The following is a 55018-nucleotide window of genomic DNA, read 5'->3' as shown; positions in this document are numbered from 1 at the left end:
GCCGTCATTCCCGCGGTGCTATCCGTGGTGGCAGTGCTGTTTATAAAAGACACCGAGCCACGCACCCGACTACGCGCCAAACCGAGCTTGGGAGTTGCCGCCGAAGACAACCCGGAGATCTCTCAGAAGCTTGATTCTCGGGTTTCCAGGGTTGTCACTTTGCTGTCGTTGTTTGCTTTGGTGAATTTTCCTGATGCGCTTCTGATTCTGCACGTGAGCCAGGTGGGGTTCGACGTGATGCAGGTTGTTGCAATCTACCTCTTGTTCAACATTTGCTATGCCGCCCTCAGCTTTCCGATGGGAATGCTGGCCGACCGCGTCAAACCCCAGTATGTGTATGCCATTGGTTTGGTTTGCTTCGCTGTGGCCTATGCCGGCCTGGGTCTAACCAGCGACCCCGCGATCACAATTCTTTTGATTGCAATCTATGGTGGCTTCGCCGCAGCCAACGACGTGGTCGGCAAGTCTTGGGTGTCTAAGTTGGCACCCGATCACCAACAGATGACCGTGCAGGCAAGACTTCAGGGCCTCAGTGGTTTCGGCATTTTGATTGCCGGAATCTGGGCAGGACTGACTTGGAATCTTGGTGGCGGCTTCGGAACCGTGCCTCTGGTGATTTCTGGAGTGCTTGGTTTAGGCGCAGCTATTTTGATAAGTTCGCTTCGATTAACGAAATAATTTCTGCATCGTCAGGCACGGTAGTTGGTCTAAATCGGTGAATCTCACCGTTTGGCAAAATCAGAAACTTCTCGAAGTTCCAAAGCACCGGGCCAGCTAATCCGGCGCGATCTTTAGTTTTGACTAGTTCTTTATAGAGCTCATGGCGACCCTTGCCATTGACTGCAGCCTTTTCAGTCATCGGAAAAGTTACACCCCAGGTAGTGCTGCAGTACTCAGCGATGTCATCACTTGTTTTCAGTTCTTGTAGAAACTGATTCGATGGCACACCTAGAACGGTGAAACCTTTGTCACCATAGGTTTTTTGTAGTTTCTCCAGGGCTTCATACTGCGGGCTGAGGCCACAACGCGAAGCGACATTTACGACCAACACCATTTGGCCCGCGAATTCAGAGAAGTTTCGAGTGGTGCCATCCAGCATGATTAGTTCTACGTTTTCAAGGCTCATGCCTACCTCAACGCCGGCGGGGCTTGGTTCATTCCCAGCTAGGCAAAGCGATAAAACGCCAGCGTGATTGCAAGTGTGAACATCACGGCAGCAATAAAAATGTCGAGCACGCGCCAAAAGATTGGTCGCGACATAAACCTTGACGCAGCTTTGGCGCCAAAGCCTAAAACAAAGAACCACACCACACTGGCTGTCATTGCACCAAAGGCAAAGAACCAGCGATTGTCACCAAAGGTTGTTGACAGGCTGCCCAAAAACAGAAGTGTGTCTAGGTAAACGTGCGGGTTCAAAAAAGTTAGCGCAAAGAGAGTTGCTAGAACTTTGCCGCGCGATTGCTGAGTTGCTTCGGCAGGCGTCAAGTAATCGTTCTTGGTTGCAGCGATCAAACTCGTGATTCCAAACCAAGTTATAAATGCAACACCGAACCAGCGGATGATCTCGAGCAACCAAGGCAAGCTAGCAACCAACGCACCCAAACCAGCAACACCAACAGAAATCAACAGCGCATCCGCAGCCGCGCAGAACAACACAATCATCAATGTGTATTGACGAGTTAATCCCTGGCGAATTATGTAGGCATTCTGTGCGCCAATTGCCGCAATAAGTGAAAGGCCAGAGAAGAAACCTGGCAGGAATGCAATTAGGCCGTGCGTGTTATTCAAGATTTGCCTCGGCCCAAATATTGATTGCTGTTTGAATGAATTTTGCGAGCCCTGGTTCGAATGCTTCGTAGGTTGCTTTGAACGCCGGATCCATTACATAGGTTAGCGCCAGAGCCTTATAAGCAATTTTGGTTGGAGTCCAAAACTGACAAACAAACTCGTAGTGCTTGCCAATCCAATGTTGCACATCGATGTCATCGATGGTTTTGCCAGCGCGCATTAGGTCGGCAAGATTTTTTGCGATGTGTTCGTGACCACGACGATATTCATCATGCTTCTCACTATTCACATGTTGTGAAGCGTGATTGGCAGTTGAGTCTTGAAACCAACTCATTCTTAGATTTTGGTTAGCAACAAAAGTTCGACGGGAGCATTTAATTTGCCCTCAACAAACTGAGTAATCTTTGCGACCGACGGCGCATCGTTGTGCTTCAGCCAGTCTTCTCGAGACGCCCACTGCTCAATAAAAACAAGCTTGCCGGTGGCTTCGTCATACAGGTCATAGAAATTACAGCCTGGTTCGTTGCGAACTTCTTCACTGATTGAAAGAAGGTAGGCGCGAATCTCATCTAGGTACTCCGGCATTGGAGTGAAGATTGCTGAAAGATCGAAATTTGTCATTGCTCTAGCCTAAATGCCCACTTAAACAAGAAAATCGCCTCCCTGTTTAGGAAGGCGATTTTGTTTCGTGGAGACTAGGGGGGTCGAACCCCTGACCCCCTGCTTGCAAAGCAGGTGCTCTACCAACTGAGCTAAGTCCCCGGATCTGATACCGGTTTGGTGCTGTTTCTACGTTTGGAATCCAAATCTCAGTTGAGAAAGGCTTCCTGGTGGGCCTAGGAGGACTTGAACCTCCGACCTCTTCATTATCAGTGAAGCGCTCTAACCACCTGAGCTATAGGCCCGTAGAACCTTTACGACATTACACGAAAAACGGCTTGGCTACAAACCGAACTTAGTTATTGGTGAATCCAACGCTGATGCCACCGGTTAGGCGACCAATCACGTTGAAGATCAATGCTGAGATTCCGGTAAGCAGGGTGCCCAAAATTACGTTGAAGAACGCGATGGTGGTTGCGAATGACAACACTCGAGGCAAACTCAACACAGCAGCAACGTCTGCGCCGCCGTTGGTTGATGCACCGCCAACCACGCTGTTTAGCAAGTTGTTTAGGCTGCCAAACAAGCCGGTCTGGCTAACCAGCAACCAGATCAAAAAGAAGCCCACGATGGTGGCGATGCCGCCAGCAAGAGTCACCAAAAAACCAACCTTGGTTGCAGACCAGAAATCGATCTGAACCAGCTTGAGTTTTACCTGCTTCACCGGTGGAATGTTTTTGCGGGTTACACGCGAGATGAGGTTGCTCATGCAGGTTCTCCTTCGGTAATTACTTCGGATGAGTCTAGATTGCGTTCCGTGTTCTTGGCTAGTCCAAGAATGCTGTCGTCTTCTTCGAAGCGAGCGAAGACAACACCCATTGTGTCGCGACCCTTAGCTGGAACTTCACTAACTGCAGAGCGAACCACCTTGCCCGAGGCTAGAACTACAAGAGTTTCATCTTCTTCGCTCACGATGATTGCGCCAACTAGGTCGCCGCGCTTTTCTTCGAGCTTGGCCACCTTGATTCCAAGACCACCACGGTTTTGTGCACGATATTGTGAAACCTCGGTGCGCTTTGCATAACCGCCTTCGGTAACAACAAACACAAACGAGTCATCAACATCGTTGATTACCGATGCACTCAATAGGTAGTCATCCTTGCGGAAACTCATACCGATGTTTCCGCTGGTGTCACGACCCATAGGGCGAAGTGATTCATCACTGTTTGAGAATCGAATCGACATGCCCTTGTGTGAAACAAGCAACAGGTCATCTGCCTCGGATGCCAACATCGCAGAAACTAGTTCGTCACCCTCGCGCAATTTAATCGCGATGATTCCGCCGGTGCGTGCGGTGTCATAAGCATCAAGTGATGTCTTCTTAACCAAACCGGTGCGAGTTGCAAGAACTAGATATGGTGCAGCCTTGTAATCGCTAATGTCTAGAACTGCAGCAACACTTTCGTCTGGCTGCATGGCTAGCAAGTTTGCAACGTGCTGACCCTTTGCATCGCGCCCAGCTTCTTGAACTTCATAAGCCTTGCTGCGATAAACGCGACCCTTATTGGTGAAGAACAACAACCAGTGGTGAGTTGTAGTCACAAAGAAGTGTTCAACAACATCGTCGGCACGCAGGTTAGCTCCCTTGACTCCCTTGCCACCGCGGTGTTGTGAGCGGTAGTTGTCACTCTTGGTGCGCTTGATGTAGCCACCGCGAGTAAGCGAGATAACCATCTCTTCTTCAGGAATCAGATCTTCAGTCTGAACATCGCCGTCACCACCAGCAACAATTTGTGAACGACGGTCATCGCCGTGCTTGGTCACAACTTCAGCAAGTTCTTCGCTGATGATTGTGCGCTGACGAACTGGGTCGGCAATGATTGCCTTGTAATCAATGATTAGCGCTTCAAGTTCAGCCGCTTCGTCAATAATCTTCTGACGCTCGAGTGCTGCAAGCTGACGCAACTGCATGTTCAAAATTGCACGAGCTTGCAGTTCATCAATTGAAAGCAATGTCATCAAACCGTCGCGAGCCTCATCCACAGTTGGGCTCTTGCGAATCAGTGCAATCACTGCGTCGAGTGCATCAAGTGCCTTTAGGTAACCGCGCAAAATGTGAGCGCGCTCTTCGGCCTTGCGCAAACGGAACTGAGTGCGACGAACAATAACTTCCACCTGGTGTTCAACCCAGTACTTAATGAATCCGTTGAGTGCAAGTGTGCGTGGCACGCCATCAACCAATGCCAACATGTTGGCACTGAAGTTTTCTTGCAGCGGGGTCAACTTATAAAGGTTGTTTAGAACAACGCGGGCAACCGCATCTTTCTTAAGCACAACAATCAATCGCTGACCGGTGCGACCAGATGTTTCGTCGCGAATGTCAGCAATGCCCTGCAGACGACCTTCTTTAACTAGGCCCGCAATCTTCTCGGCCAAGTTGTCAGGGTTCACCTGGTATGGCAGTTCGGTAACTACCAAGCAAGTGCGGCCGTTGATTTCTTCCACGTTGACGATGGCACGCATGGTGATTGAACCACGGCCAGTGCGATAAGCCTCTTCAATTCCCTTGCGGCCAAGGATGTGTGCGCCGGTTGGAAAGTCTGGACCCTTGATGCGCTCGATTAGCGCTTCAAGCAGTTCTTCATCCGAAGCTTCTGGGTTCTTTAAGTACCACTCGGCACCGGCAGCAACTTCACGCAGGTTGTGCGGCGGAATGTTGGTTGCCATACCAACGGCGATACCGATCGAACCGTTGATCAGAAGGTTTGGAATTCGTGAAGGCAACACGGTTGGCTCTTGGGTGCGGCCATCGTAGTTGTCTTGAAAGTCGACGGTCTCTTCGTCGATGTCACGAACCATCTCCATGGCCAACGGCGCCATGCGGCACTCGGTATAACGCGGAGCCGCAGCTGGGTCGTTTCCTGGCGAACCAAAGTTTCCCTGACCAGAGATCAGTGGGTAGCGAAGGTTCCAATCCTGGGTGAGGCGAACCATGGTGTCGTAGATGGCGCTGTCACCGTGCGGGTGAAACTGGCCCATAACGTCGCCAACAACACGCGAACACTTTGAGAACTGCTTGTCTGGGCGGTAGCCGCCATCAAACATCGCATAGATAACGCGGCGGTGAACTGGCTTTAGGCCATCGCGAACGTCTGGCAAGGCGCGGCCCACGATAACGCTCATCGCATAGTCAAGGTAGCTGCGCTGCATTTCGACCTGAAGGTCGACCTGCTCAATCTTGTCGATCAAGCCTGATGAGTTTGTAGTTTCTTCTGACATCTTTTATCCCTCGCTCGTTCCTAGATATCTAGGAAGCGAACATCCTTCGCGTTCTTTTGGATAAATGAACGACGTGCTTCAACGTCTTCACCCATCAGAGTTGAGAAAACTTCGTCTGCAAGTGCAGCGTCTTCAAGAGTCACCTGCAAAAGGGTGCGAGTGTTTGGATCCATGGTGGTTTCCCAAAGCTCGTCGTAGTCCATTTCACCAAGACCCTTGTAGCGCTGAATCGAGTTTTCTTTTGGAATCTTTTTGCCAGCTGCGGCGCCATCGGCCAAAGCCTTGTCGCGCTCTTCGTCGCTGTAAACATATTGGTGCGCGGTGTTAGACCACTTGATTTTGAAAAGTGGTGGCTGTGCAAGATAAACGTAACCGTGCTCAATTAGAGGTCGCATGTAGCGGAACAAGAATGTGAGCAACAGTGTGCGAATGTGCAAACCGTCAACGTCGGCATCGGCCATCAAAACGCACTTGTGATAGCGCGCCTTGCTCGCATCAAAATCTTCACCGATGCCGGTTCCGAATGCGGTGATCATGGCTTGAATTTCTGCGTTGCCAAGTGCGCGATCTAGTCGAGCCTTTTCAACGTTCAAAACTTTTCCACGCAGTGGCAAGATCGCTTGAGTTTCTGGATTGCGACCACGAACAGCAGAACCACCCGCAGAGTCACCCTCAACCAAGAAGATTTCAGAAAGCTCAGGGCTGCGTGATGAACAGTCGCGCAACTTGCCTGGCATGCCGCCCGATTCCAGCAATCCCTTGCGGCGTGTGGCCTCGCGGGCCTTGCGCGCAGCCTGACGTGCGCTCGCTGCCTGAATAGCTTTGCGAATAATGTCTTTCGCGATGTTTGGGTTGCGACCCAACCAATCTGCAAATTCTTCATTCACAACTTTTTGCACGAATGCTTTTGCTTCGGTGTTACCAAGTTTGGTTTTGGTCTGGCCTTCAAACTGTGGCTCAGAAAGTTTCACCGAGATAACCGCAGTCAAACCTTCGCGGCAGTCATCACCGGTTAGGTTTTCGTCTTTTTCTTTTAGCAAACTCTTTTCGCGAGCGTATTTATTTAGCAGCGATGTCAACGCGGTGCGGAAACCTTCTTCGTGGGTTCCACCTTCGTGTGTGTTGATGGTGTTTGCATAAGTGTGAACGCTCTCGTTGTAAGCGTTGGTCCACTGCATTGCAATTTCAACCGACATGTTCTTCTCTTTTGTTTCAGATTCAAACGAGATGATTTCTTCGTTAACAATTTCGCTCTTCTTAGAAGCGTTTAGATATGCAACGTAATCGCGCAAACCGTTTTCGTAGCAGTAGCTGTCGTCACGACCGTTGCGCTCGTCGTGCAGGGTGATGGTTAGACCCTTGTTCAAGAAACACATCTGCTGAAAACGCTGACGCAATGTTTCGTAGTCGTACTCAACGGTTTCAAAAATATCTGGGCTCGCCAAGAACTCGGTCATGGTTCCGGTTAGGTCAGTTTCTTTACCCTTTGCCAATGGCGCGTCTGGCACACCGATTGTGTACGACTGAGTCCAGTAGTGACCCTCGCGAGCAACTGCCACTCGCAACTTGCTTGAAAGAGCATTAACTACGGATGCGCCCACACCGTGCAAACCACCGGATACTGCGTAGCCGCCGCCACCGAACTTTCCACCGGCGTGAAGGATGGTCAAAACCACTTCAACAGTAGAGATGCCTTCGGTTGGGTGAACCGACACCGGAATGCCTCGGCCGTTATCTTGCACGCGAATCCAGCCATCCTTGGTGATGGTCACATTGATGGTGTCGCAGTAGCCGGCCAGGGCCTCGTCTACAGAGTTATCTACGATTTCGTAGACCAGGTGGTGAAGACCGCGGGGGCCGGTTGAGCCAATGTACATTCCCGGTCGTTTGCGAACTGCCTCTAGGCCTTCTAGAACCTGAATATTGCCGGCGTCGTAGTTGTTTTCGGGTGTAGACATATTTAGTTAAAACTCCTTGTAATTGGCTCGTTAGGTCCGTTGAAATGCGCCTCAATAGGCGACTGATTTTCGGGGTGTCTAACTTGGTAAATTCTACCCTTAAAGCCAGTCATTTACTGGGAACTCGGCCAGTCCGAGTGAGTTGTCAACTTATCCGCGCAAGGATGAAATATCGTGTCTCAGCACAGCTTCGTCCACGCTCGATTTCATCCATACGTGTCGCGAGGGCCTCGGCCAGGGGCTGTTCTAGGGCCCTTTTTCCAACTTGGAGCCTCTGGGCCCAGCAGTTTTAGGGCCTTAATTTCGACCTGTGGAAAGGCCTCGTGCAGCTTGGCCAAAATGGTGGTTTGCATCAGGCGCAGCTGGGTGGCCCAGGCAGTCGATTTGCACCGCACGGTGAGGGTGCCGTTGATCAGGGCCTCTGGCTGGCTGGCCGCCGCATTGGTGTCGCCAACCACCTCTGACCAGCGGTTGAAAAGGTCAGCTTCGGCCAATTGGGCTTCCCAGCGAAAGTCCTTAAGCAGGCCATCCACGGTGTCGCCAGCCTTCACAAAATCACGCCCTGAGCCAAACGGAATCGACTCCGCGTTCTTGGCGGCTTCGGCAATGCGCTTGGCGTCACGTGAAACGCGGCCGGTCACCGCATCGCGCATCTTCCAGTAGAACTCTTGAGCAAAGTCATTCACGTTCTTGTTATTAGGCATTGTTTTCACCATCCGAAATTTCTCCGGCACGAACTTCAAAAATCACCGCGGATAATTCCTGTGGAACATCTTCGCCAACAGCTGCAGTAATCAGTACCTGTTCGTTGTTTGCGATTAATTCGGCAAGTCGTGATCTACGCCCTGCATCAAGTTCGGCAAACACGTCATCCAAGATCAAAATTGGGTCACCCGAACGAGTTTCGGCTTTTAGCAATTCAATCGAGGCTAAGCGCAAGGCAAGTGCATACGACCAGGATTCCCCGTGGCTGGCATAACCCTTTGCCGGTAATTCACCGAGCATCAAAACCAAGTCGTCTCTATGTGGTCCAACTAATGAGATTCCTCGTTCTAGTTCTTTTGATCGAACGAATTCGAGTTTTAGTTTGAACAACTCGGCAATTTGTAGTTTGTCTTTAGTTTCAATTGCATCGAGTGGTGCGCCATCTTCGTCATCACTAACAATCGCAGCACCAAGCAACGAAGACTTGACGATAATTTTTGGTTCGTTGTTTGCAATTGCAATTTTTTGATAAGCGGCAAAAAGATGTGGTCGCAATCTTTCAATCACATCAACACGGGCCGCAACAATTTCAGCACCAAAATTTATTAGCGATTCATCCCAAGCATCAAGAGTGCTGAGCGCAGAACCTTTCGCTCCAGTTTGTCTTGCCGTTTTCAAAAGTGTGTTGCGTTGTTTTAAAACTCGCTCGTAATCGCTGTAAACACCTGCAAAGCGGGGCCACACCTGAACTACCAACTCATCAATAAACGCGCGGCGATTAGACGGGTCGCGCTTAATGATGTCGAGATCTTCTGGCGCGAAAGTTACTGAATTTATGTAACCCAAAATGTCTCGCACTTTTTGTGAAGGTGATTTATTTACGCGTGCTTTATTTTGTGATTCGCGATTTAGTTCAAGTTCAATCAACATTTCACGATCATCAAAACTTGCTAATGCACGAATCAGAGCGCTGTCTTCGTTTTGTTTAATCAGTGGTTGATAACCAGCTACTCGATGTGATGAAAGTGTCGATAAAAATCGAACTGCTTCAACCAAATTTGTTTTGCCTTGACCATTGGGGCCAACCAATAAATTCACGCCAGGTTGAAACGCAACTTCGGCCGTTTTGTAATTACGAAAATTGGCCAGCGAGAGATGCTTGATTAACATCTCTAACCGGCCTCTTTTCTAAAAACTAAATTCGCTTAGCGAACAAGAAGGTTTGGCTGAAGCAAGTAGCGGTAGCTGTCTGTTTCGGTTTTCTCTTTTGAGCCGTGAGATGAAATCAAAACTGGGCCAGGCTTGTTCGGGTTGTCGTTGTTGGTGAATGCAATCTTCACGAACTCGGCGTGCACGCCACTCAAACCGTCAATCAAGAACTGCGGCTTTAGCGAAACAACAATTTCTTTGCCAGCAAGTTCCGCGCTGATGCTCTCTGATGCCTGTGCAGTTTCATTGCCGGTTGCCTCAAGTGAAACTTTGCCTTCTTCGAAGCTGTAGCGAAGTGGGCTTTCTCGTTCAAGCACCAAAGACACTCGGCGAGTTGAGTCGATTAGATCTTGGGTGGTGATCACTGCATAGTTATCGATGTCTGCAGGGAAGAGGCTCTTCACCGGTGGAAAGTTGCCCTTCAAAAGCAATGAGGTTACCGAGCGGTTGTTTGCCTTGAAGGCAATCATTTCGCGGTCATCTGATTTGGCGATGGCGATCTGAATTTCACCCTGGTTGCCGAAGGTCTTTGCCACTTCTTGAAGGGTGCGAGCTGGCACCAAAGCAATCTGGCCAGCTGATCCTGAATTAGCGTTCCACGCTGCTTCGCGAAGAGCCACACGGTAACGGTCAGTGGCTACGAATGAGAGTGACTTTTCGCCTGCTTCGATCTGAACACCGGTAAGCACTGGCGTGACGTCATCCTTAGAAGCGGCAGTGGCAACCTGCTGAACTGCACTGGCAAATGCCTCACCGGTGATGGTTCCTGAGATGGCTGGAATTTCAGGAAGGGTTGGGTATTCCTCAACCGGCATGGTCAAAAGTGAGAATTTGGTTGAACCACAAGAAACGGTGACTTTAGATCCATCGGTAGCAAATTCGACTGGGGCGTTCGGCAGCTTGCTGGCGATCTCTGAAAGAAGACGGCCTGAAACCAAAACTCGACCTGAGGTCTCAACCTTGGCCACGATTTCTGCCTGAGCTGAAACTTCGTAGTCAAAAACTGAAAGGCGCAATGCGTTTGCATCGGCTTCGATCAAGATTCCACCAAGAATTGGCAAAGTGGTTCGCTGTGGCAAAAGTCGAACTGCAAAAGAAACTGCTTCACTGAGCACGTCTTTATTTACTTGAAACTTCAAAACTTTTCCCCAAATCTGCCGGCCTAGCCTGGCACTGGTTTCTAGGGGTTAATCTTGGCACAGTTTGGCTTAGGTAAAGCCCATTTGAGGTTTTCTTTGCCTTTGATTACTTGGCCTAAGGAGTTATTAGTTCTCTAAATATTTAAATATTTAAAACAACATTAATAACCCTTGTGGAAAATGTGGATAACTGCCAACTTGCCAGTATTCATAACCGAACTACAACGGTGAAAGATGTATACACAGTTGTGTAAAAAACTGTGGATAACTTCGAGGGTTGTGAGTAGTGGTTTATTTGGTCACAGGCAATTTACCTGTATTTCACTGATATCTAGGGGTTATCCACACTTATCCACAGATATGTGCATATGTTAAATTCACCAAGAAAAGGCGATTAGTTGCGGCCAGTTGCCTTAATTCGACCGATGATCTCTGAGACTTGGTTATAAACGTAGCGACGCTCGTTCATATATTCAGTGATTTTCTTCTGGGCATACATCACAGTGGTGTGATCACGGCCGCCAAACAGCTGACCGATTTTAGGCAATGAAAGGTTAGTTTGCTCACGGCAGATGTACATAGCAATCTGACGGGCAAGCGCGATTGCTGCAATGCGGCTTTGGCCGTACAGGTCATCCGGGGTGATTTTGTAATAGGTGGCAACTGCATTGATGATCTCGATTGGGGCAATTACTAGGTCTTCGCCAAGTGGCACGACATCTTTGAGCACAGTTTGAACAAGTTGCATGTTCATTGCCTGGCGGTTCAAGTTGGCAAAGGCTGTGACACGAAGCAAGGTGCCTTCAAGCTCACGAATGTTTGAGCTAACGCGGGCAGCCATGTATTCAAGCACCTCGTCGGGCACTCGAAGTTTCTCGTTGTCGGCCTTCTTGCGCAGAATAGCGATGCGGGTTTCAAGTTCTGGAGCCTGAATGTCGGTGAGAAGACCCCATTCGAAGCGCGAAAGCATGCGGTCTTCAAAGCCGGTTAGCTGCTTTGGAGGTAGGTCGCTGGTGATAACCACTTGCTTGTTGTGGTCGTGCAGGGTGTTGAAAGTGTGAAAGAAAGCCTCTTGGGTCTGGTCTTTACCCTGCAAGAACTGAATATCGTCAATTAGCAAAACGTCAATGTCGCGGTAGGTCGCTTGAAACTCAGCGGTTCGGTTGCTACCGATGGCATTGATGAAGTCGTTCGTGAACTCTTCGCTTGAAACGTAGCGCACCTTGATTCGTGGATAGAGGTTGAGTGCGTAGTGGCCGATGGCGTGCAAAAGGTGAGTCTTGCCCAGGCCCGAGTTGCCATAGATAAATAGCGGGTTATAGGCCTTGGCTGGTGCTTCGGCCACGGCGAAGGCCGCCGCGTGGGCAAATCGGTTTGAACCACCGCTAACAAAGTTTTCGAAGGTGTACTTCGGGTTTAGTCGAGTGTCGAAGGTTGAGCTTGTAGCCGGGCCGCTTGAGCTTGGGTTGGCAAAACTTAGTGGAGCACCAATTGGCGTGATGGGTGCAATGTCTTCGACCACCGGGGCAGCAGGGGTAAAGGCTGCTTCAATGTCTGGGTTAACCACAACGGCATAGTTGGTTGGGCCGCCAAATTCGGCGTTGGTTTGCATGGCATCAAGAATGTAGGGGCGCATGCGCTGCTGGATCATGTCTCGGGTTAGTTCGTTTGGAACCTCGAGATAAAGAGTTTCGCCAAGAACACCCTTTGGTTCAACCAAAGAAATGAAGCCCAAAAGCTGTGGAGTAAGACGGTCATCACCGTTAAGTTTGGCGAGCAGGGTTTGCCACAAACCTGTGACTAATTCTGTGTCTGCCATCGAAACGCCTATGTCTTCCCCTGGGCGGTTGCCCTTTGTTTTATTACCCTAGTGCAGTTCTCCACATGGTTATCCACCATGTGGAGAACTTGTGGATAACACTATCCCCAAACGCCACTTCGCCTGTAAGCGATTGGCATCCTCTGATTCAACACAACTAGCGGGTCAATATGCAAATTAATGCAGCGTGTCTTCGAGGCGTCGCTAAATATCCGAGGTTATTATTTAGGGTTTTTAACTTGACCGATTGGCCAGTGTTGCCGTAGGTTTAACAGGTTGTCCTGCACTTGTTGACGCAGGCCCAAAATTTTCTACGGAGATAATCATGTCGAAGCGTACTTTCCAACCTAACGTCCGTCGTCGTGCGAAGACTCACGGCTTCCGTGCACGCATGGCAACCCGCGCCGGCCGCGCCATCCTTGGTGCTCGTCGTCGCAAGGGTCGCGCAGAGCTTTCTGCTTAATTCGAGCCCTGAACTCGGCCGTCAACTATGTTGGCCCGCGAAAACCGTCTGACTAAAGCAGACGACTTTCGTTCGACCATGAAGTTGGGCCGCAAGATCAGCTCAGAACACCTAGTCATCTACCTAAAGCGGGATGAGGCCCAGCCTCAGGCCCGCTTTGGTTTTGTGGTGGCAAAGACGGTGGGCGGTGCAGTCAGACGAAACCTTGTAAAGCGTCGATTGCGCGAAGCAGCCAGAACCCTGTTAACCGAGTTAACAGGTGAGGTGTCAGTTGTAGTCAGGGCTCTACCCGGGGCCGCTGAATCAGACTGGATTACACTTCGAGAAGAACTTAGAACAGCGGTGCGAGCCGCGGTTCAAAAGGGAGTCAAGGCATGAACCTTTTGGTTTGGCTTTGGCTGGCACCAAGAAACTTAGTTGTTGGGTTTCTCTTGTTATATCGCAAATTGATTTCACCTCTATACGGTGATGTCTGTCGGTACTATCCGAGTTGTTCTGCGTATGGCTTGGGTCAATTTCAACAGCACGGTGTAGTTGCTGGGGCGGTCATGACTGTCTTTCGCATTCTGCGTTGTAACCCGTGGTCGCAAGGTGGCGTCGACGAGGTAAAACCAGGTTCGGGTTATTTTCGGGTGACCGAGAGTGGCTTTGTAGTTCCAAACCTTAAGAAGGGTTAGTAAATGCCAGATCTGTTATGGCCTATCAAGTGGGTCATTGAGTTTATTTTGGTGGCTTTCCACCAGCTATTCACGATTCTTGGGATGGACCCATCCGCAGGCATCACCTGGGTGCTTGCCATCATCGGCTTGACCATTGTGGTTCGTGCAGCTCTGATTCCGATTTTCGTGAAGCAGATCAAGTCTCAGCGCAACATGCTCACTGCCCAGCCAGAGCTAAAGAAGTTGCAGGCTAAATACAAGGGCAAGACCGACCGCGATTCTCGCGAGAAGTTTGCCAAAGAGCAGATGGAGCTATACAAGCGCACCGGGTCAAACCCTTTGAGCTCATGCTTGCCACTGCTTATCCAGATGCCGATTTTCTCTGGTTTGTTCTTTGTTTTGAACGATGCCCAGCACTCAATCACCACTGGCAAGGGCGGCGTGGGCCTAATGAACCTGCAGCTTGCTCAGCAGTTCGCTAGCTCAGACCTGTTTGGGGCTCCCCTAAAGGCAACCTTCTTGAGCAGCGATTTGCTCGAAGTGAAGATTTTGGCCGCGGTAATGATCATCGCAATGACCGTTTCTCAGTTCATTACCCAGCGTCAGATCATTGCTAAGAACCAGAACCCTGATGTGGCTACCTCGCAATACATGCAGACCCAAAAGATCATGCTTTACGTATTTCCTTTGATCTTCGCGGTTTCAGGTATTTCATTCCCTCTTGGCGTTATGTTCTACTGGCTAGCCTCGAACTTCTGGACCATGGGTCAGCAGTTCTTGGTTATTCGCAACATGCCAACCCCCGGATCAGAGGCACACAAAGCCCGCGAGGCCCGTTTGGCAAAGCGAGGCAAATTGCCGGTTGCAGCTGAGCCAACCCCCGAAGAAATTGAAGAGGCCAAGCCTCGCCAACGCACCCAGCCGGTAGGCAAAGCTCGCGCAAAGGCGCCAACTACCGCCAAAAAGCCAACCCCACGCAAGAAGTAGGACCAAATGACTGAAGCAGAAGTAAAGCCAACCGAGGCCGAATCAGTGAAGGCTCTCGAAGAAGAAGGCGACATCGCCGCTGACTACCTAGAAGAACTGCTAGACATCTTTGACCTTGATGGCGACATCGAGATTGACGTTCGTCAGGGCCGCGCTTACCTAGAAATCACTGCCAATGGCGAGAGCAACCTTCGCGTGATCTCTGACCCAGAGACCGTTGAGGCCTTGCAGGAACTGACCCGTTTGGCTGTTCAGGTGAAAACCACCAGCTTTAGCCGCTTGATCTTGGATGTTGGTGGCTCACGCCAAGCGCGTGTTGACGAGCTTACCCGCATCGTAAACAAGCTAATTGCCAAGGTAAAAGACACCGGCGAGCAGATTCCTATGAAGCCAATGTCTTCATACGAGCGCAAGATCGTGCACGACATCATCTCTGAGGCTGGCCTAGTGTCTGAGTCTGAGGGTGAAGGTCGCGACCGTCACATCGTTATCAAGCCTGCCTAGTAGCTCAAATTGAACGAGCAACTTGAGAATGTTCCACGTGAAACATTTTCAGTAGAAGCCGAGCCTGCCGTTGCCGCAGCTATTTTTGGCGCCGGCATCGACCAGGCCAGGGGATACGCCGCGGCCTTGGTTCGCGACGGCGATGAGCTGGGCCTGCTTGGCCCTCGCGAAATGCCAAAACTCTGGACCCGCCACATTCTCAACTCGGCCGTAGTTGCTGAACTGGTTGCCGACGGCAAAGAAGTTGCTGATGTTGGTTCGGGTGCCGGATTACCTGGAATTCCAATGGCCATTGCCCAGCCAAACGCCCATTTCACCCTGATTGAACCGATGGAACGCCGTTCCAACTGGCTGATTGAACAGGTTGAGGCACTTGGCTTGAAGAATGTTCGCGTATTGCGTGCACGTGCCGAAGAAGTTGGCGATGCCTTTGACATCGTGACAGCCCGAGCCGTTTCGGCCTTGCCTAATCTTTTGAAAATGACTGTGCCGTTGACTCGCCACAGTGGTGAAATCATCGCCCTCAAGGGCTCGAAGGCAGCAGAAGAAATCGAAGACTCAAAGAGGCTTCAGAAGAAGCTCGACATCCAAAGTTTTGAGATTGTGTTCACCGGGGCAGAGTTCTTAGAGGAGCCAACTCGCGTTGTGCGAACTAGGCTAGTCTGAGCATTCAAAGTTCTATTGGAGTAGTCGTTGACCGAGCAAAATAGCACCACATCTGAGGCTGAAAAGTCTTCGGTCACCGCACCTACCGTGGTTTCAGGCCTGGGTTACCCCAACGATCGCCTAGAAACCAGCCCAGAGCCAACCGGCTGGCAAGGCGTAGTTTCACGTGAAACATCTGGAGCCGGCGAATGAACTTTGAATCAAGCCCAATTCACCGCGAACTAGCCGATAGCACTCGTCGCCTAGCCGCCATTCGCGAGCAAACCCCGCCAAAGCCAGGTCGCACTCGCATCATCTCGGTTTCTAACCAAAAGGGAGGAGTGGGTAAGACCACTTCAACCGTGAACCTTGCCGCGGCACTAGCCGTAAAGGGCATGAAGGTTTTGGTTATCGACCTTGACCCACAGGGTAACGCTTCAACTGCGCTGGGCGTAGCCCACCACGAAGGCATCCCGGGTATTTATGAGGTTCTAACCGAGGGCAAGCCAATGGCCGAGGTGGTTCAAAAGAGCACCGAGGATGACAAAATCACCGTCGTGCCGGCAACCATTGACCTTGCCGGTGCCGAAATCGAGATCGTAACCTCGATAGAACAGCTGCAGTGGCACGCACTTTTGAAGAACGCCCTGCACACCTACCTTGCTTCAATTCAAGGCAACGTCGATTATGTGCTGATTGACTGCCCACCTAGCCTTGGACTTTTGACCGTAAATGCGTTTGTTGCGGCCACCGAAGTGCTTTTGCCGATTCAATGTGAGTACTACGCACTTGAGGGACTTTCTCAACTTCTGCGTAACATTGAGCGCATTCAGGCCTCTTTGAACCCCGAATTGGTGCTTTCAACCATTCTTTTGACCATGTATGACTCACGCACCAAGTTGGCTAGCCAAGTTGTCGCAGATGTGCGAGAGCATTTTCCTGCCCAAACTTTGGATGCGATTATCCCAAGAAATGTTCGCGTTTCTGAGGCACCGAGCTTTGGTCGCACCGTAATCACGCACGAACCGTCTTCGCCAGGCTCAATTGCCTATCTTGAAGCGGCAATTGAAATTGCAAATAAGGGAGCACAGCATGGCAGATAAAAAGAAAGTTGGTCTCGGTCGAGGTATCGGCGCGCTAATTCCAACCTCTTCGGTGCCCAGCGAACGCCCAATTGACGTATTTTTTAACGCTCCTGGCCAACCAGATGCCGAATCGGCACCTGCTGAATCTGGCCTAGTTGACATCCCAGGCACTCGTTTTGGTCACCTAGACGTTGATTCAATCGTTCCAAACCCTCAGCAGCCTCGCTCAGTCTTTGAGCCAGAGGCATTCGCCGAGTTAGTGCACTCAGTTACCGAATTCGGCGTGCTACAGCCGATCGTAGTTCGTTCACTTGGTGAACAAAAATACGAACTGATCATGGGTGAGCGCCGTTTGCGCGCTTCAAAGGCCGCTGGACTAAAGAAGATTCCTGCGGTTATTCGTGAAACTGCCGATGACAACATGCTTCGCGATGCCTTGCTCGAAAACATTCACCGCGCAAACCTAAACCCGCTTGAAGAAGCCAGCGCCTACCAACAAATGTTGAGCGACTTTGGCATCACCCAAGACCAGTTGGCCACCAAGATTGGTCGCTCACGCCCACAGATCACCAACACCATTCGTTTGTTGAAGTTGCCAATTGCTGTGCAAAAGAAAGTTGCAGCTGGTGTGCTGAGTGCTGGTCACGCACGTGCGTTGTTGAGCATCGAAGCACCAGAGCGCATGGAAGCGTTGGCCAACAAAGTTATCAACGAAGGACTTTCGGTTCGTTCGCTTGAAGAGCTAGTTGCTCTTGACCGCCCAGAAAACAAAAAACCTGGCAAAGCAACAGTCACCGCCGGTGGTCGCCAAGACGCACTAAAAGAATTCGCAGAACAACTGAGTGACCGACTAAACACCAAGGTCAACATTGTGCTTGGCAAAAAGAAGGGGCAGATTCAAATTGACTTTGCCACCGTTGGTGACCTTCACCGCATTCTTGCGGAACTGAATAACAAAAACTAAAAGTTTTTAACCGCGACCGCGAAGCGCAGCTTCTGCGATTGAGTAATAAACCTCACCAAGCGAATTGCCGTTTGCAGTTACCGACTGCGGTAACAATGAAGTTTCGGTTAGACCAGGCATTACATTCGCCTCAAGGAACCACGCGGTTCCCTTATTGTCGACAATCAAATCGATGCGGCTTAGGTGACGCAAGCCAAGAGCTTCGTGCACCAAGATTGCAGTTTTTGCAGAGCGATCAAGTTGTGCTTTTGGCAAACGCGCAGGAACATAGAAATTTGTTTCTCCTGCGGTGTAGCGCTCGTCGTATCCGTAGTTGCCAGCAACCGGTTCAATCTCAATTGCAGGCAATGCAATTGGGCCAGCACCCAAGTCGATGATGCTGATTGCAAGTTCGCAACCTTCAACAAATTTTTCGATGATGGCAACATCGCAATAAACATAGGCGTCGATCATTGCGCGATTAAGTTCGCCAAGCGTTTTAACAATTGTTACACCCTGCGCAGAACCACTACGTGCAGGTTTTACAACAACAGGAAAAGTCATTGCAGCACTTACAGTTTTCAAAACTGTTTCTGCATCAAGCTCGCGGAAAGTTTCTTTTGGCAAAGTGATTGATGCCGGTGTTTGCACACCTGACTTGCTCACCAAAATTTTTGCAATTGATTTATCCCAAGTAAGTCGTGCAGACGCAGCAGTTGCACCAACGAACGGAACCCCAGTCAACGCAAGGATGTCGCGCAGTGCGCCGTCTTCACCGCTGGCACCGTGCAAGCACGGAAAAATCACATCGGGCTTATCTTTTTTAATGTTCGCCAACAAGTTGTGATCTGGTTCACGAATTACAACAGTTGCACCAAAGTCAGTGAGTGCATCTGCAACTCGACGACCTGACTTGAGCGAGATGTCACGTTCGTGAGAAATTCCACCGGCGAGAACTTGAATCTTTAGTTTCGCTGAGCCTTTGCCCTTAGGAATCATTTCAGTGCGCCTTTTTTGTGAAGGTTTCTAATAACTCGGTTTGCAAATTAATTACATTTGCAAGGCGTTTAATTCCAATCTTGATGTTCTCAGGAGTTGGATATGAATAACACACACGAAGTTTGTTGTGGCCAGTGCCATCACCATAGAACGCGGTACCCGGTGTGTAAGCAACGAGTTCTTTAACCGCCAACGGCAACATTGCTTTTGAGTCGATGCCTTCAGGCAAAGTAACCCAAAGATAGAAACCGCCATCAGGGCGAGTTGTTTCTAGATTCGGCAAGTATTCAGCCATCGCATCCAAAGCAGCATCGCGACGCTCGCGGTAGACACCGCGGAAGGTATCGATCTGACCCTTCCAATCGGCGTTCGAAAGATATTCGCTGATCATCATTTGGCCAAAGGAACTTGGGCACAAAATTGCTGACTCGTTTGCGAGCACCATTTTGTCGCGAATTGCTGGCGGAGCCAACACATAACCAATGCGGAAACCTGGAACCAAAATCTTTGAGAACGAACCAAGGTAAACAACGCCTTCTTCATCCATCGAACGAAGTGCGTCTGGCACTGGCTTGTCGAAGTACAACAAGCCGTATGGGTTGTCTTCAACAACGAGGATGTGGTGACGACGACAAATTTCAAGAATGCGAGGGCGGCGCTCTGCAGAGAGAGTCACTCCGGATGGGTTTGCAAAGTTAGTTACCAAGTAAAGGAACTTGATTGTGCGACCGGCTTTTTTCATTCGCTCGATTGCTTCTTCGAGAGCTTCGGGAGACATGCCATCCGAGTCGGTGTAAACATGTTCCACGTGAGCTTCGTAGTGGTTGAAGATTCCTAGCGCGCCAACGTAGCTTGGGCCTTCGGCCAAAACCACATCTCCCTCATCCAAGAACAAACCTGAAAGCAAGTCGAGGCCGTGCTGCGAACCGGTGGTAATTACGATGTCTTCGATTGAGCTCGAAATGCCTTCGAGTGCCATAAGTTCACGAATTTGATCGCGCAGAACCGGGTCACCCTGGCCGCCGCCATATTGCATAGCCAACAAGCCACGCTTGGCCATCATGCCTTCGTATGACTTTTGCAGCAGTTCGTTTGGCAGGGCAGCAACATAAGGCATGCCACCGGCAAGCGAAACTACCTCGGGGCGAGAAACTACAGAGAAAAGCGCACGAACTTCAGAAACGGCTAGGGTTTCCGCTCGAACAGCATAAGAACCTGACCAGGAATCGAGGTTATTGGCGTGCTGTTGGCTTTCAGTCATCCAATAAGTCTAGTTTGTGCTGGCTTTATGCCAGAAACTCAGCAAGGTCGTTGACCAAGATCTGCTTTGGCTTTGCGCCAACCATTGCCTTGACCAATTGGCCATCCTTGAAAACCTGAAGCGCAGGGATGCCGGTAACGCCGTACTGCTGCGCTAAACCAGGCTCGTTGTCTACGTTTACCTTCACGATTTCGATCTTGTCTGCGTATTCAGCAGCAATCTGGTCAAGAATCGGAGAAACCTGGCGGCAAGGGCCACACCACTCAGCCCAGAAGTCAACTAGAACTGGCTTTGAGCTTGAAAGCACATCGGCCTGAAAGCTTGCGGTGGTTACGTCTTTTGCCATTTTGGATTCCCTTGTTTGTCGTGAAACGTTGAGTTTTATAAAAATTAGTGTGCGGTTAGGTAGTGCTCGGCGTCGAGAGCAGCTACACATCCCGAGCCAGCCGCCGTAATTGCCTGGCGGTAGGTTGGGTCGATTACGTCACCACAGGCAAAAACACCCGGCAGGCTGGTCTTTGAGCTGCGACCTTCTACCTTGATGAACTTTTCTGGGGTTAGTTCTACCTGGTTTTCAACCAGCCAAACGCGAGGATCATTTCCAACCGCGATAAATAGGCCGTCTAGAGCCAAATCTGAGGTGGTGCCGTCAGTGGTGTTGCGCAAAGTGACGCCATTTAGCTGGGCCTCACCCTTGAGTTCGACCACCTCGCTGTTGTAAATAACCTCGATTTTTGGGTTATTTAGGGCGCGCTCAACCATGATCTTTGATGCCTTGAAGGTGTCGCGGCGGTGAATCAGGTAAACCTTGGTGGCAAAGCGGGTCAAGAAATTGGCTTCTTCCATGGCTGAGTCGCCGCCGCCAACTACCGCAATTGACTTCTCACGGAAGAAAAAGCCGTCGCAGGTGGCACACCAGGAGACACCGTGGCCTGAAAGCTCTTTTTCACGAGGCAAACCAAGTTCACGGTAGGCAGCACCGGTGGCCAAAATCACGGCCTTGGCTTCGAAGGTCTCGCCGTTGCCCGTCTTGACGATTTTGACGTCGCCCTTGAGGTCAACCTCAACCACGTCGTCTAGCAAAATCTCGGTGCCAAACTTTTCGGCCTGAGCCTGAAAGTTAGCCATCAAATCTGGGCCTTGCATGCCCTCTGGGAATCCCGGGTAGTTTTCAACCTCGGTGGTCTTCATCAATTCGCCGCCGGCTTCAACCGAAGAGGCAATTAGGAGAGGCTTTAGGCCAGCGCGAGCGGTGTAGATGCCCGCGGTGTAACCGGCAGGGCCTGAACCAATAATGATGACGTCGCGCATGTGTTTTTCTCCTCGGGATTGCAAGCCAATTTTATCGGCGCAAAATTCCCTTAAGTGCCGCTAAGACCGTGTCTACTTCTTGAACTCTAAGCAAACGAAGAGCCACGATGTAAACCGCCAACATCACAAAACCAACAATGCCGATGGTGAGCACCGAACTGATCACGGTGTCGACGGCAAATGCATTTTCGGTGAGGCCACCAAAAAGCTGCAGCACGAACCAACCAACCGTGGCCGCCAAAAAACCGCTGATCAAAAATTGCGTTGTTGCCTGAGTGATGCGGTGCTCGGCGAGCGAACCAATTCGACGGCTTAGCAGCGTGTATGCAATCACGGCTTGAACCAAAATTGTCACGCTGGTGAGTGCCGAAAGCGCAACCACAATTTGTGCCGCTGGCACAGTTGCAGCAATGGTCAATGCGCCGGCAACGTGCATCGAAATTTGCACCACGGTAAACCAAAACGGAGTGCGGGTATCTTCGAGCGAAAAGAATGCACGCTGCATCATGAACACAAAACTGAATGGCACTAGCCCAAACATCAACGCAATCAGAACATTGCCAAGTGCAGCGGTGGCTGCAAACTCACCAACAAAAACTCGGGATACCGGATAAGCGAGCACGATGAGTGCGAAAGTTGCGAAAACAGAAATTACCGAAATTGCGCGAAGGCCTGCGGCCAAATCATTTTTCAAAAGATCGATGCGATTTTCGTGCGCGTGTTTAGACATTCGAGTGAAATAAGACGTTGCAATTGAAACCGTGGCAACCGAGTGCGGCAACATAAAAATCAACCAAGCAATTGCTGCAGCAGCAACCGATGCAATCGCCGGATTACTTGAGCGACCGCTAACTGCACTTGAAGCAACGATGGTTTGCACTAGGCCACCAATTTGTGTGACCACGACCATGCCGAGTGACCATGACGCAGCTTTCAATGCAGGTCGCAAACCGAACCCGCGCCACTTGAAATTGAGATTCAACTTCATGCCGATGCGCTTCCAGGCGAATAACAAAATTAATGCCTGCGATGCAACACCAGCGGTGGCTGTGCCAGCTAGCAATGTGATTTGCGCCGGGCCCCAACTCTCAATCGCACGCGCACCAGTCGGGTCAGCACCAAACAGAATTACAAAAGCTGCAAGACCAATTAGTGAAACAACATTGTTGAGCACCGGCGCCCACATGTATGGGCCAAAGGCACTGCGTGCGTTGAGCACTTCACCAAGAATTGAGTAGAGGCCATAGAAGAACAACTGCGGCAGACACCAGTAGGCAAAGGCGGTTGCGAGCGCTAACTGCTGATCAGACCATCCGGTGGTGTAAATCGAAACTAAGAATGGCGCCGCCAAAGTTGCCGCCAAAGTAATTACAAAAAATACGGTGATGATGAGTGTGAGCAAGCGATCGATGTAGCCCTTGCCACCATCTTTGTTGCTGCGCGCCTTAACAATTTGTGGAACCAACACTGCATTTAGCAAACCGCCAACGATGATTGCGTAAACGTTATTTGGCAATTGGTTTGCAACACCGAAAGCATCAGCTGCGTTTGTGGTTACACCGATCGCAGCGGCAAGAATTACCGAACGTGCAAAACCAAGAACTCGCGAGATGGTGGTGCCACCGGCCATCCAAAGTGAAGATCTTGCAACGCTCAAGCTTCAACCTCGTGCATCTGGCGTTTTTTGCGCAACGTGCGAATTACACCCAGCACCAGAAGCACACCGATTAGAGAAGCAAAACCGACTAGCAATGCGCCTTCAACATCGGCGTTTACAGTCATGTTCAATTGCACCGGCTTTCCGAGCTGAATTCCTGAAAACGTGGTGAGCCAAACATCGAGCACAACGTCGCCGTTTGCAATTGCTTGCACCGGAACTTTTGCATTGATAGTGGTGAGGGGTGGCACCGTAACTTCAACAGCGTTCGGAGTGATCACGCGTGCGTTGTCTGGGCTCACATAAACAAAAACGCGAATCTCTGCGTCGAATTCGTTTTTAATGCGCACTGGGATATTTGACTCGCGTGAAACCAAATTGATTTTGGAACCAGGAACTACAAAAACTCCGGGAACATCCGGCTCATTCGCTTGCAGCACCGTCACCGGTTTGTTGCTCGTGGTTTGCACCGCTCCAGCGGGCGAGGCAGACCCGACCAACAAAGCTGTGGCAAGTGCTGCAACTAAAACGCGCTTCACTAGTTGCGCTCCAACCACTCGAGAACTACCCGCGCAATTCGACGCTCGTTTTCGTGCGCCAGAGTTGCAAGCAAAACGTCCACGTGAAACCACTGCACATCTACCGCTTCTTGTTGCGGGTCATTTTCGATGGTTAGGTCACCGCCGGTCTGCCGCATTAGATAGTGGTGCACGGTTTTTGAAATCAGTTTGTTGCCGGCAGAAAATTCATATTTGATGTCGCCCAGGCGTTCGATGATTTCGACTTCGAGGCCGGTTTCTTCGGCAAGTTCGCGAATCGCAGCCTGCTCCAGATTTTCGTCACCTTCGGGGTGGCCTTTGGGCACACACCAATCCAAGTGACCAGATCGAGTTAGGCGACCAATAAGCGCCACTCGGTTTGAACCATCGGCGGCCAAAACAAAGCCACCTGCCGAGGTCTCATCTACCCGGGTCAGGCGGCGACCGTGGTTTTTGGTTGCGCCTGTGGGAGTCATAGAGCAACTCTAAACCGTTGCCTCGGCACGCGCGGGCAGAGCCCTGTGGCACGATTGAAACCATGCAAAACGTGGCCGAGGCGCTAGCCAACCTAGAACGCACTACAAACAGTGCACTCTTTGTCACGCTCGGCAGAATTTTTGTTGAAGCCGGCCACGAAATCTCGCTGGTTGGTGGCCCGGTGCGCGACGCATTTTTGGGTCGCAAGGCGCCCGACCTAGATTTCACAACTTCGGCCAACCCGGATGAAACCATCGCGATTTTGAAGCCGCATGTGGATACCCACTGGGATATCGGCCGCGAGTTTGGCACCATCGGTGCTCGCATGGGTGATGACACCATCGAAATCACCACCTATCGAGCCGATAAATATGACCGCGATAGCCGTAAACCCGAGGTTGCCTTCGGCAACAATCTAGAAGATGACCTGCTTCGTCGCGATTTCACGGTGAATGCCATGGCCCTGCGACTGCCAGAGAAGACCTTTGTAGACCCTTATAAAGGTCTGCAAGATTTGCTCGACGGAGTGCTGCGCACACCGGGCGCACCAGAAGACTCATTTAGCGATGACCCGTTGCGAATGATGCGTGCCGCTCGCTTCGCGAGCCAGCTGAGCTTCGAGATTGAACCGGCAACTTTTGAGGCCATGGTGGCCATGGCCGGTCGCATCGAAATCGTTTCGCCCGAGCGCATCCAAGTGGAATTGACCAAACTAATGCTGGGCGCCAAGCCTCGCGAGGGCCTAGAAGCCCTGGTGCGCAGCGGATTGGCGACGATTGTGCTGCCCGAGCTGCCTGCCCTGAAGCTTGAAACCGACGAGCATCACCACCATAAAGATGTCTATGAGCACACCCTCACCGTGGTTGAGCAGGCCATCGATTATGAAAAGGACTACAACCTAGAGGGTGACTTTGTGCTGCGCTTTGCCGCGCTAATGCACGACTGCGGCAAGCCGGCCACCCGCAAACTTGAGCCTGGCGGCGCCGTGAGTTTCTATCACCACGACATGGTGGGCGCGAAGCTGGCCGCCAAACGCATGAAGGCGCTGCGCTTTGACAACGACACCACCAAGGCAGTGGCCCGTTTGATTGAACTGCACCTTAGATTCTTCGGATACAGCGACCAGGCCTGGACCGATTCGGCCATTCGCCGCTATGTGCGTGATGCCGGTGACCAGTTGCTTCGCCTGCACGCTTTGACTCGAGCCGATGTAACCACGCGAAACCAGCGCAAGGCCGACCGTTTGTCGCATGCCTATGACGATTTGGAGCACCGAATTGGTCAGATCATGGAGCAAGAAGAGCTAAATGCGCTGCGCCCGGATTTGTCGGGTGAAGACATCATGCGAATTCTTGAGCTGAGGCCATCCAAAGAAGTTGGTTTGGCTTATGCATTTCTAATGGAATTGCGCCTAGAAGAAGGCCCGCTGGGCCCTGTGGAAGCAGAAAAACGCTTGCTTGCCTGGTGGCAAACCCGCTAGAGTAGACAGGTTGCCCGAAGGCTTTGCCTTATAAGGTGCAACGCTATGCAATTTACCCTCCTGTCATGGAAATCCCATGGCCGTTCTAGTCCAAAGGAGGTGGGTTAGTTATGCATAAGTATGAGCTCATGGTAATTCTCGATCCAACAATCGAGGAACGCACCGTCGCTCCATCCCTAGATAAGTTCCTAAACGTTATCCGCAATGCAAATGGCACTGTAGACAACGTTGATCACTGGGGTCGTCGCCGTTTGGCTTACGAAATCGCAAAGAAGACCGAAGGCATCTACGCAGTAGTCAACATGACCTGCACATCAGAAGCCATCGTGGAGCTTGACCGCCAGCTAAAGCTTTCAGAAGCTGTGTTGCGCACCAAGGTTCTTCGCGCCGACGAAGCCGTTGTAAACATCAAGCCTGTAGAGGTTCCTGAGGTTTCAGCCGAAGAGGCAGCTGACGACAAGCCAGCAGCCAAGAAGGCAGCAGCACCAAAGACCAAGAAGGCCGAGTAATAACTCATGGCCGGGGAAGTCAACGTCACGATTGTCGGCAATCTTGCTGATGATCCTGAATTGCGTTACACCCAGGGTGGTATCGCGGTAGTTAGCGTTCGAGTGGGTTCAACCCCTCGCACCTTCAACCGCCAGACCAATGCCTGGGAAGACGGCGAAACCGTTTGGGTTCGTTGCACCGCTTGGCGCGAAGTGGCTGAAAATGTCGCTCAATCGCTAACCAAGGGTTCACGAGTCGTGGTTACAGGCCGCCTAAAGGCACCATCTGCTTACCAAAGTGCTCAGGGTGAAGCTCGCGCTTCACTAGAGCTCGACATCGACGAAATCGGCCCATCATTGCGTTATGCAACTGCTGCGGTCACCCGTCGTGCTCGTGAAGGTGGCGCTGGCGCATCTGCTGTAGCAGGCGACCCATGGGGCGATGCACCTGCAGTATCGAAGGGCGCTTCAAAGCCTGCCGATGATGCATGGGCAAACCCAGGCGCGCCAGCTGGCGACGACACCCCGTTCTAAGACTTAATTTTTTCTAGGAGATCAAAATGGCAGCATCAAAGAGCGATCCACGCAACGCTAAAAAGCCAAACAAGCGTGGCGCAAAAAACATGAAGGATGTGCCTGCAAAGGCCATCAAGGTTGGCGTCATTGACTACAAAGACGTTGCGACCCTTCGCAAGTTCGTATCAGACCGCGGCAAGATCCGCGCCCGTCGTATCACCGGCGTCTCTGTTCAGGAGCAGCGCCTAATTGCCCGTGCCGTAAAGAACGCTCGCGAAATGGCTCTAATGCCTTACGCAGGCGCTGGCCGCTAAGGAGAAGACATAAATGTCAAAGCTAATTCTGACTAATGAGGTTTCAGGCCTCGGTTCTGCTGGCGATGTAGTTGAGGTAAAAGACGGCTTCGCCCGTAACTACCTACTTCCTCGCGGTTTCGCAGTGCTATGGAGCAAGGGTGGCGAGAAGCAGATCGAATCGATCAAGGCTGCTCGTGACGCTCGTGCACTAGCCACTGTTGAAGAAGCACAGGCTCTAAAGGCAGCACTTGAGGCTAAGCCAGTGCGCTTGGTAATCAAGGCTGGCGTTGGCGGCCGTCTATTCGGTGCAGTAAAGACCGGCGACGTTGTTGCCGCTGTATCTGCTGCTGGCCTAGGCGAGCTAGACAAGCGCAAGGTTGCTTTTGTGAACCCAATCCGCATCACTGGTGACCACCTAGCAACCGTTCGTCTACACGGCGACACCATTGCTACCATCACCCTTCAGGTTGTGGGCAAGAAGTAAGTTTCAACAACTAAGAACGGGAGCCTTCGGGCTCCCGTTTTTTGTTCTTCGCATTGTGGATAACTAGCAAAAATGTGTGGGTAACCCCCCAGTTTTGAGGAGTTATCCCCAACCTTGAGGTTGTAGTTTAGACTTTGTTAACTTTAGTTTTCCACAACCGCAAACCCTTGCATTTGCTTGGATTAGAGCCTATTTCCACATATTGCTAACAGGCTTATCCACAACTTATACACATGAATCACGGCGTGTCTCGGGATTTATCCACAGCTGCATCCACAGGCGCATTTTATTTAATCGTGTCGGTGGTGGATGCTAGACAAGCCTCGGCCTAATAATGGCCATAACCAAGGAGTACAGATGTCGCTTTTTCCAGTGCCACCGCTTGAAGATCCAAGCCTTGGCAATGCGCGCATGCTGCCTAACAACATAGATGCCGAAATGAGCACCCTTGGCGGCATGCTGCTTTCAGCCGAGGCTGTAGCCGAAGCCCAAGAGCAAGTGCGCGGCATCGATTTTTATGCCCCAAAGCACGAAGTCATCTTTAATGCGATTTTGTCGCTGTTTGCCAAGGGTGAACCAACCGACGTAATCACCGTAACCAACGAGCTTCAGCAAACCGGCATGCTGGTGAAGGCTGGCGGCGCCGATTACCTTCACACACTTACTTCTTATGTGCCAACCGCGGCTAACTCTGGTTTTTATGCTCAAATCGTCAACGAGAAGGCTACTCTTCGTCGCCTGGTTGAGGTGGGCACCAAAATCGCCCAACTTGGCTACCAAAACGAGGGTGAAGTAGAAGACCTGGTCAACCAGGCCCAAGAAGACGTTTATTCGGTCTCACGCAGTGCCACCCGCGAAGACATTGTTGACCTCAACACCTCAATCGAGGCTGCTATCTCAGAAATTGAGCTGGCCCAGCAGCGTGGTGGCGAAATGACCGGTGTGCCAACCGGCTTCACCGAGCTTGACGAGATGACCCACGGATTACACGGCGGCCAGTTTGTGATTGTGGCGGCCCGCCCAGCGGTTGGTAAGTCAACCCTGGCTCTCGACTTTGCTCGCACCGCGGCCATCAAGCACAAGCGTGCTTCGGTGTTCTTCTCACTAGAAATGGGTCGCGCCGAAATTGCCATGAGAATGCTTTCGGCCGAGTCGGGCATTCCACTGCAAGACATGCGCAAAGGAAACCTGAGCGACACCGCTTGGGCTCGCATGGCAGCGGTTCGTGGCCAGATCAACGATTCCCCGCTTTACATCGACGACAGCCCAAACATGACCTTGGTTGAGATTCGCGCCAAGTGCCGTCGTTTGGCTCAGCGCGTTGATTTGAAGATGGTGGTTATCGACTACATCCAGCTGATGACATCTGGCAAAAAGGTTGAAAACCGCCAGCAAGAAGTTTCTGAGTTCTCACGAGCACTCAAGTTGTTGGCAAAAGAACTTGGTGTGCCGGTGGTTGCCATTTCACAGCTAAACCGAAACTCAGAGCAGACCAAAGACAAAAAGCCTGAAATCTCTCAGCTTCGTGAATCGGGCTCGCTAGAGCAAGATGCCGACGTAGTGATTCTGTTGCACCGCGAAGGTCAATATGAAAAAGATCACCCACGTGCGGGCGAAGCCGATCTAATTTTGGCAAAGCAAAGAAACGGACCTACCGGAACCGTCGTGGTTGCGTTCCAGGGTCAGTACTCACGCTTCATGAATATGAAGGCATAAAGCCTTCATATTCACTTTCACCTTTGAAACGGCAAGCCGTTTGAAATTGAAGGCCTAGATTTAACACGTGCGCATTTCACAAATCATCCAAGCCTCGGCTGCTCTTGTTGCCGGCCTGCTCATCACTTTTTCGCAAAAGCATGATGCGCAAGTTGCCATGTTGGGCCTGTTGATTTTGTCAATCGGCTGGGTGTTGGCATCCGCAGTTGCAGTGTTCAAACGCCAGTCGATTATTTTGCATTCAATCGTGGCGATTGGTGCCATGGCGATGATTGCTTACTCACAATCTTTCGTTGCAAATGAAGCCACAACTCAAGCCTGGATTCTTTTAATGTCTTGGGGATTATTCGGCGCAATTCTCGAATTAATTTTTGCGCTACGCGCAGGCAAGAAAACTATTGACCGTCGCGATTTTTTGATCAACTCAGGGCTTGCAATCTTCCTTTTGCTTTCACAAATCTCAATTACCGATGCAGCCGACTCAGTTAGTCGCGTTGGTTTCTTTGGCGCCTATGCAATTTTGCTTGCGGTGCACCTTGGAATTTCCGCCGCATCACCTCGAACAACAAAGGCATAGGCTAGGCACATGGCAAAACCAGAAAAGAAAAAAGCTGAGGCTAAGAGCCTACGCAGCTACCTAACCCTGTCCACCGTTGCGGCAGTGTTCGTTGGCGTCTTGGTATGGGGTGGCGTTCGCGATATGAACACCACATTCATCTGGGCTGCAATCACTTTTATTGTTTCGATTGTTTCAATCGCAACACTTGCGTTGATGGTTAAAGAAGACCCACGCGATCCAAACGAACCGCGCCTAAAGTAAATCGTTTAAATAAAACGCTTAGCCAGTTCGCTGGCTAGACCCACATAAGTGTGTGGTCGCAATTGCAACAAACGATCTTTCGCCTCTTGGCCAATTTCAAGACCGTTAACAAAAGTCACCATGTCTTCGCCACTCAAACGCTTGCCGCGAGTCAAATCCTTTAGCAACTGATATGGGTCACTGATGTTTGAACGACCAGCGGCAACCTCGGCACGAATCACAGTCTGAATAGCTTCGCCAAGAATCTCCCAGTTGTCGCTTAGGTCGGCGTCAAGCACTGCTGGCGACAAATCAATCTCACTCAAACCACGAGTCACGTTGTCGATTGCCAAAAGCGAGTGACCAAGACCTAATCCGATGTTGCGTTGCGAAGAAGAGTCGGTGAGGTCGCGCTGCAAACGAGAGGTGATCAAAGTGTTTGCCAGGCTCTGCAAAATTGCATTTGAAAGCTCAAGGTTTGACTCGGCATTTTCAAAACGAATCGGGTTTATCTTGTGCGGCATTGTTGATGAACCGGTAGCACCAGCAACCGGAATCTGCTTGTAGTAACCCATCGAGATGTATGTCCAGATGTCGGTGCAAAGGTTGTGCAAGATCGAGTTGAAGTGTGAAACCGCGGTGTAAAGCTCGGCCTGCCAGTCGTGCGATTCAATCTGTGTGGTCAGTGGGTTCCAGGTGAGACCCAAACCAGTTACAAAATCATTCGACTCTTGAATCCAGTCAACATTTGGAGCAGCAACAACGTGCGCCGAGAAGGTTCCGGTGGCACCAGAGAATTTGCCCAGGTATTGCACCGAACGAATTCGCTTTAGTTGACGCTCTAGTCGGTGCACAAACACAGCAAGTTCTTTGCCCATGGTGCTTGGCGTTGCCGGCTGACCGTGAGTGTGCGAGAGCATCGCGGCGTCAACATACTTGGCAGACAAGTCGCGCAACTTAATCATTAGCTGCTCAACGCGCGGCAACCAAACATCGCCAATTGCATCGCGCACGGTAATTGCATAAGAAAGGTTGTTGATGTCTTCGCTGGTGCAAGCAAAGTGAGTTAATTCAAGAAGATCGGTGCGACCAAGTTCGGTCAATTTACCGCGGATGAAATACTCCACGGCTTTTACGTCGTGCTTGGTGGTTGCCTCGGTGGCGGCCAAAGTTGCAACGTCGTTGTCGCCAAAGTGAGTGACGATAGCTCGAAGCTGCTCACGCAGCTCTTCACTAATTGGTGAGTTGGTGCCCAGCAAATCGCGGTTGGCCAGGTGAATCAGCCATTCAATTTCAACTGCGATGCGCGCACGGTTTAGGCCAGCTTCTGAAAGGTGAAAACCAAGGTCAGAGACTGCCGCACGGTAGCGACCATCAAGCGGGGAAATTGGCTGAATTGAAAGATTACTCACTCGTCTATATTGCCCGACTTCTGCACAGATTATCCGCGGGGCCGTTGGCCCTTGGTTTTTAAGTTGACGATTTACCTATGGATGCGATTGACCACACTTTGATAAACGCTGCCAGTGCATTGCGAATGGCTGTGCCCAACCCCGTGCTTTGGCAGGGCAGTGCTGCCAGCGCGTGCGCCCATTCCATTGAGAACCTGGCGCAACAAATTCTTGCCTTGCAACAGCGCATTAGCTCGTGGGTGATTTAACTTCTTTTGGCGGTGACCCGGCAATTGTTGCCACTCGAGCCGAGATTGAACGGGTTCAACGTGAACTGGCCGCGGTGGCAAGCCTGCTTAATTCACAGGTGCAGCCCTTCGATTTTTTAGTGAAGCCCGGCAAGCACATTGCCTTGAGTCTTGAACTGCCTCCGGTTTTGCAGCGCATCGATTTTCTATTTTCGGCTTGCTCGGCTGCCGCCGAGGAGTATTTTGCGGGCGAGGCTAAGGTTGCCGGCGGTTTAGACCAAGGCACCGCCGGGGCGGTGGCCGCGGCGATGCTGGTTGCCGGGGCGGCTATAGGAGTCTTTCGCGATGAACCTGGGGTTCGGGTGACCCAGGTTGGCTCTGGTGAGCCGGCGTTGCCCAGCGATTCATTGGCCCAACTGATGGCCCGACTGCGCTCGACGGCCAGTGTTGACGGGCGAATTCGGGTGGAAGCATTTTTAAGCGAGGCGCCTAACGGCGCCAGGTCGGCCTTCGCCGCCGGAGCCACTGCGCCCGCCCAAAGATTTGTGGTCTATTTACCGGGCACTCAAACCTGGGATCCAATACCGCGTTCGAACCCGATTGACTTCACCTCAAATTTGGTGGGAATGGCCAATATTCGACCCACTGGCACCGAATTGGCGGTTTCGGCAGCCTTGGCCGCGGCCGGCGCCAGGCCACAAGACCAGGTTTTGCTGGTTGGGCACTCACAAGGCGGATTGGTGGCCGCCAACCTGGCTACCCGAAACAACCTGAATTACAAGATTGCTGGCGTAGTGACGTTTGGCTCGCCAATTGGGCAGTTGGCCAATCAAATCAAGGTGCCAACCCTGGCCATCGAGCACCGCAACGATGTGGTGCCAAAGCTAGACCTGCAACGAAACCCGCTAACTAGCAATTGGGTCACGGTTCAGCGAACCGTCACCCGGTCGGGCCTTGGGGCTCAGGTTGACATAACTCAAGCTCACAGCCTGGCGGAATACCAGACCACGGCTGCTCAGGCAGATAAATCGCAGGATATTGGGCTAAAACGAGTGCGCGAGCGCATCCTGAGTTTTTTAAAAGGCCCTTCGGGCCAGGGGAAAACCTTTGAAATTAGTAGGGCACCTCTAGAGCAGACGCAAAACCTTGAAAATGCCGCGGGCAAAGAACGCCACGATGCTCATGACGATTGAACCCAAAATTGCCCAACCCAAAGTCTCAATGGTGAGGCCTTCTTTAGTGAGGCCATAAATGGTGAGCACATCGCCAGCCCAAAGCTTTGACAACCAAGCCACAAACAAAAGCAGTGAGCCGTTGATCACAAACGAAATTAATCCAAAGGTGAGAATGTAAAGCGGAAATGCCAACACCTTGATTACCGGGGCGATGATGCCGTTCACAAAGCCAAAGACAATGCCCACCAGCAAGAACGAACCGACCGTTGGCCAGAATTCGGTGCCGCCATATGGCTGCAATTTAATCGCCGGAATGCAGAGGGTGACTACCCAAAGACCGAACGCATTGATAACTGTTGAGAGCAGAAAACGAATCATGTTTCGATTGTGCCATCTGAGCAAGTAAATTGGTCTAGATGAGTGCTCAAGAATCCGCGCGCGTTCCTATGGTCCAATTGCTGTCGCCAGACGGTCAATATGGTGTGCCCAAGGAATATGCCGAGTATGCGAAGTACATCGAAGAGCTCACCGAAGCTGATTTTCTAAAGTTTTACCGCGACATGGCGGTTATGCGTCGATTCGATGTTGAAGCCACTGCCCTTCAGCGCCAAGGTCAACTTGGTCTTTGGGTGCCAGCAATTGGCCAAGAGGGTGCACAAATCGGTTCGGGTTACGGCGTTGGCCACCTAGACCACATTTTTCCTAGCTATCGCGAACACGGCGTAGCCATCACACACGGCATTGACCTAATGGCCGTTCTAAAAATGCTTCGCGGTGTGAACCACGGCGGTTGGAACCCAGACGAAACTCGTTTTCACCTTTACGCAATTGTTTTGGGAACTCAGGTTTTGCACGCCACCGGTTATGCAATGGGCGTTAAGTTCGATGGCAAAGTTGGAACACCAAATCTTGCCGACAACCAAGCGGTAATTTCTTATTTCGGCGATGGAGCAACTGCCGAGGGTGACGTTTCAGAATCATTCTTGTTTGCAGCAACCAACCACGCGCCAATTGTTTTCTTCTGCCAGAACAACCAGTGGGCAATTTCATCCCCAGTGAATTCACAAACCACCGTGCCGCTTTATTTGCGCGGTTCTGGTTTTGGTGTGCCGGGAATTCGCATTGATGGCAACGACGTGTTGGCTAGTTATGCGGTTACCAAAAAGCACATGGACGACGCACGCAACGGTGGCGGCCCATTCATGATTGAAGCGCTTACCTATCGCGTTGGCGCACACACCACCAGTGACGATCCAACTAAATATCGCACCAGCGAAGAAGTTGAATATTGGAAAGCGCGCGACCCTCTAGATCGCCTAGAAAAATTCTTGCGTCGCCAGGGCATTGGTGATTCGTTCTTTGAAGAGTGTGATGCAGCCGGCGAAGCAATGGCTACGGATATTCGCGCACAGACTTTTGCACTTGGTGAGCCGCCAATCGAAAACATGTTCCAACACGTTTACAGCGAGCCACACCCTTACATTGAAGAGCAACAACAGTGGCTAAATAACTACGAAGCAAGCCTTGAAGGCGGTGCCGAGTAATGAGCAATTTTGTAGAGATGTCGATTGCTAAAGCAATCAACGCGGGCATGCGCAAGGCAATGCACGACAACGAAAAAGTTTTGGTTTTTGGTGAAGACGTTGCGCAACTTGGTGGCGTGTTCCGCGTTACCGAAGGCATTCTCGATGAATTCGGCCCAACTCGAATTTTTAACTCGCCTATCGCCGAGTCTGGAATCATCGGTACCGCAATTGGTCTTGCAATGCGTGGCTACTCATCGGTTGCTGAAATTCAATTCGACGGATTTATTTTTCCGGCGTTTAACCAGATCACTTCGCAGTTGGCAAAAATTCAAAACCGCTCTGAAGGTTTCTTGACCATGCCGGTTGTAATTCGCGTTCCTTACGGTGGCGGCATCGGCGCAATCGAGCACCACTCAGAATCACCTGAGGCTTATTTTGCACACACTCCTGGTTTGCGTGTAATTTCACCAAGCAATCCAAACGATGCTTATTGGATGATTCAGCAAGCAATTGCCAGCAAAGACCCAGTTCTATTTTTCGAACCAAAGCGTCGCTACTGGCAAAAGGGTCAAGTGAATCTTGATCACCCGCCAGCATCAATGCATACAGCTCAGGTATTGCATGAAGGCCACCACGCAACCGTTGCCGCTTATGGCCCGATGGTTGCAGTTGCATTGCAAGCTGCAGAGATTGCTGCCGAAGAAGGCACCAGCCTAGAAGTAATCGACTTGCGTTCAATGTCACCAATCGATTTCAACACCATCATTACTTCGGTTATGAAGACTGGTCGCCTAGTGGTTGCTCACGAGGCAAGCACACACGTTTCAATTAGTTCCGAAATTGCAGCACGAGTTACCGAGCAAGCGTTCTATCACCTTGAGGCACCAGTTATTCGTGTTGGTGGTTTCGACGTGCCTTATCCGCCGGCAAAGCTCGAAGAAAAATTCTTGCCAGATGCCGACCGCATTCTTGAAGCAATCGACCGAGTGATGGGTTACTAAAAAATGACACAACTCGCATTTTTTAATCTGCCGGATGTTGGCGAAGGCCTGACCGAAGCCGAAATTGTTACTTGGATGGTTAAGCCGGGCGACACTGTGAAGGTTAACCAAATCATTTGCGAAATTGAAACTGCGAAAAGTTTGGTTGAGTTGCCTTGCCCATTCGCTGGTGTGGTTACCGAACTGCTTGCTAAAGAAGGCGAAACCGTTGAGGTTGGTCGCCCAATTATTTCTGCAACTGTTTCTGATGGCGCCGTTGGTTCAGTGAGTGTTTCGACAACTTCGATTCCAATCATTGATGAAGCAACTGCAGCTGCAGCACACACTCTGGTTTCCGACGCGGCAGCAACGGTTGCTAAGGATGAAGGCAAGTCACCAAACCTTGTTGGTTATGGTGCAGCCGGCCATGGCGCTTCGCGTCGCCGTCGCCCAGCAACCGGCGCAGCCGCAATTGCTGCCGCAACCACGCATGCACCAGTTGCTGCACCCGTGGCTGGCGAACACAACGTGATTGCAAAGCCACCAATTCGCAAACTTGCCAAAGACCTTGGCGTTGACCTCACCAAGGTAACCGCCAGTGGCGCATCTGGCGAGATCACTCGTGAAGACGTAATGGGTGGCGCTCAGCAGGCTTCAGTTTTCAGAAACCTAACAACACCGGCTGCGCCTTCGGCGCGTGAAGAAAGAATTCCGGTTAAGGGTGTACGCAAGGCAATTGCAACCGCGATGGTTTCTTCTGCTTTCACCGCACCACACGTGAGCATCTTCGTTGACGTTGATGCAACTCGCACCATGGAATATGTGAAGCGCCTAAAGGCATCCACAGATTTTGCGGGTGTAAAGGTGACCCCGCTTTTGATCATGGCTAAGGCAATGATCTGGGCAGTTCGCCGCAACCCAACCGTGAACTCAACCTGGACCGACGAAGAAATCATCGTGCACAACTTTGTGAATTTCGGCATCGCAGCGGCAACGCCTCGCGGTTTGATTGTGCCGAACATCAAAGACGCCGATCAAATGTCGATGCTTGAGCTGGCCAAGGCCATTGAGCAGTTGGCGGCCACCGCTCGTGAGGGCAAGACCACCCAGGCTGATATGAAAGATGGAACCATCACCATCACCAACATTGGTGTTTTTGGTGTTGACACCGGAACCCCGATTTTGAACCCGGGCGAAGTTGGCATCGTGGCTCTAGGCTCGATTCGGCCGAAGCCATGGGTGGTCGACAACGAAATTTTGATTCGCCAGGTGACCACCATTGGTGCAACCTTTGACCACCGCGTGGTTGATGGCGACGTAGCCAGCCGCTTTGTGCAAGACGTTGCTTCGGTTATCGAAGAACCAGCATTGCTGCTCGACTAAAAAAATTTGCCGCGCTACGCGCGAATAACCAAGCCAGAGATTCCGGCTTATTGACAAACGTTCTCAATAAGACTTACCCTTGGGCTATGAAGCCATTCAAGTTAATTGCCCTATTGATTGCCTCTGCCCTGGCCTTTGCTGGCTGCGCAAGTGGCAGCCAAGATGACGGCAACAAGTTTCACATCGTTGCCTCTACCAACGTTTGGGGCGATTTGGCCGCAACTATCGGCGGTAAAAACGTGGTGGTCACAAGCCTGATCGACAACGTAAACAAAGACCCGCACTCATACGAAGCAACTGCACGTGATCAGCTTGCGGTGAACAAAGCCCACCTGGTGATTATGAATGGTTCGGGCTACGACGACTTCATGATGCAGCTTGTTAAAGAAGGGCCTGAGCGAGAAAAGCTGCTCAATCTGAGCAACGTCCCGTTGCCAGTAGATGCTGCGAGCAACGAACACATTTGGTACAGCATGCAAGCAACCGCTCAAGCCGTGATTGCGATTGCAAACGCAATGTCTGAAATGGACACAATCAACAAGGCCGCCTACCAAATCAACATGGCAAACCTGGTTACAAAAATCACTGGACTAATCAACAAGGAATCCGGAATTCTCACCGGAGTATCTGGAATCAGAATTCTCGAGACCGAACCGCTTGCCGACTACATGCTTAGCGACATTGGCTTTGTGAATGCAACTCCGACTGCTCTGACTAAAGCAGTTGAAGACGAAACTGACATTCCGCCAGCTGCGTTGAACGCTGCACTAAAACTCATCGAAACCAAACAAGTTCGATTCGTCGTTGTGAATGAACAAACCGTGAGCTCACAAGTTGATCAACTCACCGCAGCAGCCGAAGCAAATGGCGTGCAGGTGATTGCCTTAACCGAGCAAGTGCCAGCCGGCAATAACTACATCGACTGGATGACCACAAATCTCGACGCAATCTCAGCTGCCCTGGGCTAGCCATGACTGCACCCGTGCTTGCCATAAAGAATGCGAAACTCGCCTACGGCGAGAATGTGCTTTGGGCTAATTTAAATCTCGAAGTTATGCCTCATGAGTTCATCGCAATCATCGGTGCCAACGGATCTGGAAAGACATCTTTGCTGCGAGCGATTTTGGGTCAAGAAAAACTCAATGACGGTTCAATTGAGTTAAATCAAAAACCAATTCACCACGGCTCTCGCTCAATTGGCTACATTCCACAGCATCGCACTGTCGATGCAGCAACTCCGGTGCGTGCAAAAGATTTGTTGCGCATGGGTCTCGATGGTCACCGCTTTGGCCCCAGCTTTGGTTCTAAAAAAGCAGCAGCGCGTGTGAAATATATTTTGGGTTGCATCGATGGCTTCAAAATTGCAGATAAAAAAGTTGGCGATCTATCTGGCGGAGAATTGCAGCGCTTGCGTGTAGGCCAGGCAGTTATTGGGGAACCGGACTTAATTCTTGCCGATGAACCGCTAAGTGCACTTGACCTTGCTCAGCAAAAAACTATTGCCGATCTGCTCGATCAAGAGCGCCAAGAACACAACGCCGCGGTGCTATTTGTAACTCACGACGTGAACCCGATTCTTTCGATGGTTGATCGCGTGCTCTATTTGGCAAATGGCAAATTTAAAATCGGCACCCCGGATGAAGTTTTGCGCAGTGATGTTTTGAGTGAACTTTATGGAACACCGGTTGACGTGTTGCGCAATCAAGGACGCATCGTTGTTGTTGGCACCCAAGAACATGATCACCACGACCACGAGGAGTGGTCATGATTCTTTTTGATTTTTCGAACTATGACCAACTAATTCCACTGGTTGCAAACTCACTAATTGCGGGTGCATTGCTTGCCATCATCGGTGGATTAATTGGCACCTTCGTGATGACGCGCGACATGTCATTTGCTGTGCATGGAATTAGCGAATTGAGTTTTGCCGGTGCAGCAGTTGCATTGTTGCTCGGTGCCAATGTTGTTTTCGGTTCGATTATTGGTTCACTGTTAGCTGCGGCAGTCATCGGCGCACTCGGTGCAAAGGCGAAAGAACGAAATTCAATTGTTGCGGTTTTGATGCCTGCCGGATTGGGTCTTGGAATTTTGGCACTCGCACTTTATGAAGGCCGAGCCGCAAATAAATTTGGATTGCTCACCGGTCAAATTGTTGCCGTAGATGACCCGCAATTATTTTGGCTGGCATCAATTTGCATTTTCATTCTTGCCGTTTTGATTGTGGTTTGGCGCCCACTTAACTTTGCGAGTTTAGACGCCGACGTCGCAGCCGCTCGCGGCGTACCAACCCGCGCGTTATCCGTGGTGTTTATGATTTTGCTCGGCCTCGCCGTTGCAGCCAGCGTGCAAGTTGTCGGCGCGCTTTTGGTTTTGAGTTTGTTGGTGACCCCGGCCGCCGCCGCAGTGCGCGTTAGCCGCTCACCAATATTGACGCCACTGCTTTCGGTTGCATTTGCCATGGTGTCTGTGATTGGCGGAATTCTTCTGGCACTAGGTGCCGGCTTGCCGATTAGCCCATACGTCACCACGATCTCGTTTTTGATCTACGTGATTTGCCGCGTTGTCGAACGAGTGCGCAAATGACCCAGAAACGAAACACTCCTCAAAAGGCTGCCGTGAAGCACGCGCTTGGCGAAGCCACCGGATTTGTTTCGGCCGGGCAGTTGCACGCCACCCTGCAGAAGCATGGTTCGACCATTGGTTTGGCCACCGTCTATCGAACCTTGGCAGAGCTGGCCGAGACCAATGAGGCCGACAGTCTGCAGAGCAAAGAGGGTGAACTGCTTTATCGTGCCTGCACCACCGAGCACCACCACCATTTGATTTGCCGCAATTGTGGGCTGACTCTTGAGATCGAGGCATCCCGAGTTGAAAAATGGGCCGATGACGTTGCCAGCGAGCATGGTTTTAGCCAGCCGAGCCACACCATTGACATTTTTGGGCTCTGCGCTCAGTGTCAATCCGCTTAATTTGGGCGTGGCGACTTGATTTTTTGGGCTCAGGACTTGCTTAAGCCCTGCCAACTCGCCTAAACTTGAGCAGTTGTCTTGTGAGTTCACAAATGACAGCCAAAAATTTTTGAAATCAAGCCTTGACCAAAAAAGGGTCTTTCTGGCTTGCCCCCTAACAAGGAGAAGAAATGGCAGCTTATTGCCAGGTGACTGAGACCGGCCCACAGTTCGGCCACCACGTCTCGCACGCTCAGAACAAGACCAAGCGTCGCTTCAACCCAAACATTCAGAAGAAGACCTACTTTGTGCCTTCTTTGAAGCGCAACGTAACCCTGACCCTAAGTGCCCGTGGCATCAAGGTAATCGACGTTCGTGGCATTGAGGCTGTTGTTGCAGCAATCCTTGCCCGCGGCGAGAAGATCTAAGGAGCGCCGCTAAATGGCTAAGAAGGACAAGGACATCCGTCCGATCATCAAGCTTCGTTCGACAGCAGGCACTGGTTACACCTACGTAACCAAGAAGAACCGTCGCAACGACCCAGACCGTATCGTTTTGAAGAAGTACGACCCAGTTGTACGTCAGCACGTTGAATTCCGCGAGGAGCGCTAAAAATGGCTAAGAAGAGCAAGATCGTTAAGAACGACATGCGCAAGGTAATTGTTGAGCGCTACGCAGAGAAGCGCCTAGCACTTAAGAAGGCTTTGGTTGACCCTAACTCAACCGACGAGCAGCGCGAAGAGGCTCGTTTGGGCCTACAGAAGCTACCTCGCAACGCATCTCCAGTGCGCGTTCGCAACCGCGACGCAATCGATGGCCGCCCACGCGGTATCTTGGCAAAGTTCGGTGTTTCGCGTGTTCGCTTCCGCGACATGGCTCACCGTGGCGAGTTGCCAGGTGTTACTAAGTCATCTTGGTAGTCATCAAATAACAAGTTTTTGACAAAACCCGTCATCCAAAAGGATGGCGGGTTTTGCTTTAACCACCCCAACGGGCCGATATACCGCTAAAAATCTGGCAACTTTGTCAAAATCCGCGCCACAACACGCCGAGCGAGATGAATGACAAGTTTTTATTGGGCAGTAGCGTGATTACCGACAGTACGTCAAAACGTCTAAATGTCCAGGAGGACCAAATGTCTCTAAACAAGAGCGAACTAGTTGCAGCTGTTGCTGCAGAAACCGGCGAGTCTCAGGCAGCGGTCAACCGCGTTGTTGACTCAATCTTCGAAACCATTGCAGCTACCGTTGCAAAGGGTGGAAAGGTCACCATCCCAGGCTGGCTTTCAGTAGAGAAGGGCCACCGCGCTGCTCGTCAGGGCCGCAACCCACAGACTGGTGCAACCATCCAGATCGCAGCTGCTAACACCGTTAAGGTTTCAGCTGGTTCAAAGCTAAAGGCTGCAGTTAAGTAAGTCTTTAAAAGAATTAGAGAAGGCATCCGCGAAAGCGGGTGCCTTTTCTTTTATACACAGTGTTGATTTATGCAGTGCGGTCGTAGCCTAAGACAATGAGTGATAAATCAAAAGGCAACCTATTAGTGCTCGTGCAATTCGCACTAATTGCATTCGTTGTGCTGTGGCCGAGTGGCCAAATAAACATCGCCGCCATCTACATCGGAGGCATCTTGCTGGTTGCCCCTGGCATCATCGTGCTTTATTTAGGCATCAAAAACCTCGGCCGTTCGCTCGCGGCTAATCCAGTGCCCAAAAGCGATGCCGAATTAGTCGAAACCGGCATTTATAAATATCTGCGCCACCCGATTTATACCGGCCTAATGTTGGCCAGCCTCGGATCCGCGGTGCAAACGCTTGACCTAGCCAAGCTAGTCGTGTGGTGCGCGCTAGTGCTTCTGTTGAATTACAAGGCTCGTTGGGAAGAAACGTTGCTTGTGAAGAAATACTCCGGCTATGCCAACTACATGAAACGCACCGGAAGGTTTGTGCCTAGGCTTAAGTAATGCCTAACCCCACCCCAACCGCTAAACGCGCATCTGTGGCGCTTGCACTAAGCGTTGGTTTTGGTTTGGTGGCCTTGGTGGTTGCCTTGATTATTGGCGGCGGCGCGGCCGCCCAGGCTCTTGCTGACCCAGGTGACATCGTGCGCTGGGGTTTGCCAATTAGCAAACTGATCTTCAACCTTTCAATCGCGGTTGCCGTTGGTGGAACAGCCTTTGCAGCTTTCGCAATCAGCGAAGACAACCCACTGCTGCAGCGAGTTTTAAATTTGTCCGGCTTTGCCGGCGTAGTTTGGGTGCTGTCTGCAGCCGCGAACTTTCTGTTCACCTACCTCTCAGTCACCGGGTCAGCATTCTCGGGCAGTGAGAGTTTCAGCAACAGCCTTGCGTTATTCGCCACACAGATTCAATTGGGGCAATACCTCGATCTAAACCTCATTGGCGCCGTACTGTTCAGCACTTTCGTCTTTGCGGCTCGCAAACTAACCGCAACATTTTTCCTGGCAGTTCTTGGCTTCGCTTCACTAATTCCAATCGCGCTAACCGGTCACGCAGCCGGCACTGCAAATCACAGCCTTGCAGTAAACGCAATTGGCCTGCACCTATCCGCGGTGATTATTTGGATTGGTGGATTGGTTGCACTGTTTGTGGTGCGCGGTCGCGATGACAACGAAGCTGCACTTCACACGAAGCGCTATTCGTCACTCGCGTTGGTGAGTTTCATGCTGGTAAGCGTTTCTGGTTTTGCCAGCGCCTATGTGCGATTGCCAAATCTCGCCGACATTTTTAGCAACTACGGATTCATTCTGCTCGCAAAAATTGTTGCGCTTATTTTGTTGGGTTTGCTCGGCGCGATTTATCGTTTGCGCGTGATTGCAAAAATCGCAGCCGGTGCAAATCACACCAAAACATTTTTCAAACTCGTTGCAGTTGAATTCATCATCATGGGTTCGGCAATTGGTTTTGCAACGGCACTAGCCCGCACTGCACCGCCAGTTGACCCGCTGGCAAGCGTTGGCACCACACCCGCAGAAATTCTCACTGGAGAAAAACTGCCACCAGAGCTAACTGCATTGTCATTCGTCACTGCGTGGAAAATCGACTTGCTATGGTTGGTGATTTGCGTGGGCACAATCATTGCTTACGTCGCTGGTGTTTATCGTTTGCACAAACGCGGCGACAAGTGGTCGTGGATGCGCACCGCTTCTTGGATCACCGGCATGCTCACACTGTTATATGTGACCAGTGGAGCACTGAACGCATACCAAGAGTATTTATTCAGCATGCACATGATTGGTCACATGGTTTTGGCCATGGGCATTCCAATGCTTCTGGTTGCTGGTGCACCAGTCACATTGTTGTTGCGCGCAGTTGAAAAGCGTGCGGACGATTCCCGGGGCGTGCGCGAATGGGTCTTGTGGTTAGTGCATACCAAGTACATGCAGTTCGTCGGCCATCCGCTGGTTGCCGCTGTATTGTTTGCCACATCCCTAGTCACTTTTTACTACACGCCGCTATTCGGTTGGGCCACGCGCGAGCACGTTGGTCACGAGTGGATGGTGGTGCACTTTTTGATTACTGGTTATCTATTTGCTCAGGCTTTGATTGGCATCGACCCGGGGCCAAAGAAACTTGGTTTCCCGATTCGCCTCGGCCTGCTGATTGTGACCATGGCCTTTCACGCATTCTTCGGATTGAGTCTGATGTCTGGCAATGGTTTGTTGCTGGCCGAGTGGTTTGGCTCAATGGGCCGCACTTGGGGTCAAAACCCAACGGACGACCAGCAAACCGGTGGCGCGATTGCCTGGGGAATTGGCGAGCTGCCTACGGCAGCATTGACCATCATTGTCTGCGTGCAGTGGTTTGCTGCTGATCGCCGTGAAGCTGCGCGACTCGACCGAGCCAGTGACCGCAGCGGCAACGCCGACATTGACGAATACAACCGCATGCTTGAAAAGCTGGCTAAACGAGACGAGAGAAACTAATGCAAGAGATCACTCTCTCCACTGAGCAGCAAAATCTTTTCGATTACATCGAAGCCTCTGAAAATAATATTTTTGTTACCGGCCGAGCCGGAACTGGCAAGAGCACCCTTCTGTCATACCTGATTGAAAACACCAAAAAGAAGGTTGCGGTTTGTGCGCCAACTGGCGTGGCCGCACTCAACGTTGGCGGTGTGACAATTCACTCGCTATTTGGTTTTCCGTTTGGAATTTTGGGCACCGAAGATATCGGTCGTCATATGAATCGACGCACTCGCGAAGTGCTCGGCAAAATCGATATGCTCGTGATCGACGAAGTGTCGATGGTTAACGCCGACATGATGGATACCATCAGTCGCGCAATGGGAATTGCTCGTGGTCGCCGCAAACTACCTTTCGGTGGCGCACAGGTTGTGATGTTTGGTGACCCGTATCAATTGGCACCAGTGCCGGGCAATGCCGAAGAGCGTGCCTACATGGCCGAAAACTATCAGAGCTCATGGTTTTTTGATGCGCATGTTTGGCGCGAAGATTCACTCGAGCGATTTGAACTAAGCGAAATCTTTCGTCAGCACGATGAGCACTTCAAAGAAATTCTTAATGCAATTCGCGATGGCTCCTGCACGCAAGAAATGCTCGACTACATCAACCAATGCGGCAATCGCTTTCCACCACACGACGACGTGATTCGTTTGGCAACGCTCAACGAATCGGTGAATTCGGTGAACCATGCGCGCATGTCTCGCCTGACCACCAAGCCAAAACGTTTCGACGCAATTTTTAGCGCCGCAGATCAACAGGCCTTCGGCCGCACACTACCTGCTGAACCAATCCTGGAACTCAAGGTTGGCGCCCAGGTGATGTTCATCAAGAACGATGACAGCAACACTAAAAAATCCGCGGATGGACGCGTGATCAAGCGCTGGGTAAACGGAACCATTGGCCACGTGATTGACCTGCCTTCATCGGGTGGCGTTGTGGTTGAAGTTGATGGCGAGACGTTTGATGTGGGTCGCAGCACCTGGGAGAAAGTGCGCTACGAAATCGACGAACAGTTCGATGAAGAGACCGGCAAGGTCAAAGAGGTTTTGGTTGCGGTGCCGCTGGCTGAGTTCCAGCAAATTCCCCTGCGATTGGCTTGGGCCGTAACCGTTCACAAATCGCAGGGTCAGACCTACGACGAAGTGGTTATCGATATGGGTCGCGGAGCTTTCAGCCCAGGGCAGACCTATGTGGCGCTTAGCCGTGTGCGATCGCTCGAGGGGCTCTATCTAACCCGCGCCATTCGCATGAGCGACATCATGGTTGATGCCGATGTGCTCAGGTTTATGCGAGGCGCCAGCAAAGCCATAGAAAAGCTCTTCTGAACGGTAACCTAGACCCATGCTTATGTCAGACCGCGATATCCGCGCATCCATTGAAGCCGGCCAAATTGGGCTAGACCCACTTGATATGAATTTGTTGCAGCCATCGTCTTTCGATGTGCGCATCGACCGATTCTTTCGCCTGTTTGACAACCACAAGTACGCCTACATCGACCCATCCGAAGACCAGAACGAGCTAACCCGCCTAATTGAGGTTGCCCCGGATGAGCCATTCATCTTGCACCCGGGCGAATTCGTGCTTGGCTCGACCTTTGAATTTGTTTCACTGCCAGACAACGTGGCCGCTCGACTTGAGGGCAAGAGCTCACTCGGGCGCCTTGGTTTGGTGACTCACTCGACCGCTGGTTTTGTTGACCCAGGCTTTAACGGTCACGTGACCCTGGAGCTTTCAAACATGGCAACTTTGCCAATCAAGCTTTGGCCTGGAATGAAGATTGGCCAGTTGTGCTTCTTCCAGCTGTCATCGCCTTCAGAGACCCCTTACGGTTCAGACAAGTACCTGAACCGCTACCAGGGTCAGCGTGGCCCAACCGCGTCTCGTTCATACATGAACTTCTACCGCACCGACGTGGGCAACGCTCCGCTCGAGCAGTAATTGCCTGCCAGTCAGGTTAGGTAACACTCCCTAGAGACGCAACACCTACAGAAATAGAATCCGACTAAGGTTCTAAAAAAGTAGGTACAAAATGCGCAGCAAGTTTGCCGTGGCCCTTTCACTGGTAGCAGCAATGACTATTTCACTCGGGATAACCCCGGCCGCAACCGCCGCAACCAACGACGTTGTTGTCACCCGCGCGTGGGTTCGTTCGGCAGCTAATGCCGACCAAGCCATGATGATGACTGGTGTTTTTGCCAAAATCACAAATCGAACCAGCAAGACCGTGACTCTAACCGGCGGCACAACATCTTTTGCTGGTGTGGTTGAGGTGCACCAGGTTGTTGATGGCGTAATGGCCAAGAAAAACGGCGGAATCAAAATTGCGCCGGGCAAGTCGGTGATGTTGCAACCAGGTGGTTTGCACGTGATGTTGCTGAACCTGAAGAAAAAAATCTTGCCAGGCACCTTGGTTGATTTAAAACTTACATTCACCGGCACCTTTGGCACAGCAAAATCCAAAGTTGTCACAATCAAGAATTTGATCGGCAAAATCTCAGCGGCCGGTGGCGAAAGTTATTCACCTAGCCCAATGCCTATGCCTTCGATGAGTGCAACCAAGTAATTGTTAACTCGCAGACAAATTTTGTTTGGCAGTATTGCAACTGTTGGCGCTGGTGCGACTTCGATAATTTCGGGAGCCGATGCTGCCAATGCTTATCGTGAGGGCTTCGCGGCAGCCCAAAAACTTGCAGGTTCAAAATTAGCGAAATCAAAACTCACCTGGCACGGCAAGCATCAAGCCGGAATCGAATCTCGTGCGCAAGCGCACACGAATTTTGTGGCGCTAAACATTTTGCCCAACATCACCGCGGATGACATGCTGCGTTGGATGGTTTTGCTCACCGACAACATCTCAACAATGTGCGCGGGAATTCCAGCCCTAGCTGACCCGCAACCCGACGTGTTTGTTGGCGCAGCCAATCTTTCTATCACCGTTGGATTTGGCCCGAGTTTATTTAAGAAACTGAAACTCGAATCGAACCAGCCAGCTAGCTTTGACGCCATCCCAAAATTTTCAATCGATGAATTGCAATCAGAATATTGCGACGGTGATGTGCTGCTGCATATCGCCGCCGATGATTTGCAAATTATGAATCACGTGACCCGCACGTTAATTAGCGATAGCAAATCGTTTGCAAAAATGCACTGGTTGCAAAACGGTTTCACCAATGCCGTGGGCACCGTGCCTGAGGGTGTTACACAAAGAAACCTGATGGGCCAGGTAGACGGCACCGATAACCCAGAACTTGGCACCGAGAATTTTGCTCAACGCGTTTGGATTGATGATGGGCCGGCATGGATTGTTGGCGGCACTCAACTAGCGCTGCGCAGAATACGAATGAACTTGAATACCTGGGATCTGCTTGGTCGCACCGAAAAGGAAGCGGTCATTGGTCGACACCTAGACACAGGGGCGCCATTGGGTAAAACCAACGAACGCGATGCGATTGATTTTGAAGCGGTGGATGATCGCGGCCTAAAGGTGATTCCAGAGTTCGCGCACATCCGCCGTGCTGCTTCGCAGAATCTTGACGAAATTTTCTTCAGGCGCCCATTCAACTACCAAGTGCTCGATGCCAGTGCCGGTCAGCTAGAAGCCGGGCTGCTCTGGACTGCCTATGCCCGCGACCTGAGCAAGCAATACTTGCCGGTTCAGCGGCGATTGGCCCAGTTTGATCTGCTCAATAAGTGGACAACACCGATTGGTTCGGCAACGTTTGCAATTGCGCGCGGAATAGATCCCGGCGAAATTATTGCCGAGGAACTCTTTAGTTAGCGCGAGAACTATTTAGGCGTAAACCTCTGGCTTGTCTTTAACCTGCAACAGCAGGATCAAACCAACCAGCAAAATGATCATCAAACCGATGACGCCAAAAATTGTTGCGTCTTTGATGTTGAACATAATTGTTGCGACTGTGATTGAACCCGCCCACATGAAACCCGACAAGAACGAAACAGCGCGACCTGTGGTTTGGTAGAGACCAAACACTTCGCCTTCACGACCCGGTGGTGTGAAGCGTGAAACGAATGTGCGACTGGCCGCTTGTGCTGGGCCAACGAATAGACACAGGAACAATCCGCCGATCCAATAGGTGATTACGCCTGCGCTGGCAAATGCGAACACGGCAGAGCCTGCAACTAATAGGCCAACGAGCGAAATAATAATTACTGCGCGAGAGCCAATCCTGTCGTCAATCAAACCGCCAATTGCCGCACCGATGCCGGCAACCACATTCGCGGCGATTCCAAACAAGATGATTTCGGTTTGTGAAAATCCGAAGGCCAAAGAACCGAGCACGGCACCGAAAGTGAAAACACCCGCGAGGCCATCGCGATAAATTGCAGATGAAATCAAGAACTTCAAAGTTTCTGGTGCTTGACGGTGCAGTGATTTAAGTTGTGACCAAAGTTTTACGTATGACTGCAAGATTGATTCGTTTTTCAAACCGGCACGAGCTTCGATTTCTGGAACAGTGCGGAAAAGCGGAATTGAAAACAGTGCGAACCAAATTGCACAGAACAAGAACACGATTCGAATGTTGAGTGAATCAGTCACGTCGATGCCAAAGATGTCTCCTGGCAAGATGAAACCAAACAGTGAAATGCACAACAGCAAAATTCCGCCGGCGTATCCGAGGCCCCAAGCTAAACCAGAGACTCTACCGATTGATTTTGGAGTCGACACCTGACGAAGCATTGCGTAGTAGTTGATGAACGCTGACTCTTGAATAACTGAACCCACGCCATACAGAACCAAACCAAACAACAAGAAGCTCGGGTCTGGCATCACAAAGAAGGCGGCAACCATGACGGCAACCAATAGATAGGTGTTCACCATCAACCAGAATTTGCGCTTGCCGGTTTCATCAGATCGGCGGCCAAATACCGGGGCCATGATTGCAACCAAAAAACCGGCTACGCCGGTCGCTAGGCCAAGCAACGCATCCGAGTTGGTTCCCTCAGCGGCTACGGCACCGGCCAAGTAAACCGGAAAGATGAAGGTCTGCATGATGGTTGGAAAGGGCTGTTCGGCCCAGTCCCAAAGAGCCCATGCAAAAGTGCCGCGTTTTTCTTTAGTGGTTGAGGTCATAGCGACAGATTAGTCGGTGGGCGCTAAATCCCGGTGAATGACAAATCTGAGCCCACTTGGCTCAGATTTAAACAATAATACTTGACAAGAAAAACCAGGCATGTGAAACTTGAGTCAAATCGGCTCAAGTTTGGCCGCAATTGACCTAAACCGGGCCTAAAGCCCAAGAAATACAAGGAGAAACACCATGGCACGTGCAGTAGGTATTGACTTAGGAACCACCAACAGCGCCGTCTCTGTTCTAGAGGGTGGCGAGCCAACCGTTATTTCTAACGCCGAGGGCTTCCGCACCACTCCATCTATTGTGGCTTTCACTAAGGATGGCGAAGTGCTGGTTGGCGAGACCGCCAAGCGCCAGGCCGTTACCAACGTAGACCGCACCATCGCCTCGGTTAAGCGCCACATGGGCACCGACTGGACCTTCGCGGTAGACGACAAGAAGTACACCCCTCAGGAGATCAGCGCCCGCATTTTGGCCAAGCTAAAGCGCGACGCCGAGACCTACCTAGGTGAAGCAGTGACCGACGCGGTTATCACCGTGCCTGCTTACTTCAACGACGCAGAGCGCCAGGCAACTAAGGATGCTGGTGAGATCGCAGGTCTTAACGTACTTCGCATCATCAACGAGCCAACCGCAGCAGCTTTGGCTTATGGCCTAGACAAGGGTAAAGAAGACGAGCTAATTCTTGTGTTCGACCTTGGTGGTGGAACCTTCGACGTTTCACTTCTTGAGGTTGGCAAAGACGAAGGCTTCTCAACCATTCAGGTTCGCGCAACATCTGGTGACAACCGTCTTGGTGGCGACGACTGGGATCAGCGCGTTGTTGAGCACTTGGTTAAGAAGTTCAAAGAGACCACTGGAGTTGACGTTTCAAAAGACAAGATTGCACTTCAGCGTTTGAAGGAAGCAGCTGAGCAGGCGAAGAAGGAATTGTCACAGTCAATGTCGGCAAACATTCAGTTGCCATACCTTTCTCTAACCGAGAACGGCCCAGCAAACTTGGATGAGACTTTGACTCGCGCACAGTTTGAGCAGATGACTGCTGACTTGCTAGAGCGCACCAAGAAGCCATTCAACGACGTAATTAAAGAAGCCGGCGTAAAGGTTGCCGACATCGCACACGTTGTGCTGGTTGGTGGATCAACTCGCATGCCTGCGGTTACCGAATTAGTTAAGTCACTCACTGGCGGCAAGGAGCCAAACAAGGGTGTAAACCCTGACGAGGTTGTTGCAGTTGGTGCATCGCTTCAGGCTGGTGTGTTGAAGGGTGAGCGCAAAGACGTTCTGCTTATCGACGTGACTCCGCTATCCCTAGGCATCGAAACCAAGGGTGGCATTATGACCAAGTTGATCGAGCGCAACACTGCTATTCCAACCAAGCGTTCAGAAACATTCACCACTGCCGATGACAACCAGCCATCTGTTTCGATTCAGGTTTACCAGGGTGAGCGTGAATTCGTTCGCGACAACAAGTCACTTGGCAACTTTGACCTAAGCGGCATTGCACCAGCACCACGCGGTGTGCCACAGATCGAAGTAACTTTCGACATCGACGCAAACGGCATTGTGCACGTGTCTGCAAAAGACAAGGGCACTGGCAAAGAAGCTTCGGTTACCATCACCGGTGGTTCATCACTTTCTAAGGATGACATCGAGCGCATGGTTCGCGAAGCAGAAGAGCACGCAGCCGAAGACAAGAAGCGTCGCGAAGAAGCCGACACTCGCAACCAGGCAGAAGGTTTGGTTTACCAAATCGAGAAGCTAATCAAAGACAACGACGAGAAGTTGCCAGAAGACGTAAAGACTTCTGTGCAGGCTGACGTTGACGCTTTGAAGACCGCACTTGCTGGCGAAGACATCGACGCTGTGAAGACTGCATTCGACACCTTGAACGCATCACAGCAAAAGCTGGGCGAGGCAATCTATGCAGCACAGCCTACTGAAGGCGAAGAAGCTGCTGCCGATGCATCTGCAGAAGATGTTGTTGACGCAGAGGTTGTCGACGAAGACGAAGAGAAGAAGTAATGACTGACCAAAATCAGCCAGAAGACCTTCCACCCGTAGAGTCCGACGAAGTGGACCAGGCGTTAGCGGATCTCGCTGACGACCTGGGCCCTCAGTCGAAAGAGGCCGAACTGCTTGTTGACCTTCAGCGTTTGCAAGCAGAGTTTGTGAACTACAAAACTCGCGTAGAACGCGACCGTGACGTTGCTCGCAACGCTGCGATTGCCGAAGTTTTTCGTTCGATGCTTCCGGCACTTGACGACCTAACCCGCGCTGAGGCGCATGGCGATCTCGAGGGTTCACCGTTTGCCGCAGTGGTTGCCAAGTTGCGCAACGCCGGTGACAAGTTTGGACTAGTGCAGTTTGGTGCCAAGGGTGACAAGTTCAACCCAGAGCTACACAACGCTCTGGTGCAGACTCCAAACCCTGAAGTTACCGAGCAAGTGATTGCCGATGTAGTGGAACCTGGTTTCATGATCGGCGACCGTTTGCTTCGACCAGCAATGGTTGCAGTTTTTATCCCAGCCTAAGAAAGTTAGAAGATGGCAAGTCAAGATTGGTTCGACAAGGATTTCTATAAAGTCCTTGGCGTTGCTAAAGACGTGTCTGAAGCCGAACTAAAAAAGGTCTATCGCAAACTTTCACGTCAGTATCACCCAGATACAAATCCGGGGGATGCCAAGGCGGAAGCGAAGTTCAAAGAAATCAGCGAGGCCTATTCGGTTCTCTCTGACAAAAAGCAACGCGAAGAATACGACCAAGTTCGAGCAATGGGCAACGGTGCAAGATTCACCGGTGGCCCAGGTGGCGGCGGATTCCCTGGTGGATTCCCCGGCGGCGCGAACATGGGTGGTGGCGGATTCGAAGACGTTTTTGCAAATTTGTTTGGCGGCGGCGGCGGTTTTAATCGCGGGCCGCAACGCGGCAGTGACCTGAGCATGTCGAGCACACTCGATTTCATCGACGGAGTTAAGGGCACACAAATTAAAGTGCGCCTTGGTAGTGGCGAAACCACAATCAAGATTCCGGCCGGTGTGCAAGATGGCCAGAAAATCAAAATCGCGGGCAAAGGTCAGGCATCTCCAAATGGTGGCCCAGCTGGTGACTTGATTATTGCGGTGACAATCAAGCCGCATCCGGTGTTCTCTCGCGACGGCAACAACATTCGCGTGACAGTGCCGGTGACATTTGCCGAAGCTGCATTGGGTGCAACCATTCAGGTGCCAACTCTTGGTGGTGAACCGGTGAAGCTTAAGGTTGCGCCGGGCACACCAAATGGTCGCGTGCTTCGTGTGAAAGGTCGCGGTGTTGTGACGACAAAGGGTGAAGGCGATTTGCTGGCTACCGTTGAAATTGCAGTGCCAAGTCACCTGAGCGACAAGGCTAAAAAAGCGCTAGAAGCATTTGAAGAACTTCTGCCGGATGAAGATCCGCGTGAAGAATTGCTAAACAAGGCCGGACTCCTCTAGGAGGTGTGACGTGGAGGAGCTAGACGAAAATACTCCGCTCTTTGCGATTAGTGTGGCTGCCGAACTTTCGGCGATGCACCCGCAGACCTTGCGCGATTATGACCGCATCGGATTAGTTGTGCCGATTCGCACCGGTGGCCAAACACGTCGCTACACAATGCGAAATGTTGCGCAGCTTCGTGAAGTTGCACGACTCTCAGCCGAAGGCGTCAGCCTAGAAGGCATCCGCAGAATTTTGGAACTTGAAAACCAGAACGCTGCACAAGCCAAACGAATTCGAGACCTCGAACAAGCATTGGCTAACGAACTTATGAACCGCCCGGGTGCGCGTGTATTCGCCGCCGGGGAACAAGGCGTGGAGAGCATCGCGCGCGGCAAGCGCCCGAGCAAACACGCCGAAATAGTGCTGTGGAGGGCACGATGAATCAACAAAACATGCAACCTCAAGAGGACCAACAGTCTGCTCTTGAGAAATATGGCATCAACCTCACCGAGGTAGCCAAGTCGGGCAAGCTTGACCCGGTGATTGGCCGCGATGCTGAAATTCGCCGCGTCTCACAGGTGTTGAGCCGTCGCACCAAGAACAACCCGGTGCTGATTGGTGAGCCTGGTGTGGGCAAGACCGCAGTGGTTGAGGGCCTAGCCCAGCGAATTGTGGCTGGGGATGTGCCCGAGAGCCTGAAAGACAAGCAACTAATCAGCCTTGACCTAGCCGCCATGGTGGCCGGTGCCAAGTACCGCGGTGAGTTCGAAGAGCGCCTAAAGGCCGTGCTTGCCGAGATCAACGCGGCAGAGGGTGGCATCATCACCTTTATTGATGAGCTGCACACCCTAGTTGGCGCCGGTGCCGGCGATGGCCAAGACGCCTCAAACATGCTCAAGCCAATGTTGGCCCGAGGTGAATTGCGCCTAATTGGTGCCACCACTTTAGATGAGTACCGCGAACGCATTGAGAAGGACCCAGCACTTGAGCGTCGTTTTCAGCAGGTTTTTGTTGGCGAACCAAGCGTGGTTGACACCATTGCAATTTTGCGCGGATTGAAGGAGCGCTACGAAGCGCACCACAAGGTGGCCATTGCCGATGCCGCACTGGTTGCTGCCGCAAATCTTTCGAACCGATACATTCCGTCACGTCAGTTGCCAGACAAGGCAATCGACTTGGTTGATGAAGCTGCATCGCGCTTGCGCATGGAGATTGACTCGGCCCCAGTTGAGATTGATGAGTTGCGTCGCGCCGTTGATCGATTGAAGCTTGAAGAGCTTGCGCTTAAAAAAGAAAAAGACCAAGCGTCTAAAGAACGTCTTGAAAAACTGCGGGAAGATTTGGCCGAAAAATCGGAGCGCCTTGCAGCGCTAAACGATCGCTGGGCAAAAGAGCGCGCCGAACTAAACAAAGTTGGTGAACTCAAAACCAAACTAGATGGTTTGCGCATTGCTGCCGAACGCGCACAACGTGAAGGCAACCTTGAGCAGGCATCACGACTTTTGTACGGCGAGATTCCTGCCCTTGAAAAAGAACTTGTTGAACTTGAAGCTGCTGAATCAGTTGGTGACGGCGACCGTATGGTTAACGATCAAGTTGGCGAAGACGATATCGCTGCAGTGGTGAGCGCGTGGACTGGTGTTCCAACCGGCCGCTTGCTTGCTGGCGAATCACAAAAACTTTTGAATCTTGAAAATGAATTGGGCAAGCGCCTGATTGGTCAAAAGGCTGCTGTTAAGTCGGTGAGCGATGCAGTGCGTCGCACCAAGGCTGGCATCAGCGACCCAGACCGCCCAACCGGTTCGTTCTTGTTCTTGGGTCCAACTGGTGTTGGCAAAACCGAATTGGCAAAGAGCCTTGCAGAGTTTTTGTTTGATGACGAAAAAGCAATGGTTCGCATCGACATGAGCGAGTATGGCGAGAAGCACTCGGTGTCACGTTTGATTGGTGCGCCTCCGGGATACATCGGTTACGAAGAAGGCGGGCAGCTGACCGAGGCCGTTCGTCGTCGCCCATACTCGGTGGTGTTGCTAGATGAAGTTGAGAAGGCACACCCAGAAGTTTTTGACGTGCTGCTGCAGGTGCTCGACGATGGTCGCCTAACCGACGGCCAGGGTCGCGTTGTCGATTTCAAAAACGTGATTTTGATTTTGACTTCAAACCTGGGTTCACAGTTCCTGATTGACCCAGAGCTTGATCAGCAACAAAAGCAAGAAGGCGTGATGGCAATTGTGCGCTCACACTTCAAGCCTGAGTTCTTGAACCGCCTCGACGACATCATCGTGTTTAGTGCACTCGACCGCGCCGAGTTGGGCCAGATCGTTGAACTCAACATTGACCGCTTGGTAAAGCGACTCGAACAACGCCGTTTGCAATTGGCTGTCACCCCGGATGCCCGTGCGTGGTTGGCCGACAAGGGCTATGACCCAATCTACGGAGCACGCCCGCTTCGCCGCTTGATGCAACAGCAGATTGACGACAAGTTGGCCAATCTATTGCTTGCCGGCACCATCCACGACGGCTCAACCGTGAAGGTTGATGTGGCTGCCGATGGCGTTCAACTAGTAGTTACCCCAGGCGAGCTCAACTAATCTAAAAGCATGACAAAAGCGGCCGACGTAAAAAATGCGTTGGCCGCTTTTGCACGCCCTGACCAAGTGTTTAACTACAAGTGGTTTTTCAAAACCGGCCCGGGTGAATATGGCGAAGGCGATGAATTCATCGGCGTGAAAGTGCCAGACTCACGTTTAGTTGCTAAAGAATTTAAAGATCTGCCGTTGGCTGAATTACAAAAATTATTGAACTCCAAAGTTCACGAGCATCGATTCACTGGGTTAGTAATACTCACAAACCGATTTAAGAAATCAAAAGACTTGAAGCTTCGCACCGAACTCTTTGATTTCTATTTGCAAAATGTTTATGCCCAACGGGTCAACAATTGGGATCTCGTTGATAGCACTGCGCCTTACTTTGGTGAATTGCTAATTGGCCGCACTGGAACGGACAAACTTCTGAATTCGCTTGCTGCCAGC

At 51.3% G+C, this 55018-nt stretch carries 64 protein-coding genes and 2 tRNA genes (1 of these 66 cut by a window edge); 43 read left to right on the top strand and 23 right to left on the bottom strand.

Translation table 11 applies throughout. The features are described 5' to 3' along the window. Positions 1-678, top strand: partial view of an MFS transporter gene (locus tag Q0L28_RS02355; RefSeq protein WP_296631079.1) — the 3' portion only. The gene continues 525 nt to the left of window position 1, outside the view; 678 of the gene's 1203 nt are visible here — the last part of the coding sequence; its start codon lies off the left edge, out of view; it ends in the stop codon at positions 676-678. Here Q0L28_RS02355 and Q0L28_RS02350 read toward each other — a convergent pair. From Q0L28_RS02350 to dnaA, 13 genes are all read right to left on the bottom strand, one after another. Beyond that, positions 644-1126: a glutathione peroxidase gene (locus Q0L28_RS02350; RefSeq protein WP_296631077.1), complete on the bottom strand. Its 483-nt coding sequence runs from the start codon at positions 1124-1126 to the stop codon at positions 644-646. The two genes, Q0L28_RS02355 and Q0L28_RS02350, sit on opposite strands and share 35 nt — an antisense overlap. Before the next feature lie 38 nt (positions 1127-1164). Then, positions 1165-1788: a LysE/ArgO family amino acid transporter gene (locus tag Q0L28_RS02345; protein WP_296631074.1), complete on the bottom strand. Its 624-nt coding sequence runs from the start codon at positions 1786-1788 to the stop codon at positions 1165-1167. Beyond that, complete coding sequence (locus tag Q0L28_RS02340) at positions 1781-2122, bottom strand: TipAS antibiotic-recognition domain-containing protein (RefSeq protein WP_296631072.1); 342 nt, start codon at positions 2120-2122, stop codon at positions 1781-1783. Before Q0L28_RS02340 ends, Q0L28_RS02345 begins: the two co-directional genes overlap by 8 nt. Positions 2123-2124: 2 nt before the next feature. After that, complete coding sequence (locus tag Q0L28_RS02335) at positions 2125-2409, bottom strand: antibiotic biosynthesis monooxygenase (RefSeq protein WP_296631070.1); 285 nt, start codon at positions 2407-2409, stop codon at positions 2125-2127. A gap of 68 nt (positions 2410-2477) precedes the next feature. Beyond that, positions 2478-2550: transfer RNA gene (locus Q0L28_RS02330), tRNA-Ala, on the bottom strand. Between the two features lie 66 nt (positions 2551-2616). Continuing rightward, positions 2617-2693: transfer RNA gene (locus Q0L28_RS02325), tRNA-Ile, on the bottom strand. Between the two features lie 50 nt (positions 2694-2743). Then, positions 2744-3157: a DUF3566 domain-containing protein gene (locus Q0L28_RS02320; RefSeq protein ID WP_296631069.1), complete on the bottom strand. Its 414-nt coding sequence runs from the start codon at positions 3155-3157 to the stop codon at positions 2744-2746. Then, positions 3154-5667, bottom strand: coding sequence for a DNA gyrase subunit A (gyrA, locus tag Q0L28_RS02315; protein ID WP_296631066.1), 2514 nt, complete (start codon positions 5665-5667; stop codon positions 3154-3156). The genes Q0L28_RS02320 and gyrA overlap by 4 nt, the downstream gene beginning before the upstream one ends. Before the next feature lie 20 nt (positions 5668-5687). Continuing rightward, positions 5688-7625, bottom strand: a complete 1938-nt coding sequence (gyrB, locus tag Q0L28_RS02310) for a DNA topoisomerase (ATP-hydrolyzing) subunit B (protein ID WP_296631064.1) — start codon at positions 7623-7625, stop codon at positions 5688-5690. Positions 7626-7831: 206 nt separating this feature from the next. Further along, positions 7832-8329 (bottom strand): DciA family protein, encoded by a 498-nt coding sequence (locus Q0L28_RS02305; protein ID WP_296631061.1) that lies wholly within the window; start codon positions 8327-8329, stop codon positions 7832-7834. Continuing rightward, a complete protein-coding gene (gene recF, locus Q0L28_RS02300; protein WP_296631060.1) occupies positions 8322-9500 on the bottom strand; it encodes a DNA replication/repair protein RecF in 1179 nt (392 codons plus the stop codon). The genes Q0L28_RS02305 and recF overlap by 8 nt, the downstream gene beginning before the upstream one ends. Before the next feature lie 35 nt (positions 9501-9535). Then, positions 9536-10678, bottom strand: a complete 1143-nt coding sequence (gene dnaN, locus Q0L28_RS02295; protein ID WP_296631057.1) for a DNA polymerase III subunit beta — start codon at positions 10676-10678, stop codon at positions 9536-9538. A 394-nt stretch (positions 10679-11072) separates the two neighbouring features. Next, complete coding sequence (gene dnaA, locus Q0L28_RS02290; RefSeq protein WP_296631055.1) at positions 11073-12497, bottom strand: chromosomal replication initiator protein DnaA; 1425 nt, start codon at positions 12495-12497, stop codon at positions 11073-11075. Between the two features lie 325 nt (positions 12498-12822). Here dnaA and rpmH point away from each other — a divergent pair, with 325 nt between their 5' ends. From rpmH to Q0L28_RS02245, 9 genes are read left to right on the top strand one after another with little or no spacing between them, the layout of a single operon-like run. Then, positions 12823-12960 carry a 50S ribosomal protein L34 gene (gene rpmH / locus Q0L28_RS02285; RefSeq protein ID WP_296631053.1) on the top strand — a complete coding sequence of 46 codons (138 nt, stop codon included), beginning with the start codon at positions 12823-12825 and terminating at the stop codon, positions 12958-12960. A gap of 27 nt (positions 12961-12987) precedes the next feature. After that, the gene (rnpA, locus tag Q0L28_RS02280; RefSeq protein WP_296631052.1) at positions 12988-13338 is read left to right on the top strand and encodes a ribonuclease P protein component; all 351 of its coding nucleotides are present in this window, start codon (positions 12988-12990) and stop codon (positions 13336-13338) included. Further along, on the top strand, positions 13335-13637 hold the full coding sequence (yidD, locus tag Q0L28_RS02275) for a membrane protein insertion efficiency factor YidD (RefSeq protein ID WP_296631050.1): 303 nt from the start codon (positions 13335-13337) through the stop codon (positions 13635-13637). The genes rnpA and yidD overlap by 4 nt, the downstream gene beginning before the upstream one ends. Positions 13638-13640: 3 nt before the next feature. Further along, entirely contained in the window at positions 13641-14606 is a 966-nt protein-coding gene (gene yidC / locus Q0L28_RS02270; RefSeq protein ID WP_296631049.1) for a membrane protein insertase YidC, read from the top strand. A 6-nt stretch (positions 14607-14612) separates the two neighbouring features. Further along, positions 14613-15110, top strand: coding sequence for a R3H domain-containing nucleic acid-binding protein (locus tag Q0L28_RS02265; RefSeq protein WP_296631046.1), 498 nt, complete (start codon positions 14613-14615; stop codon positions 15108-15110). 9 nt (positions 15111-15119) lie between these two features. Then, positions 15120-15776: a 16S rRNA (guanine(527)-N(7))-methyltransferase RsmG gene (gene rsmG / locus Q0L28_RS02260; RefSeq protein ID WP_296631045.1), complete on the top strand. Its 657-nt coding sequence runs from the start codon at positions 15120-15122 to the stop codon at positions 15774-15776. A 27-nt stretch (positions 15777-15803) separates the two neighbouring features. Continuing rightward, a complete protein-coding gene (locus Q0L28_RS02255) occupies positions 15804-15968 on the top strand; it encodes a hypothetical protein (RefSeq protein WP_296631043.1) in 165 nt (54 codons plus the stop codon). Next, positions 15965-16858, top strand: a complete 894-nt coding sequence (locus tag Q0L28_RS02250) for a ParA family protein (RefSeq protein WP_296631041.1) — start codon at positions 15965-15967, stop codon at positions 16856-16858. The genes Q0L28_RS02255 and Q0L28_RS02250 overlap by 4 nt, the downstream gene beginning before the upstream one ends. Then, positions 16848-17804, top strand: a complete 957-nt coding sequence (locus Q0L28_RS02245; RefSeq protein WP_296631039.1) for a ParB/RepB/Spo0J family partition protein — start codon at positions 16848-16850, stop codon at positions 17802-17804. The genes Q0L28_RS02250 and Q0L28_RS02245 overlap by 11 nt, the downstream gene beginning before the upstream one ends. Before the next feature lie 6 nt (positions 17805-17810). Here Q0L28_RS02245 and Q0L28_RS02240 read toward each other — a convergent pair whose 3' ends face one another. The 7 genes from Q0L28_RS02240 to Q0L28_RS02210 are packed head-to-tail and all read right to left on the bottom strand — an operon-like array spanning position 17811 to position 24026. After that, entirely contained in the window at positions 17811-18782 is a 972-nt protein-coding gene (locus Q0L28_RS02240) for a D-alanine--D-alanine ligase (RefSeq protein ID WP_296631037.1), read from the bottom strand. A 1-nt stretch (position 18783) separates the two neighbouring features. Continuing rightward, the gene (locus Q0L28_RS02235) at positions 18784-20043 is read right to left on the bottom strand and encodes a PLP-dependent aminotransferase family protein (protein WP_296631035.1); all 1260 of its coding nucleotides are present in this window, start codon (positions 20041-20043) and stop codon (positions 18784-18786) included. A gap of 25 nt (positions 20044-20068) precedes the next feature. Continuing rightward, positions 20069-20389 (bottom strand): thioredoxin, encoded by a 321-nt coding sequence (gene trxA, locus Q0L28_RS02230; protein ID WP_296631033.1) that lies wholly within the window; start codon positions 20387-20389, stop codon positions 20069-20071. A gap of 44 nt (positions 20390-20433) precedes the next feature. Continuing rightward, positions 20434-21354, bottom strand: coding sequence for a thioredoxin-disulfide reductase (trxB, locus tag Q0L28_RS02225; RefSeq protein WP_296631026.1), 921 nt, complete (start codon positions 21352-21354; stop codon positions 20434-20436). 31 nt (positions 21355-21385) lie between these two features. Further along, complete coding sequence (gene murJ / locus Q0L28_RS02220; RefSeq protein ID WP_296631024.1) at positions 21386-23011, bottom strand: murein biosynthesis integral membrane protein MurJ; 1626 nt, start codon at positions 23009-23011, stop codon at positions 21386-21388. Next, a complete protein-coding gene (locus Q0L28_RS02215) occupies positions 23008-23550 on the bottom strand; it encodes a DUF6049 family protein (protein ID WP_296631022.1) in 543 nt (180 codons plus the stop codon). Before Q0L28_RS02215 ends, murJ begins: the two co-directional genes overlap by 4 nt. After that, a complete protein-coding gene (locus tag Q0L28_RS02210; protein ID WP_296631016.1) occupies positions 23550-24026 on the bottom strand; it encodes an NUDIX hydrolase in 477 nt (158 codons plus the stop codon). The genes Q0L28_RS02215 and Q0L28_RS02210 overlap by 1 nt, the downstream gene beginning before the upstream one ends. 62 nt (positions 24027-24088) lie before the next feature. On the opposite strand from Q0L28_RS02210, the gene Q0L28_RS02205 reads away from it, so the two are divergent. From Q0L28_RS02205 to Q0L28_RS02170, 8 genes are all read left to right on the top strand, one after another. Next, positions 24089-25507 carry a CCA tRNA nucleotidyltransferase gene (locus Q0L28_RS02205; RefSeq protein ID WP_296631014.1) on the top strand — a complete coding sequence of 473 codons (1419 nt, stop codon included), beginning with the start codon at positions 24089-24091 and terminating at the stop codon, positions 25505-25507. A gap of 110 nt (positions 25508-25617) precedes the next feature. Beyond that, positions 25618-26016, top strand: coding sequence for a 30S ribosomal protein S6 (rpsF, locus tag Q0L28_RS02200; protein WP_296631011.1), 399 nt, complete (start codon positions 25618-25620; stop codon positions 26014-26016). A 6-nt stretch (positions 26017-26022) separates the two neighbouring features. Beyond that, positions 26023-26529: a single-stranded DNA-binding protein gene (ssb, locus tag Q0L28_RS02195; RefSeq protein ID WP_296631008.1), complete on the top strand. Its 507-nt coding sequence runs from the start codon at positions 26023-26025 to the stop codon at positions 26527-26529. Positions 26530-26618: 89 nt separating this feature from the next. Beyond that, positions 26619-26825 carry a 30S ribosomal protein S18 gene (gene rpsR, locus Q0L28_RS02190; RefSeq protein WP_296631228.1) on the top strand — a complete coding sequence of 69 codons (207 nt, stop codon included), beginning with the start codon at positions 26619-26621 and terminating at the stop codon, positions 26823-26825. 13 nt (positions 26826-26838) lie between these two features. Next, positions 26839-27291: a 50S ribosomal protein L9 gene (gene rplI / locus Q0L28_RS02185; protein ID WP_296631005.1), complete on the top strand. Its 453-nt coding sequence runs from the start codon at positions 26839-26841 to the stop codon at positions 27289-27291. 357 nt (positions 27292-27648) lie between these two features. After that, a complete protein-coding gene (gene dnaB, locus Q0L28_RS02180) occupies positions 27649-29007 on the top strand; it encodes a replicative DNA helicase (RefSeq protein ID WP_296631003.1) in 1359 nt (452 codons plus the stop codon). Positions 29008-29074: 67 nt separating this feature from the next. Beyond that, on the top strand, positions 29075-29584 hold the full coding sequence (locus Q0L28_RS02175) for a hypothetical protein (RefSeq protein WP_296631001.1): 510 nt from the start codon (positions 29075-29077) through the stop codon (positions 29582-29584). Between the two features lie 9 nt (positions 29585-29593). Further along, positions 29594-29827, top strand: a complete 234-nt coding sequence (locus Q0L28_RS02170; protein WP_296631000.1) for a hypothetical protein — start codon at positions 29594-29596, stop codon at positions 29825-29827. Between the two features lie 5 nt (positions 29828-29832). Here Q0L28_RS02170 and purB read toward each other — a convergent pair whose 3' ends face one another. Next, positions 29833-31218: an adenylosuccinate lyase gene (gene purB / locus Q0L28_RS02165; protein ID WP_296630998.1), complete on the bottom strand. Its 1386-nt coding sequence runs from the start codon at positions 31216-31218 to the stop codon at positions 29833-29835. Positions 31219-31295: 77 nt separating this feature from the next. Here purB and Q0L28_RS02160 point away from each other — a divergent pair, with 77 nt between their 5' ends. Next, on the top strand, positions 31296-31466 hold the full coding sequence (locus Q0L28_RS02160) for a hypothetical protein (protein ID WP_296630996.1): 171 nt from the start codon (positions 31296-31298) through the stop codon (positions 31464-31466). Then, a complete protein-coding gene (locus Q0L28_RS02155) occupies positions 31454-32638 on the top strand; it encodes a lipase family protein (RefSeq protein WP_296630991.1) in 1185 nt (394 codons plus the stop codon). Before Q0L28_RS02160 ends, Q0L28_RS02155 begins: the two co-directional genes overlap by 13 nt. Here the strand turns inward: Q0L28_RS02155 and Q0L28_RS02150 are convergent. After that, on the bottom strand, positions 32573-32998 hold the full coding sequence (locus tag Q0L28_RS02150) for a phage holin family protein (RefSeq protein WP_296630988.1): 426 nt from the start codon (positions 32996-32998) through the stop codon (positions 32573-32575). The genes Q0L28_RS02155 and Q0L28_RS02150 overlap by 66 nt on opposite strands. Positions 32999-33036: 38 nt before the next feature. Here Q0L28_RS02150 and Q0L28_RS02145 point away from each other — a divergent pair, with 38 nt between their 5' ends. From Q0L28_RS02145 to Q0L28_RS02065, 17 genes are all read left to right on the top strand, one after another. Next, positions 33037-34164, top strand: coding sequence for a thiamine pyrophosphate-dependent dehydrogenase E1 component subunit alpha (locus Q0L28_RS02145; protein WP_296630985.1), 1128 nt, complete (start codon positions 33037-33039; stop codon positions 34162-34164). Beyond that, positions 34164-35147: an alpha-ketoacid dehydrogenase subunit beta gene (locus tag Q0L28_RS02140; RefSeq protein WP_296630982.1), complete on the top strand. Its 984-nt coding sequence runs from the start codon at positions 34164-34166 to the stop codon at positions 35145-35147. The genes Q0L28_RS02145 and Q0L28_RS02140 overlap by 1 nt, the downstream gene beginning before the upstream one ends. Positions 35148-35150: 3 nt before the next feature. Next, entirely contained in the window at positions 35151-36509 is a 1359-nt protein-coding gene (locus Q0L28_RS02135) for a dihydrolipoamide acetyltransferase family protein (RefSeq protein WP_296630979.1), read from the top strand. Between the two features lie 86 nt (positions 36510-36595). Further along, positions 36596-37477, top strand: coding sequence for a zinc ABC transporter substrate-binding protein (locus tag Q0L28_RS02130; protein ID WP_296630976.1), 882 nt, complete (start codon positions 36596-36598; stop codon positions 37475-37477). 2 nt (positions 37478-37479) lie between these two features. Further along, positions 37480-38277, top strand: a complete 798-nt coding sequence (locus Q0L28_RS02125) for a metal ABC transporter ATP-binding protein (protein ID WP_296630974.1) — start codon at positions 37480-37482, stop codon at positions 38275-38277. Further along, entirely contained in the window at positions 38274-39092 is an 819-nt protein-coding gene (locus Q0L28_RS02120) for a metal ABC transporter permease (RefSeq protein ID WP_296630971.1), read from the top strand. Before Q0L28_RS02125 ends, Q0L28_RS02120 begins: the two co-directional genes overlap by 4 nt. Further along, complete coding sequence (locus tag Q0L28_RS02115) at positions 39089-39478, top strand: transcriptional repressor (RefSeq protein ID WP_296630967.1); 390 nt, start codon at positions 39089-39091, stop codon at positions 39476-39478. Before Q0L28_RS02120 ends, Q0L28_RS02115 begins: the two co-directional genes overlap by 4 nt. A 170-nt stretch (positions 39479-39648) precedes the next feature. After that, positions 39649-39885: a 50S ribosomal protein L28 gene (gene rpmB / locus Q0L28_RS02110; RefSeq protein ID WP_296630964.1), complete on the top strand. Its 237-nt coding sequence runs from the start codon at positions 39649-39651 to the stop codon at positions 39883-39885. Between the two features lie 13 nt (positions 39886-39898). Then, entirely contained in the window at positions 39899-40069 is a 171-nt protein-coding gene (rpmG, locus tag Q0L28_RS02105; protein ID WP_038503403.1) for a 50S ribosomal protein L33, read from the top strand. Positions 40070-40071: 2 nt separating this feature from the next. After that, entirely contained in the window at positions 40072-40377 is a 306-nt protein-coding gene (gene rpsN, locus Q0L28_RS02100; protein WP_296630953.1) for a 30S ribosomal protein S14, read from the top strand. A 215-nt stretch (positions 40378-40592) separates the two neighbouring features. Then, complete coding sequence (locus Q0L28_RS02095; protein ID WP_296630950.1) at positions 40593-40871, top strand: HU family DNA-binding protein; 279 nt, start codon at positions 40593-40595, stop codon at positions 40869-40871. Between the two features lie 95 nt (positions 40872-40966). Beyond that, on the top strand, positions 40967-41416 hold the full coding sequence (locus Q0L28_RS02090; RefSeq protein WP_296630948.1) for an isoprenylcysteine carboxylmethyltransferase family protein: 450 nt from the start codon (positions 40967-40969) through the stop codon (positions 41414-41416). Then, positions 41416-43398, top strand: coding sequence for a cytochrome c oxidase assembly protein (locus Q0L28_RS02085; protein WP_296630945.1), 1983 nt, complete (start codon positions 41416-41418; stop codon positions 43396-43398). Before Q0L28_RS02090 ends, Q0L28_RS02085 begins: the two co-directional genes overlap by 1 nt. Continuing rightward, complete coding sequence (locus Q0L28_RS02080) at positions 43398-44762, top strand: DEAD/DEAH box helicase (RefSeq protein ID WP_296630943.1); 1365 nt, start codon at positions 43398-43400, stop codon at positions 44760-44762. The genes Q0L28_RS02085 and Q0L28_RS02080 overlap by 1 nt, the downstream gene beginning before the upstream one ends. Positions 44763-44778: 16 nt before the next feature. Further along, positions 44779-45375, top strand: coding sequence for a dCTP deaminase (gene dcd / locus Q0L28_RS02075; protein WP_296630939.1), 597 nt, complete (start codon positions 44779-44781; stop codon positions 45373-45375). Between the two features lie 91 nt (positions 45376-45466). Next, positions 45467-46000 carry a copper chaperone PCu(A)C gene (locus Q0L28_RS02070; RefSeq protein ID WP_296630935.1) on the top strand — a complete coding sequence of 178 codons (534 nt, stop codon included), beginning with the start codon at positions 45467-45469 and terminating at the stop codon, positions 45998-46000. Beyond that, positions 46001-47215: a Dyp-type peroxidase gene (locus tag Q0L28_RS02065; protein WP_296630931.1), complete on the top strand. Its 1215-nt coding sequence runs from the start codon at positions 46001-46003 to the stop codon at positions 47213-47215. A 12-nt stretch (positions 47216-47227) separates the two neighbouring features. On the opposite strand, the gene Q0L28_RS02060 is transcribed toward Q0L28_RS02065, so the two are convergent. Further along, positions 47228-48529, bottom strand: a complete 1302-nt coding sequence (locus Q0L28_RS02060; RefSeq protein ID WP_296630928.1) for an MFS transporter — start codon at positions 48527-48529, stop codon at positions 47228-47230. A gap of 187 nt (positions 48530-48716) precedes the next feature. On the opposite strand from Q0L28_RS02060, the gene dnaK reads away from it, so the two are divergent. From dnaK to Q0L28_RS02030, 6 genes are all read left to right on the top strand, one after another. After that, a complete protein-coding gene (dnaK, locus tag Q0L28_RS02055) occupies positions 48717-50555 on the top strand; it encodes a molecular chaperone DnaK (protein WP_296630925.1) in 1839 nt (612 codons plus the stop codon). Next, positions 50555-51064 carry a nucleotide exchange factor GrpE gene (locus tag Q0L28_RS02050; protein WP_296630923.1) on the top strand — a complete coding sequence of 170 codons (510 nt, stop codon included), beginning with the start codon at positions 50555-50557 and terminating at the stop codon, positions 51062-51064. The genes dnaK and Q0L28_RS02050 overlap by 1 nt, the downstream gene beginning before the upstream one ends. Before the next feature lie 12 nt (positions 51065-51076). Continuing rightward, positions 51077-52003 (top strand): DnaJ C-terminal domain-containing protein, encoded by a 927-nt coding sequence (locus tag Q0L28_RS02045; RefSeq protein WP_296630921.1) that lies wholly within the window; start codon positions 51077-51079, stop codon positions 52001-52003. Positions 52004-52076: 73 nt separating this feature from the next. Continuing rightward, positions 52077-52427 carry a MerR family transcriptional regulator gene (locus Q0L28_RS02040; protein WP_296631225.1) on the top strand — a complete coding sequence of 117 codons (351 nt, stop codon included), beginning with the start codon at positions 52077-52079 and terminating at the stop codon, positions 52425-52427. Beyond that, entirely contained in the window at positions 52424-54577 is a 2154-nt protein-coding gene (locus Q0L28_RS02035; RefSeq protein ID WP_296630918.1) for an AAA family ATPase, read from the top strand. The genes Q0L28_RS02040 and Q0L28_RS02035 overlap by 4 nt, the downstream gene beginning before the upstream one ends. A 9-nt stretch (positions 54578-54586) precedes the next feature. After that, on the top strand, positions 54587-55018 hold a 432-nt coding region (locus Q0L28_RS02030; protein ID WP_296630916.1), incomplete at its 3' end, for a DNA alkylation repair protein.

Source organism: Rhodoluna sp. (assembly GCF_024639375.1).
In the GTDB taxonomy this organism is placed as follows: domain Bacteria; phylum Actinomycetota; class Actinomycetes; order Actinomycetales; family Microbacteriaceae; genus Rhodoluna.
The sequence above is the reverse complement of the archived record's forward strand: the minus strand, read 5'-3'. Positions and strand labels throughout refer to the sequence as shown.

Bases quoted from the DNA above. Each gene is read 5' to 3' on its own strand.
- Q0L28_RS02350 (WP_296631077.1), bottom strand. From the start codon at position 1,126: ATGAGCCTTGAAAACGTAGAACTAATCATGCTGGATGGCACCACTCGA.
- Q0L28_RS02340 (WP_296631072.1), bottom strand. From the start codon at position 2,122: ATGAGTTGGTTTCAAGACTCAACTGCCAATCACGCTTCACAACATGTG.
- Q0L28_RS02335 (WP_296631070.1), bottom strand. From the start codon at position 2,409: ATGACAAATTTCGATCTTTCAGCAATCTTCACTCCAATGCCGGAGTAC.
- Q0L28_RS02320 (WP_296631069.1), bottom strand. From the start codon at position 3,157: ATGAGCAACCTCATCTCGCGTGTAACCCGCAAAAACATTCCACCGGTG.
- gyrA (WP_296631066.1), bottom strand. From the start codon at position 5,667: ATGTCAGAAGAAACTACAAACTCATCAGGCTTGATCGACAAGATTGAG.
- gyrB (WP_296631064.1), bottom strand. From the start codon at position 7,625: ATGTCTACACCCGAAAACAACTACGACGCCGGCAATATTCAGGTTCTA.
- Q0L28_RS02305 (WP_296631061.1), bottom strand. From the start codon at position 8,329: ATGCCTAATAACAAGAACGTGAATGACTTTGCTCAAGAGTTCTACTGG.
- recF (WP_296631060.1), bottom strand. From the start codon at position 9,500: ATGTTAATCAAGCATCTCTCGCTGGCCAATTTTCGTAATTACAAAACG.
- dnaA (WP_296631055.1), bottom strand. From the start codon at position 12,497: ATGGCAGACACAGAATTAGTCACAGGTTTGTGGCAAACCCTGCTCGCC.
- rpmH (WP_296631053.1), top strand. From the start codon at position 12,823: ATGTCGAAGCGTACTTTCCAACCTAACGTCCGTCGTCGTGCGAAGACT.
- rnpA (WP_296631052.1), top strand. From the start codon at position 12,988: ATGTTGGCCCGCGAAAACCGTCTGACTAAAGCAGACGACTTTCGTTCG.
- yidD (WP_296631050.1), top strand. From the start codon at position 13,335: ATGAACCTTTTGGTTTGGCTTTGGCTGGCACCAAGAAACTTAGTTGTT.
- yidC (WP_296631049.1), top strand. From the start codon at position 13,641: ATGCCAGATCTGTTATGGCCTATCAAGTGGGTCATTGAGTTTATTTTG.
- Q0L28_RS02265 (WP_296631046.1), top strand. From the start codon at position 14,613: ATGACTGAAGCAGAAGTAAAGCCAACCGAGGCCGAATCAGTGAAGGCT.
- Q0L28_RS02250 (WP_296631041.1), top strand. From the start codon at position 15,965: ATGAACTTTGAATCAAGCCCAATTCACCGCGAACTAGCCGATAGCACT.
- Q0L28_RS02245 (WP_296631039.1), top strand. From the start codon at position 16,848: ATGGCAGATAAAAAGAAAGTTGGTCTCGGTCGAGGTATCGGCGCGCTA.
- Q0L28_RS02240 (WP_296631037.1), bottom strand. From the start codon at position 18,782: ATGATTCCTAAGGGCAAAGGCTCAGCGAAACTAAAGATTCAAGTTCTC.
- Q0L28_RS02235 (WP_296631035.1), bottom strand. From the start codon at position 20,043: ATGACTGAAAGCCAACAGCACGCCAATAACCTCGATTCCTGGTCAGGT.
- trxA (WP_296631033.1), bottom strand. From the start codon at position 20,389: ATGGCAAAAGACGTAACCACCGCAAGCTTTCAGGCCGATGTGCTTTCA.
- trxB (WP_296631026.1), bottom strand. From the start codon at position 21,354: ATGCGCGACGTCATCATTATTGGTTCAGGCCCTGCCGGTTACACCGCG.
- Q0L28_RS02210 (WP_296631016.1), bottom strand. From the start codon at position 24,026: ATGACTCCCACAGGCGCAACCAAAAACCACGGTCGCCGCCTGACCCGG.
- Q0L28_RS02205 (WP_296631014.1), top strand. From the start codon at position 24,089: ATGCAAAACGTGGCCGAGGCGCTAGCCAACCTAGAACGCACTACAAAC.
- rpsF (WP_296631011.1), top strand. From the start codon at position 25,618: ATGCATAAGTATGAGCTCATGGTAATTCTCGATCCAACAATCGAGGAA.
- ssb (WP_296631008.1), top strand. From the start codon at position 26,023: ATGGCCGGGGAAGTCAACGTCACGATTGTCGGCAATCTTGCTGATGAT.
- rpsR (WP_296631228.1), top strand. From the start codon at position 26,619: ATGAAGGATGTGCCTGCAAAGGCCATCAAGGTTGGCGTCATTGACTAC.
- rplI (WP_296631005.1), top strand. From the start codon at position 26,839: ATGTCAAAGCTAATTCTGACTAATGAGGTTTCAGGCCTCGGTTCTGCT.
- dnaB (WP_296631003.1), top strand. From the start codon at position 27,649: ATGTCGCTTTTTCCAGTGCCACCGCTTGAAGATCCAAGCCTTGGCAAT.
- Q0L28_RS02170 (WP_296631000.1), top strand. From the start codon at position 29,594: ATGGCAAAACCAGAAAAGAAAAAAGCTGAGGCTAAGAGCCTACGCAGC.
- Q0L28_RS02160 (WP_296630996.1), top strand. From the start codon at position 31,296: ATGGATGCGATTGACCACACTTTGATAAACGCTGCCAGTGCATTGCGA.
- Q0L28_RS02150 (WP_296630988.1), bottom strand. From the start codon at position 32,998: ATGATTCGTTTTCTGCTCTCAACAGTTATCAATGCGTTCGGTCTTTGG.
- Q0L28_RS02145 (WP_296630985.1), top strand. From the start codon at position 33,037: ATGAGTGCTCAAGAATCCGCGCGCGTTCCTATGGTCCAATTGCTGTCG.
- Q0L28_RS02140 (WP_296630982.1), top strand. From the start codon at position 34,164: ATGAGCAATTTTGTAGAGATGTCGATTGCTAAAGCAATCAACGCGGGC.
- Q0L28_RS02135 (WP_296630979.1), top strand. From the start codon at position 35,151: ATGACACAACTCGCATTTTTTAATCTGCCGGATGTTGGCGAAGGCCTG.
- Q0L28_RS02130 (WP_296630976.1), top strand. From the start codon at position 36,596: ATGAAGCCATTCAAGTTAATTGCCCTATTGATTGCCTCTGCCCTGGCC.
- Q0L28_RS02125 (WP_296630974.1), top strand. From the start codon at position 37,480: ATGACTGCACCCGTGCTTGCCATAAAGAATGCGAAACTCGCCTACGGC.
- Q0L28_RS02120 (WP_296630971.1), top strand. From the start codon at position 38,274: ATGATTCTTTTTGATTTTTCGAACTATGACCAACTAATTCCACTGGTT.
- Q0L28_RS02115 (WP_296630967.1), top strand. From the start codon at position 39,089: ATGACCCAGAAACGAAACACTCCTCAAAAGGCTGCCGTGAAGCACGCG.
- rpmB (WP_296630964.1), top strand. From the start codon at position 39,649: ATGGCAGCTTATTGCCAGGTGACTGAGACCGGCCCACAGTTCGGCCAC.
- rpmG (WP_038503403.1), top strand. From the start codon at position 39,899: ATGGCTAAGAAGGACAAGGACATCCGTCCGATCATCAAGCTTCGTTCG.
- rpsN (WP_296630953.1), top strand. From the start codon at position 40,072: ATGGCTAAGAAGAGCAAGATCGTTAAGAACGACATGCGCAAGGTAATT.
- Q0L28_RS02095 (WP_296630950.1), top strand. From the start codon at position 40,593: ATGTCTCTAAACAAGAGCGAACTAGTTGCAGCTGTTGCTGCAGAAACC.
- Q0L28_RS02090 (WP_296630948.1), top strand. From the start codon at position 40,967: ATGAGTGATAAATCAAAAGGCAACCTATTAGTGCTCGTGCAATTCGCA.
- Q0L28_RS02085 (WP_296630945.1), top strand. From the start codon at position 41,416: ATGCCTAACCCCACCCCAACCGCTAAACGCGCATCTGTGGCGCTTGCA.
- Q0L28_RS02080 (WP_296630943.1), top strand. From the start codon at position 43,398: ATGCAAGAGATCACTCTCTCCACTGAGCAGCAAAATCTTTTCGATTAC.
- dcd (WP_296630939.1), top strand. From the start codon at position 44,779: ATGCTTATGTCAGACCGCGATATCCGCGCATCCATTGAAGCCGGCCAA.
- Q0L28_RS02070 (WP_296630935.1), top strand. From the start codon at position 45,467: ATGCGCAGCAAGTTTGCCGTGGCCCTTTCACTGGTAGCAGCAATGACT.
- Q0L28_RS02060 (WP_296630928.1), bottom strand. From the start codon at position 48,529: ATGACCTCAACCACTAAAGAAAAACGCGGCACTTTTGCATGGGCTCTT.
- dnaK (WP_296630925.1), top strand. From the start codon at position 48,717: ATGGCACGTGCAGTAGGTATTGACTTAGGAACCACCAACAGCGCCGTC.
- Q0L28_RS02050 (WP_296630923.1), top strand. From the start codon at position 50,555: ATGACTGACCAAAATCAGCCAGAAGACCTTCCACCCGTAGAGTCCGAC.
- Q0L28_RS02045 (WP_296630921.1), top strand. From the start codon at position 51,077: ATGGCAAGTCAAGATTGGTTCGACAAGGATTTCTATAAAGTCCTTGGC.
- Q0L28_RS02040 (WP_296631225.1), top strand. From the start codon at position 52,077: ATGCACCCGCAGACCTTGCGCGATTATGACCGCATCGGATTAGTTGTG.
- Q0L28_RS02035 (WP_296630918.1), top strand. From the start codon at position 52,424: ATGAATCAACAAAACATGCAACCTCAAGAGGACCAACAGTCTGCTCTT.